This window comes from Cupriavidus sp. FW305-46 (assembly GCF_058787075.1).
In genome coordinates this window covers 1-55,866 of sequence record NZ_JBYSZI010000033.1, presented here as the reverse complement: position 1 = coordinate 55,866, position 55,866 = coordinate 1, and the positions used below count along the sequence as shown (strand labels likewise).

Below are 55,866 nucleotides of genomic sequence, written 5' to 3'. Positions count from 1 at the left end.
CTACTGAAAGGAATCGACCATGTCCAAAACGTTCAAGCGCATCGTCCTGGCCTCGCGTCCCGAAGGCGCGGTGACGCCGGCCAATTTCCGCCTGGAAGAAGTGCCCGTGCCGCAGATCGCCGACGGCCAGGTGCTGGTGCGCAACCACTACCTGTCGCTGGACCCGTACATGCGCGGCCGCATGAACGACAGCAAGTCCTATGCCGCGCCGCAGCCGCTCGATGAGGTCATGATCGGCGGGACCGTGGGCGAAGTGGTGGAAAGCAGGAACAGCAAGTTCAAGCCGGGCGACAAGGTGGTCGGCATGTTCGGCTGGCAGGAGATGGGCGTCAGCGACGGCACCGGCCTGCAGCCGGTCGACACCACGCATATCCCGCTGTCGGCCTACCTCGGTTCGGTCGGCATGCCGGGAGTGACCGCCTGGTATGGCCTGAACAAGATCATCCTGCCCAAGCCGGGCAAGACCATCGCGGTCAGCGCGGCCTCCGGCGCGGTGGGCAGCGTGGTCGGGCAGCTGGCCAAGCTGGCCGGCTGCCGCGCGGTCGGCTTTGCCGGCGGCAAGGACAAGTGCGACTACGTGGTCAATGAGCTGGGCTTCGATGCCTGCATCGACTACAAGGCGGCCAAGGATCCCAAGGAGCTCTACAAGATGCTCAAGGAAGCCACCCCGGACGGCATCGACGGCTATTTCGAGAATGTCGGCGGCGATATCCTGGACGCCGTGCTGACGCGCATGAACGCCTTCGGCCGCATTGCCATGTGCGGCATGATCGCGGGCTATGACGGCCAGCCGCTGCCGCTGAAGAACCCGCAGCTGATCCTGGTGTCGCGCCTGACCATCGAAGGCTTTATCGTCTCCGAGCATATGGAAGTCTGGCCGCAGGCACTGAAGGAACTGGGCACCGCCGTCGCACAGGGCAAGCTCAAGTTCCGCGAGAGCATTGCCGAAGGCCTGGCCAGCGCACCGGAAGCCTTTATCGGCCTGCTCAAGGGCAAGAACTTCGGCAAGCAGCTGGTCAAGCTGGTCTGACCGGCGCATGCAGGGCCGCGGCGCGCCTGCCGGGCACGCCGCGGGCAACGGATTTCACCAAAAAAATGGAGACACCGATGAATGCCCCGCAAGCCCCGCAAATCCAGAGCGACGACGAGATCGGCGCCGGCCTGCCCGAAGAGGTCAAGGCCCGCTACCGCAACCTGCCGCGCCCGCCGCAGTTCGCCACCGCCGCCGAAGAGCGCCTGCACCGCAAGCAGCGCCTGGCCGCGGCCTTCCGGCTGTTTTCCAGGTTCGGTTTCGACGAAGGCGTGGCCGGCCATATCACCGCGCGCGACCCGGAGTTTCCCGATACCTTCTGGGTCAATCCCTTCGGCGTCCATTTCAGCCAGGTCAAGGTCTCCAACCTGATCCGCTGCGACCACCACGGCGACGTGGTCGAGGGCGACTACCCGGTCAATGCCGCGGCCTTCGCCATCCATTCGCGCGTGCACCAGACCCGCTCCGACGCGGTCGCGGCAGCGCATTCGCACAGCACCCATGGCCGCGCGTGGTCCACGCTGGGCCGCCCGCTCGATCCGCTCACGCAGGACGTGTGCGCGTTCTACCAGGACCATGCGGTCTATGACGATTTCGGCGGCGTGGTGGTGGAGCTCGACGAGGGCCAGCGCATCGCCAATGCGCTGGGCCAGAACAAGGCCGCCATCCTGCAGAACCATGGCCTGCTGACGGTCGGCAAGACCGTGGACGAAGCCGCCTGGTGGTTCATCACCATGGAGCGCTCCTGCCAGGTCCAGTTGCTGGCCGAAGCCGCCGCGGCGCGCACCCAGGCGCCGCTCAAGCTGATCTCCGATGCGGCCGCGCGCCAGGCCTATTCGATCGTCGGCACGGCGCAGGCGGGCTGGTTCCAGTTCCAGCCGCTCTATGCCCGCATCGTCAAGGAACAGCCGGACCTGCTGGACTGAACCGCACGGCACACGCTGGCAAACATGGAGTTGGATCGCATGGCCGACATCATTCTTCACCAGTACGCAACTTCGCCATTCGCCGAGAAGGTCCGCCTGCTGCTGGGCGCCAAGGGACTGGCGTGGCAGGCGGTGGAAATCCCCGCCATCCTGCCCAAGCCTGACCTGCTGGCGCTGACCGGCGGCTACCGCCGCACGCCGGTGCTGCAGGTCGGTGCCGATATCTACTGCGATACCGCGCTGATCTGCGAGGTGCTGGACGCGCTGGCGCCCACGCCGGCGCTGTATCCGCCGGCCCAGGCCGCGGCGGCGCGGGTCGCGGCAGCCTGGTTCGATGCGGCGCTGTTCACGGCTTCGGTGACCTATGTGTTCCAGCCGGCCGGCGTTGCCAGCATGCTGGGCCACCTGTCGCCGGCGCAGGTCCAGGCCTTTAGCGCGGACCGCAAGGCCATGCGCGGCGACACCAATGCGCTGCGCATGCCGTTGCCCGAAGCCACCGCGCTGCTGCATGAAACGTTCGGCCAACTGGAAACGCAGTTCGCGGCCGGGATCGGGCATGTGGCCGGGCCGGCGCTGTCGGTTGCCGATTTCTCGCTGTACCACAACCTCTGGTTTATCCGCCGCGCCGGCGCGCTGGCGCAGCTGCTGGAGGCTTATCCGCGCATGCAGGCCTGGTATGCGCGCATGAACACCTTCGGCCATGGCCGGCCGCGCGTGATCGACAGCGAGGACGCGATCGGCGCCGCGCGCAGTGCCGATCCGCTGGCGCTGGATGAGGGCGTGGTCGTGGATGCAGGCCTGCAGGCCGGCGACCCCGTCACCGTCACGCCCACCGACTATGCGCGCGATCCGGTGGCCGGCGTGCTGCTGGCGCTGAGCGCGCGCCGCGTCACGCTGCGCCGCCAGGATCCGCGCGCCGGTGCGCTCAATGTGCATTTCCCGCGGCAGGGCTACCAGGTGCAGCGCGCCGCCTGAGCGCGCGCATGGCACACGGCCCGCCGTTCCCCAAACGAAACACGCGACAGGACAGACGATATGAAGGATTTCTCCAACAAGGTGGCTGTCATTACCGGCGGCGCCTCGGGTTTCGGCAAGGAGTTTGCCCACATTGCCGCCGATCTCGGCATGAAGCTGGTGCTGGCGGATGTGCAGGAAGACGCGCTGGACGCGACCGTGGCGGAATTCAAGGCACGCAATGTGCCGGTGATCGGGTTGCGCACGGACGTCTCGCGTGCCGACCAGGTGCAGGCGCTGGCCGATGCCGCCATCGAAGCCTTCGGCCAGGTCAACCTGCTGTTCAATAACGCCGGCGTGGGTGCGGGCGGCCTGATCTGGGAGAACTCCGAGAAGGACTGGGAGTGGGTGCTGGGCGTCAACCTGTACGGCGTCGTGCACGGCGTGCGCATCTTCACGCCGCTGATGCTGGCCGCGGCAGAGAAGGATCCGGCCTACCAGGGCCACATCGTCAACACGGCGTCGATGGCGGGCTTGCTGAGCCCGCCGGCAATGGGCGTGTACAACGTGTCCAAGCACGCGGTGGTGGCGTTGACTGAAACCCTGTACCAGGACCTGGGCCTGGTGACCGAGCAGGTGCGGTGCTCGGTGCTGTGCCCGTACTTCGTGCCGACCGGCATCAACCAGTCACAGCGCAACCGGCCCGCCGACCTGGCCAACCAGGCGCCGCCGACGCGCTCGCAGCTGGTATCGCAGGCCTTGTCGGACAAGGCCGTCGGCTCCGGCAAGGTGACCGCCGCCGAGGTCGCGCAGCTGACCTTCGATGCCATCCGCGACGAAAGCTTCTATATTTATTCCCACCCCCAGGCGCTCGCCCCCGTGCGCCAGCGCTTCGAGGACATCGTCGGGCAGCGCAATCCCGGCGATCCGTTTGCCGACAAGCCCGAGGTCCGCGCGGGCCTCGTTGCCGCGCTGCGCGGCTGACGCCAGCACAACGCCACAACGAGGAGGACCGCATATGGAGAACAACATGGCTGCCCCCGCCGCCGTGATCCGCCACCTGCAGTACGCCACGCTGCCCAACGGTACCCGCCTGCACTACGCCAGCGCGGGCGAGCGCGGCAAGCCGCTGATGCTGTTCGTGCACGGCTTTCCTGAATTCTGGTTCGAATGGGAGGCCCAGCTGGCCGAGTTCGGGCGCACGCATTTTGCCGTGGCGCCGGACCTGCGCGGCTACAACCTGTCGAGCAAGCCCGCCGAGGTCGAGGCCTACCGGCCGCGCCATATCGTCGAAGACCTGGTGCAGCTGGTCAGCGCGCTGGGCTATGACCAGGCCGTGGTGGTGGCGCACGACTGGGGCGGGGCGATCTGCTGGAACCTTGCAATCCAGTTCCCGCAACTGGTGCGCCAGCTCATCATCGTCAACTCGCCGCATCCGTACCTGTTTGCGCGCGCGTTGGCCACCGATCCCGGGCAGCAGGCCGCTTCCGCCTACATGAACTGGCTGCGCAAGCCGGGCTCGGAAAAGGCGCTCGCCGCCAACGACTTCGCGCTGCTGGACCGGATGCTGGCCGATGCCGACGGCAAACCTGCGGCCTGGTACACGCCCGAGACGCGCGCCAGGTACCACGCGGCATGGTCCCAGCCGGGCGAAGGCCAGGACGCCGGCGTCCATCCGCTTACCGGCGGCGTCAATTTCTACCGCGCCTCGCCCATGCACCCGCCCGGCGAGGGCGAGCCGCCGCCCGACATCTCGCGCCTGGATCCGGCCGCCTTTGTGGTCAGGGTGCCGACACTGGTGATCTGGGGCGAGCGCGACCGCGCGCTGCCGAAGTCGCTGGTGGACGGGCTGGCCGATTTCGTGCCGGACCTGCGCGTCGAGCGCATCCCCGAGGGCACCCACTGGGTGATCCACGAACAGCCGGAACGCGTCAACCAGCTTATCCGCAGCGCGCTGCCGGCTTGACCCGGACGTGCGGCTGCCCTGGGGCAGCCGCACATGACGTTCAGGTCAAACGCTCGCGGTAGAGCCGGTAGTTTTCGTCGTCGAAGCAGACGAAAGTGACCTGCTCTATATCTGGCGCCCCGGCCAGCGCCTCGCGCACCGCGGCGATGGCGATATCCGCCGCGCGCTCGCGCGGGAAGGCGTAGATGCCGGTGCTGATATTGGGGAACGCCAGCCTGCGCAGGTGATGCTGCGCCGCCAGCCGGATGCTGTTGCGGTAGGCGTTGGCGAGCAGTTCGTCCTCGCCCTGGTCGCCGCCTTGCCAGACCGGCCCGACCGCGTGGATCACGTATGGCGCCGGCAGGTGGCCGCCGGTGGTGATCACCGCCTCGCCGGTGGGGCAGCCGCCCTGCGCGTCGCGGATCGCGCGGCAGGCCTCCTTGATGGCGGAGCCGCCGGCCCCGTGGATGGCCCCGTCGACGCCACCGCCGCCCAACAGGCCGCTATTGGCCGCGTTGACGATGGCATCGACTTCCATCCGGGTGATATCGCCATGGACTACCTGCAAATGCTCGCCGCTCATGTTGTCTCCTGCGCTGTGGAGGGAGGGCCGCCGGACAGCCGCTTGGTCGGTCTGACCGGCGGGAAGCTGCTGTGTGCTACATGGACTGCTCAAGCATACGCCGATAATCCGCGGCGCTGGCTTCTTTCGGGTTGGTCTTGTGGCAGTGGTCGACCAGCGCACCGGCAATCACCTTGTCGAACATGTCCTCGGTGACGCCCATCTGGCGCAGCCCGGTGGGCAGCCCCAGGCGCGCGGTCATGTCGTGCACGGCCTGCGCGATATCGGCGCCGTCGGGCAGGTGCATGGCGCGGCGCAGGCGTGCATAGCGGTCGTCGCGCACCACCGTGGGCGCGTCGGCATTGAAGCGCAGCACCGCGGGCATCACCACCGCATTGAGGGTGCCGTGGTGCAGGCCGGTGCGGCCGTCGATCTTCAGCCCGCCCAGCGGGTGCGACAGCGAATGCACGCAGCCCAGCCCCTTCTGGAACGCCATCGCGCCCTGCATCGATGCGCTCATCATGTTCAGGCGCGCGTCGCGGTCCTGGCCGTCGCGGGTGGCGCGCTCGATATGGCCCCAACCGCGCTCCAGGCCGTCCAGCGCAATGCCGTCCGCGGGCGGGTTGAAGGCGGGGGCCAGGAAGGTCTCGATGCAGTGCGCGATTGCATCCATGCCGGTGGCCGCGGTCAGCCCGGCTGGCAGTCCCAGCGTCAGTTCCGGGTCGCAGACGGCGGACTTGGGCAGCAGGTGCCAGGAATGGAAACCCAGCTTGCGGCCGTCGTCCAGGATGATGATGGCGCCGCGCGCCACCTCGCTGCCGGTGCCCGAGGTGGTGGGCACCGCGATCAGCGGCGCCGCCTTGTCGGTGATCCTGGCGCTGCCGCCTTCGATGGTGGCATAGGTGGTCAGCTCGCCCTCATGCGTGGCCAGGATAGCGATGCCCTTGGCCAGGTCGATCGACGAGCCGCCGCCCACCGCCACCAGCCCGTCGCAGCCGGCCTCGCGGTACTGCGCGGCGGCCTTGCGCACCATGGCCTCGGTCGGGTTCGACGGGGTTTCATCGAACACCGCAACCTGCAGGCCCTGCATTGCATCGATGGCACGCTGCGCCACGCCCGCGGCGACCACGCCCTTGTCGGTCACCAGCAGCGGGCGGCGGATGCCGATGCGCTCGCATTCGGACTTGAGCAGGCTTACCGCGCCGAAATCCAGGTGGATGTGGGTCAGATAGTAGATAAACGCCATGTTTGCTTGTCTCCTGCCGGGATCTGCCGCCAAATTGTCTTCTGCACGGGCCTGAGCGGATGCTCGCCAGGCACGCTGTCTTGGGTTTCAATGGACCTGCACTACTGCGTTTCCGGAGTCCTCGGGGCCGCTTCAGCCGATCATCGCGCAAAAACTTGCCGCGTGGCAGGCTGACAGCGATTTTTCGGGGTTATCTCGTACTGCCGGGCCCCTGGAACATCTGGCATCATACTAAAATCGAACGATCGTTCACAATTCGAACTTGTCCCGATGCGGGCGACGCGCCAGAGCTTGTGCGCGCCGCTGGCACCGGGTCCGGATCCGCGTCATTCCCTATGTCCGCCGCACCGCCTTCCAACCCTGATGCGCCCGCCACGCCCGGCCTGCCATCCAGCCCGCTCGACCCGCAGGTGGCCGCGCTGCTGGAGCTGATCGCGCGCGCCAAGCGGCCGCCGATCCACGCGATGGAGCCCGAGGACGCCAAGCTCGCCTACGAGAAAAGCGCGCCGATCCTGGATATCAACCCGCCGCCCGTGCATATGGCGGAAGACCTGCTGGCGCCGGCGCGCGACGGCCACGCCATCCCGCTCAGGCTGTACACCCCGCGCGAGGCCAGCTGGACCGAGCCGCTGCCCTTGCTGATGTATTTCCATGGCGGCGGCTTCACCGTCGGCAGCGTCGATTCGCACGATCCGCTGTGCCGGCTGCTGTGTGGCCAGGCGGACTGCATGGTGCTGTCGGTGGACTACCGGCTCGGGCCGCAATGGCGTTTCCCGACCGCGGCCAACGACGCCTTCGATGTGCTGCACTGGGTCTTCGCCGAAGCCGGCCGGCTGGGGGCCGACCCGGCGCGCATCGCCGTGGGTGGCGACAGCGCCGGCGGCACGCTGGCCGCGGCGTGTGCCGTGGAGGCCCGCAATGCGGGCCTGGCGCCCGTGCTGCAGTTGCTGATCTATCCCGGCACCTGTGCGCGCCAGGACACGCCGTCGCACCGCGCGCTGGCCGATGGCTACCTGCTGACGGCGGACATGATCCGCTGGTTCTTTGCCCAGTACCTGGACCAGGAAGCCAGCCGCGACGACTGGCGTTTCGCCCCGCTGGATGGCGGCGGCGCCGGCGCCGAGGTGCGCGGCACATGCCCGGCCTGGATCGCCGTGGCCGGCTACGACCCGCTGCACGACGAGGGCGTGGCCTACGCGGAGAAGCTGCGCGCCGCCGGCGTCGCCGCCACGCTGGCGGACTACCCCGGCATGATCCATGATTTCTTCAAGCTGGGCCGTTTCGTGCCGGCGGTGGCGCAGGCACATGCCGACGCCGTTGCCGCGCTGCGCGCCGCGTTCGGCACACCGCACAACTAGACCAGCAGCCACGGTCAGGGCCGCACCGGCCCCGGCCTTCCATTTTCAGCAGTGACTTGCAGCACAAGGAGACATAGTCAAATGCAACGCCGCCACTTCATCGCCCGCGCGGGCATCGCCGCCGCCGCCGCGGCACTGGGCCTTGCCGCCATGCCCGCCCAGGCACAGGCCGACAAGTTCCCGCAGCGCCCGATCCGCCTGGTGATCGGCTACACCGCCGGCGGCTCCACGGATATCCCGTTCCGCGTGCTCGCCGACAACGCCTCCAAGATCCTGGGCCAGCCCGTGATCGTCGAGAACAAGCCCGGCGCGGGCGGCGTGCTGCCCGCGCAGATGATGCAGACGACCGCGCCGGACGGCTACACGCTGGCCCAGGTCGCCATGCCGGTCTACCGCCTGCCGTACACCACCAAGATCAACTGGGACCCGGTCAAGGACCTGAGCTACATCATCAACCTCGCCGGCTATTCGTTCGGCCTGGTGGTGCCGGCCGATTCGCCGATCAAGACGATGCAGGAGTACATCGCCTACGCCAAGGCCAATCCGGGCAAGCTGACCTACGGCTCGCCGGGCTCCATGACCACGCTGCACCTGACCATGGAAGAGCTGGCCATGAAGCAGGGCGTGCAGTTCTCGCACATCCCCTACAAGGGCAATTCCGAGTCGATGCAGGCGCTGCTGGGCGGCCACGTGATGTCGGTGGCCGACACGCCGGCATGGGCACCGTACGTTGAGCAGGGCAAGCTGCGCCTGCTGTCGACCTGGGGCGAGAAGCGCTCGGCGCGCTTCCCCAACGTGCCGACGCTGAAGGAACTGGGCATCGGCATCGTGCAGACCTCGCCGTTCGGCCTGGTCGCGCCCAAAGGCACCGACCCGAAGATCGTGCAGAAGCTGCATGACGCCTTCAAGAAGGCCATGGACATGCCCAACTACCGCGAATCGCTGGCCAAGTTCGACATGGAGCCGTACTACATGAACAGCCAGCAATACGCGCAGTTTGCGGCCGAGACCGTCAAGAAGGAAAAGGCGATCATCGAGAAGCTGGGGCTGGCCAAGGCGCAATAAGCGCAATCAGCCTGCCGCCGCCACCATCGATCCAGGCCGCCGCGCCTGCCGGCCCTGTCCGGCGGCGCGGCGGCCTGGTGCTTTGACAAGCCACGACAAACAAGGAGACCAAGCCGATGGCCAAAGAGGATTTCCGGCACAGCATCCCGCTGCGCGTGCGCTGGGCCGAAGTCGATCCGCAGTCGATCGTCTTCAACGCGCACTACCTGACGTACTGCGATATCTGCGTGACCGAATACTGGCGCGCGCTGGGCATCCGCTACCCGGAAGACGTGCTGCACGCGCATGGCGTCGACATCTTCGTGGTCAAGTCCACGCTGGAATACCACGCCTCGGCACGCTTTGACGACGAGCTGGAAATCCGCGGACGCATGTCGCGCCTGGGGCGCTCGAGCATGCTGTTCCGGGTGGAGATGTTCCGCGGCGACGAACACCTGATCACCGGTGAGATCGTCTATGTGTGCGCGGACCCGGCCACGCAGAAATCGGCGGCGATTCCGGGGCAGGTGCGGGAAATTATCGAGGGGTATGAGGTGGTGAAGCCGGCGGCTTGATTTAGCCGAGGACCTGACCAATGCTACTGGTTTGCGCCCCTCTCCCGCATGCGAAAGGGGCGGGGGAGAGGGCGGCGCGTGACTCGCGAGGGGGACCGGCTCTCAGTAGATAACGGAGCCGTCGCAACAACGAGGCATGGGCGGCTTACTTGTTCAGCCCAGCGTCCTCCATATACGCCCGAATCACGTCATCAAAACTCGCGTCACTCTGGAATCCCAGCGACAACGCGCGGTCCGCATTCCACGCCGCCGGCCACGTGCCGACGATCTTCTCCACGCGTTCCTCACGTTCCCACGTGACACGATCCGCCACCGCATTGCCCGCCACGCGGCACAGCGCATCGACCATGCCGGCGGCCGTCACAGACAGCCCCGGCAGGTTGATCACACGACGGTTGCCCAGCCGCTCGCCAGCCAGCTCGATCCCATTGACCAGCGCCGCCACGGCAGCTCGCGGCGACAGCAGCCACAGCGGCGTTTCCGGTGCCACCGGGCAGTTGGCAGCAACACCCGACAGCGGCTCGCGGATGATGCCGCTGGCGAACGACGAGGCCGCCGCATTGGGCTTGCCCGGGCGCACGCTGATGGTGGGCAGGCGCAGCACGCGGCCGTCGACGAAGCCGCGGCGGCTGTAGTCCGACAGCAGCAGCTCGCCGATGGCCTTCTGCACGCCGTATGACGATTGCGGGTTCAGCGCGGTATCGTCCTGCACCACCGGCGGCAGCTGGCCGCCGTAGACCGCGACCGAGCTGGTGAACAGCACGCGCGGCTGGTGGCCCAGTTCACGGCAGGTTTCCAGCAGCGCGCGCGAGGCGTCGAGGTTGACGCGCATGCCGAGATCGAAATCCGCCTCGGCCTGGCCGCTGACCACGGCCGCCAGGTGGAACACGGCGCCAGTGTTGATGTCGATGGCCTGGCGCAGCACCGCCGGGTCGGACAGGTCGCCCGTCACCACGTGCACACGCGCATCGTCCAGGCCTTGCGGCGCCACCACGTCCAGCAGCGTCAGGCGCTTGATGGCCACGGGCTGGCCGTCAAGGTTCAGGGTGCCGCGTTGCAGCAGCAGGCGGGCGAGTTGCAGGCCGAGGAAGCCGGCGCCGCCGGTAATCAGTACGTTCATGGCAGGATGGGAGCGGTTGTTCTTGGGGTTGGTCGCGATCAGCGGCCCAGGTAGGGCTTGAGCCAGCCGAGGCCCGCCGAGGTGCCGGCGCGCGGGCGGTATTCGCAGCCGATCCAGCCGTCGTAGCCGAGCGTGTCCATGACCTCGAACAGATACGGATAGTTCAGCTCGCCCACGTCCGGCTCATGGCGCTCGGGCACGCCGGCGATCTGGATATGGCCGATGCCCGCGATGTCGCGCTTGAGCTTCATCGCGACATCGCCTTCGACGATCTGGCAGTGGTAGCAGTCGAACTGCACCTTCAGGTTGGCCGCGCCGACTTCCTTGCAGATGGCCTGGCCGTCGTCCTGGCGGTTCAGGAAATAGCCCGGCATGTCGCGCGTGTTGATCGGCTCGATCAGCACGGTCACGCCCTGGGCGGCGGCAGCGCTGGCGGCAAAAGCGAGGTTCTCGAGGTAAGTGGCGCGGCAGCGCGCGCGGTCGGCAGCGGCAGGGATCAGGCCCGCCATCACGTGGATGCGGTCATTGCCGATCACGCCGGCGTATTCCAGTGCGCGGCCGATGGTGCCGCGGAAATCCGCCTCGCGCCCGGGCAGGGCGGCCAGGCCGCGTTCGCCTGCTGCCCAGTCGCCCGGCGCGGCATTGAACAGTGCCTGCGTGAGGCCGTTCGCGTCCAGGCGCGCGCGCAGCTCGGCGGCGGCGTGCTCGTACGGGAACAGGAACTCCACCGCCCGGAAGCCGTCGGCCGCGGCTGCGGCAAAGCGGTCCAGGAAGGCGTGCTCGTTGTACATCATCGAGAGGTTTGCGGCGAAGCGCGGCATTCGGAACTCCAAAGCGGTAGTACGGATCCGGCCCGATCGAGACTACGTCGAAAGCGGGCCGGCCAGGATCAGCGGTTGACCAGTTTAGCGGGCGTCAGCCACACCAGCACGGCGCCGACGACCAGAATTGCGGACAGCACGTACATGGGCAACTGCGTGCTTTGCGTCATGTCCTTCAGCGCGCCGACCATGTACGGCGACACGAAGCCGGCCAGGTTGCCGACCGAATTCACCACGGCAATACCGGAAGCGGCGGCAATGCCCGACAGGAACGAGGTCGGAAGCGACCAGAACAGCGGCGCGCAGGTCAGCACCCCGGCAGCGGCCAGCGACAGTGCGGCGATGGCCACCGTTGTATTGTTGGTGAACGAGGCAGCAATGGCAAAGCCCGTGGCACCCATCAGCGCCGGCACGATCAGGTGCCAGCGGCGCTCGCGGCGCGCGTCGGCGCTGTGGCCCAGGATGTTCATGACGATCACGGCGCAGATGAACGGGATCGCGGACAGCAGGCCGATGTTCAGGTTGCCGGTCACGCCGCTGGCCTTCACCAGCGTCGGCATCCAGAAGGTCAGTGCGTACTGGCCGGTGACGAAGCAGAAGTAGATCAGGCACATCCACCACACGCGGCGGTCGGAGAACACCGCGCCCAGCGAGTGGCCGTGGGCCTTGCCGGCGGCGCTGGCGGCGTTATGGGCGCTGCGCTGGTCTTCCTCGATATTGCGCTTGAGCACGCGCTTTTCATCGGCGTCAAGCCACGGCGCCTTGTCGATGCCGTCGCGCAGCACGAACACCGTCACCACGCCGATCACAAGCGCGGGCAGGGCCTCCAGCAGGAACATCCATTGCCAGCCGCGCATGCCGTGGGTGCCGTTGAACGCGTCCATGATCCAGCCCGACAGCGGGTTGCCGAACATGCCCGCGATGGGGATGCCCGACATGAACAGCGCGATCATCTTGCCGCGGCGGTTGGCCGGGAACCAGTAGGTCAGGTACAGGATCACGCCGGGATAGAAGCCCGCTTCGGCCAGGCCGAGCAGGAAGCGCATCACGTAGAACTGGGTCGGCGTCTTCACGAACAGGAACAGCGCCGAGATGATGCCCCACGTGATCATGATGCGCGCGATCCAGATGCGCGCGCCGATACGATGCATCAGCAGGTTGCTGGGCACCTCGAACAGGAAGTAGCCGATAAAGAACAGGCCGGCGCCGAGGCCGAACACGGTTTCGGAGAAGGCCAGGTCCTGGCCCATCTGCAGCTTGGCGAAGCCGACATTGACGCGGTCCAGGTAGGCGACCACGTAGCACAGCATCAGGAACGGCATGACGCGCCAGAACACCTTGCTGTAGGCGCGTTTTTCGATCTGGGCTTCGGTGTCCAGCCGGGCGTTGCCGCCCAGGCTGTCAAGGGCGGGCACGCTCGCCGCCGGTTGGTTTGGATTCACGGTGGTCTCCGGGTATGGTGGTGGGTCTAATGCGGCGGCGCGCGGACTGCAGGCATGCGCGTCCCCCGCACGGTGGCCGCAAGGCAACCGCGCCGGGTGAAGCCGTCGTTTATCGGGGAAAAGCGGTTGTTACCAGCGCGCCTGGAAGGCGTCGCGCAGCTCAGCCAGTGCGCCGTCGGGCAGCGCCGCGCGGGCGGCGAAGCCCGGCGAGTCTTTCATCGTCATCCATAGCTTGGCGGTTTCCTCCAGTTCTTCCAGCGCGAACGCGGCGCGCGAGACGCTGGATTCCCACACCACCGGGCCAAGGCGCTCCAGCAGCACGCCACGCACCTGCGCGGCGAGCGTGGCCACGCGCGCGGCCACGGCCGGATCGCCGGGGCGATGGTAGGGAATCAGCGGGATATGGCCGACCTTCATCACGTAGTAGGGCGTGAGCGGCGGCAGTACGTCGTCCGGTTGCCAGACACCGGCCAGCGTCAGGGCCACGAGGTGCGTCGAGTGCGTATGCACCACGGCGTGCGCCTCGCGGTTGTTGTCGTAGATCGCGCGATGCAGCGTCAGCGTCTTGGACGGCTTGTCGCCTGAGACCCAGCTGCCATCGGTGGCCACCTTGGCGACCGCGGCCGGGTCCATCATCCCCAGGCAGGCATCGGTCGGCGTGATCAGCCAGCCGTCGTCCAGCCGAGCGCTGATATTGCCGGCCGAGCCCACGGTATAGCCGCGCTGGTACAGGCTGGCGCCGATGCGGCAGATCTCTTCGCGCAGCTTGCTTTCGGTGCTCATCAGTGGCCTTCAAGCTGGCGCAGCGCTTCGTCAAAGAAATCCGGGCCACCGAAGTTGCCCGACTTGAGTGCCAGCGCCAGCGGCTTGGCATCCAGCGTGACGGTGGCCGGCACGCCCGGTGCAATCTGCGCGCCGATACGCAAGGCGCGCACGCCCAGCGCCTGCACCACCGCGCCGGAGGTTTCGCCGCCGGCCACGACGAAGCGGCGCGTGCCGCGTGCCAGCAGCCCGGCGGCAACCGTGGCCAGGCACTGTTCGACCAGGTGTCCTGCGCGCTCGACGCCCAGTTCGGCCTGCACGGCCTTGACTTCGTCGGGGCTGGAGGTGGCGTAGATCAGCACCGGTTCGTCATGACCGGCGGCAAACGCCAGCGCCGCGTCGGCCACGGCTTCGCCGCGCGCCAGCGCGAGCGGGTCGATGCGCAGCGCCGGGCGGCCTTGCTCCAGCCAGCGCGCCACCTGGCCATTGGTCGCGCGCGAGGCGCTGCCGGCCAGCACCACGCCTGGGCCGTCGATGGCGGGAACTGCGTCGGCGTCGCCGCGCAGCGGCAGCAGGCCGGCGCGGCGGAAGTTCCCGGGCAGGCCCAGCGCGATGCCGGAGCCGCCGGTGATCAGCGGCAGATTGGCGCAGGCCTCGCCCAGCGTGAACAGGTCCGCGTCGGACACCGCATCGGCAATCGCCATGCGCACGCCGTCGCTGCGCAGCGCAGCGATGCGCTCGGCGGTGGCCTGCGCGCCGCGCGCCACCGCGTCGTAGCGCAACAGCCCGACCTTGTTCTTGCTCTGGCGCTGCAGTACGCGCACCAGGCTGGCATCGGTCATCGGCGTCAGCGGATGGTGCTCCATGCCCGATTCATTGAGCAGCGTATCGCCCACGAACAGGTGGCCGCGGAAGATGGTGCGGCCGTTTTCGGGGAAGGCCGGGCAGGCGATGGCGAAGTCGCTGTCCAGCGCCGCCAGCAGCGCCTCGGCCACCGGGCCGATGTTGCCGGCATCGGTCGAGTCGAAGGTGGAGCAGTACTTGAACACGAACTGGCGGCAGCCCTGCGCGCGCAGCCATTGCAGCGCGGCCAGCGACTGGGCCACGGCCTCGACGGCCGGGATGGTGCGGGACTTGAGCGCCACCACCAGCGCATCGGCTTCGCCAATGTCCTGCACGGCGGCCACGTCGGGCAGGCCGATGGTCTGCACGGTGCGCATGCCATTGCGCACCAGCGTGTTGGCGAGGTCGGTGGCGCCGGTGAAATCGTCGGCGATGCAGCCCAACAGCGGGCGATGGGTGAGGGTGCCTGCGGTCATCTTCGCTTCCCTCTTATTCAGCCTTGCCCGGCAGTTCGATGCCCGGGAAGATCTTGATCACGGCCGAGTCGTCCTCGCCGCCATGGCCGGCGGTGGAGGCCATCATGAACATCTGGTGCGCGGCCGCAGACAGCGGCAGCGGGAATTTGCTGTTGCGCGCGGTGTCGAGCACCATGCCCAGGTCCTTGACGAAGATGTCGACCGCCGACAGCGGCGTGTAGTCGCCCTTCAGGATATGGGGCACGCGGTTCTCGAACATCCACGAGTTGCCCGCGCTGTGCGTGATCACGTCATAGAGCGCATCGGGGTCCACGCCTTCGCGCAGGCCCAGCGCCATCGCTTCGGCGGCCGCGGCGATATGCACGCCGGCCAGCAGCTGGTTGATGATCTTGACCTTGGAGCCCGCGCCATGCGCGGCGCCCAGGCGGTACACCTTGCCGGCGATGGCGGCCAGCACGCCCTCGGCCAGCGCATAGGCTTCGGCGGGGCCGGAGGTCATCATGGTCATTTCGCCGCTGGCGGCGCGCGCGGCGCCGCCGGAGACCGGTGCGTCCAGCATCAGCAGGCCTTGTTCAGCCAGCCGGCGGCCCAGCGCCTCGGCAAAGCCCGGCGGCACGGTGGCGCTGGCGATCACCAGCTTGCCCGGCTGCATCGCGGCCGCGGCACCGTTGGCGCCGAACAGCACGGCCTCGGTCTGCTGCGCATTGACCACCAGCGTCAGCACCACGTCGCAGCGGCTGCCCAGCTCGGCGGGCGAGGCGCACGGCACGCCGCCGGCATCGGCAAAGCGCTGCAGCACTTCGGGGCGCAGGTCGCACGCGTGCACGTTGAAGCCGGCACGCAGCAGCGACTGCGCGACACCAAAGCCCATGGCACCAAGGCCGATGACGCCGATATTCCTGGACATGAAGGGACTCCTGAAACAGATACGGATGATTCGATGGTTCGGGCTTGCGCGCGCGTCAGTTGGTGGCGCCGTGCGCTTCGCCGCTCTCGTCCGCACCCAGCTGGGCCAGCCGGTGCGCGGCGTTGTACATGTGGTTCTGCGCGGCATTGCGCGCGGCCAGCGGGTCGCCGGCGCGGATGGCGGCGACGATGGCCTGGTGTTCTTCACGCACCTGGCGCGAAAAGTCCGCGCGGCGCGCCTCGTTGGTGCGGGTCACGCGCGTGGCCGCTTCCAGGTACTGGCTGAGGAAGGCCAGCGTCTTCAGGAAATACGGGTTGCCGGTGGCTTCGGCGATGGCGCGGTGGAAGGCCACGTCCTCGGCCACGCCGTCGCCGCCTTGCGCTACCTCTTCGTCGAGCCGGGCCAGTGCGGCGTCGATGGCTGCCATCGACGCATCGGTGCGGCGGCGGGCGGCCTGCGCGGCCACCTCGGCCTCGATCGCGCGGCGCAGCTCGACGATCTGCAGCACCGATTCCAGCGTGCCGGTTTCGGTGTAGTCGATGCGCAGCGGCCGGATGCCGGCCTGCAGCGTCACGAACACGCCGCTGCCCTGGCGCGACTCCACCACGCCTTCGTACTTGAGCCGGGAGATGGCTTCGCGCACCACCGTGCGGCTGACGCCGAATTCCTCGGACAGCACCGCCTCGGTCGGCAGCTTGGCGCCGCGGGCAAAGGCGCCGCTCTGGATCTTGTCCAGCAACTGTTCGGCGACGTTGTCGGTCAGGGCGCGGGCTGGGACTTTCTGGAACACGGAAGTCTCCGGGTCATTTGGTAATAAGGTCATCATACAAATTTGCTAAGGCGATGCCTCCCCGGGCAAACCCTAGTCTGGTGCGGAAAATGCCGTCTTTGATCCACTTTGGTGCGATATGCACGCCCCGCACCACAGGCGTATCATGAGCGCCCGCCCGGATTTCGGGCCCTGCCATTCAACCAGCCTGATTGCACCGCCATGCCAGTCACCGTCCTGATCTGCCCCTGGTCCGAAGCCCGCGAACGCGCGCGCGCCATCCGCTACACCGTCTTCGTCGAAGAGCAGGGCGTGCCGGTGGAGCTGGAATGGGATGAGTGGGACGAGCCGAGCTGGCACGCGCTGGCGCTGGCCGGGGATGGCACGCCGGTCGCCACCGGACGGCTGCTGCCGGATGGCCATATCGGCCGCATGGCTGTGCTGAAAACTGCGCGCGGCACCGGCGTCGGGGCGCTGGTATTAGAAGCGCTGATGGAGAAGGCGGAGCAGCTCGGGTACCCGGAACTGGTGCTCAATGCGCAGACGCACGCGGCGCCATTCTATGCGCGCGTGGGCTTTGCGCAGGTGGGGCCGGAATTCGAAGAGGCGGGCATCCCGCACGTGGAGATGCGCAAGCGGCTGGCCGGCTGAGCGCCGGAATCCTCGGTTCCAGCGGGCCTCAGCGCGGCGCGGGCACGATGCCGGTGTCGCGTTGCAGGTTCAGCTTGCCGTGGAAGTTGACGTCGCCGATGCGCCCGTCGGCGTCGAAGCTGCGCTCGCTCAGGTCGAAACGGCCATCGTGGCGCACGCGCAGCACCGTGCTGGCGCGCGTGCCGTACAGCGGCGAGCGGATAAAGGCCGACGACAGCAGCTTTTCCCATTCCGGCGCCACGCCCGTGGCAGGCAGTTCGAAATCCGCCGCCTGGCGCGCGTCGGCGAGCATTTGCAGGTAGGGCTCGGCGCTGGCGTTGGCCTGGCCGCTGTCGGCGGCCAGCACTTCGGCCAGCGCGCCCACGCGGCTGCGCACCTTGGGCCAGGGCGTGTCGAGCAGGGCGTTGGACAGGCCGTACAGGCCCGGGCGCAGCCGTTGCGGCTGGCGCGAGGCGGCGCGGTTGCTGTACCACCAGAGTTCACGCAGGTCGCTCGCCAGCAGGTTGAAGCCGTTGTAGCGGCCGTCTTCGCCGGCGAGGCCGTCCAGGTAGTCGAACGGTGCCTCGCGCCCGCGCAGGAAGCCGGCCACCAGCTCGCCGCGCGAGCGCGCGTCGGTGCGTTTTTCGGACGGGGCGCGGTAGTTGGTCAGTGCGGCGAAGCGGCCGTCGGCGTTGACGCCCATCCAGGTGCCGGGCTCGCCGATGACTTCCGCCAGGTCGCGCCCGGCCAGCACCTGCGGCGCATCCTGCCACCAGTGCGCGGCCGCCGCGGGGCGGACATAGAATTCATCGCGGTTGCCGGCGACGACCAGGGCATAGTCCGGGTGGGATTGCCAGGCAACCAGGATCAGACACATCGCTTTGCTTCCTTTGCCGCCGGGGGCGCTGCAGTGGCACCCGGCGTACTTCAGTCCAACGGCAGCCTGGACGCCTACAACACGTCCAGGTCGACAAAGTGCTCGGCCCGCCGCTCGCCATCGACCCATTGGTCCAGCCCGCTCTGCCGCCACAGGCCTTCCAGCGTGGCATCGAACGCGGGCGGCACGTCGGCATAGCACTCCATCCAGGTCTGCACGCCGGCGCGGGTTTCCGGCCTGCGCATCAGCGTACCACCAATTCCGGTTGCTTCGGCGACCGTCTCCATCCAGCGGTGCCAGTGCGGCAGCGCCTCGGCGGCAACGGCTTCCGGGACGCGGAAATAGACGTAGAGGTGATCGCTCATGGCAGGTCCTGTGGGTTTCAGCCAGCGGCCTGGGCGGACTCGCCCAGCGGCACCTCGTAGGGCAGGGTGGCGGTGGCTACTGCCGCGCCCTCGGCGCTGCCCAGGCGCAGCGCGCTGGCGGCGGCATCGATCTTCAGCTCGGCCAGCCCGGCCCAGCCGCCCTGGGGCGCCGGTGCGGCGTTGACGATCATGCCGCACGGCTGGCCCGGATCTTCCGGACGGTAGATTTCAGCCGCGGGCGCCGGCACTTCGCCTTCACCCTGCACCAGCCACATGCGGCGCTTGAGCGTGCCGCGGTACTGGCTGCGCGCCACGATTTCCTGGCCGGGATAGCAGCCCTTGCGGAAATTGACCCCGCCCACCAGTTCGAAATTGATCATCTGCGGCACGAACTGCTCTTGCGTGGCCGCGACGATGCGGGGCAGGCCCGACTGCACTTCCAGCCAGTCCCACAGCGCGGGCGACGCGCCCTGCAGCGTGGCGGCAAGTGCCGCGCGCACCGCCTCGGCGCGCTCGGCCGGCAGCACCAGCTGCCAGCGCGGCTGGCCCGCGCCATCCGGCAGGCGGATCACGGTGATGCCGTCGGCTTCGGCCACGGCAAAGGCGACCTCCGGCACGGGCAGGCCGGCAGCGGCCAGGGCTTTGGCAGCGCCGGCCCCGGCGAGGCCGAGGACCGCATGGGTGGGGGTGATGTCTGACAATTTGGCCTTGGAGCGCAGCACGAACATCGACAGGCGCTTCTGCACCGGGGCCTGGATGTCGGCCGACAGCTGCAGCACGATGCCTCCGGCATCGCGCCACATCAGGAAGGTGGCGAGCAGGCGCCCCTTGGGCGAGCAATAGCCCGCCAGGCGGGCCGCGCCGGCCTTCAGGTCTTCGACCGCATTGGTCAGCTGGGTGTGCAGGAAGCTGCCGGCATCGTCGCCGGCCACACGGACCAGGCCGAGCCCGGCCGGGCTGCAGACGATGCCGCTGCCGCTCAAGGCTTCAAGGGTTGCGGCGAGTTCCTGGGCTTGGGCATTCATCACTGGCATTGCGTGGCAATCGTTGAGGCAATTCGGGAGAGGGAAGGCACCGGTCGTGCGCCGTGCCGGGCGGGCCGGCAAGCGGCGCCCGCGCCGCGGCGCATGGTCGGTGCGAGGCTGCCGGTTATTATATGGGGCTATGAGATTTTCGGCCGGCGCCGGCAGCACGTGGCGGCAAGCGGTGGTGCGCAAGCCTTCCGACGAATCCGGCCAGCCGCCCCTATTCCTGATACATGAAACGATTTTTCCTTAGTCTTGGCCTGGCCATCCTGGTGTTCGCGCTGGCGGCCGCGGGCGCGTTCGCGTGGTGGGCCAATCACCCGCTGCCCCTCAGCAAGTCACCCGTGGAAGTGGTGATCAAGCCCAATTCCGGCGTCGCCAGCGTCGGCCGCCAGATCCAGCGCGGCGGCGTCGGCATGGACCCGCGGCTGTTCCTGCTGCTGGTGCGCCTGACCGGCCACGGCCCTGACCTGAAGGCAGGCGGCTATGAATTCGTGACCGGCGCCACGCCGCTGTCGATCATCGGCAAGCTGGCGCGCGGCGAGGTCACCCACTATGTGGTCACGGTGATCGAGGGCTGGGAATTCCGCAAGATGCGCGCCGCCGTGGACGCCAGCCCGGCGCTGCGGCACGACACCCGGGACATGTCCGATGCGGACCTGATGAAGGCAATCGGCGCGGCCGAGACCTCGCCCGAAGGCATGTTCTTCCCGGACACCTACCTGTTCGCGCGCGGCAGCAGCGATATCGACCTGTACAAGCACGCCTACCGTGCCATGCAGCGGCGCCTGAACGAGGCCTGGAACGCACGCTCGCCCGACCTGCCGTACAAGACCCCGTACGAGGCCCTGGTGATGGCGTCGATCGTCGAGAAAGAAACCGGCCAGGCCACCGAACGCCCGATGATCGCCGCCGTGTTCATCAACCGGCTGCGCAAGAACATGATGCTGCAGACCGACCCGACCGTGATCTACGGCCTGGGCGATGGCTTCGACGGCGACCTGCGCAAGCGCGACCTGCTGGCCGACACCCCGTACAATACGTACACCCGCACCGGCCTGCCGCCCACGCCGATTGCGCTGCCGGGGCTGGCCTCGCTGGCGGCGGCCACCACGCCGGCGCCATCCGACGCACTGTACTTCGTCGCCCGCGGCGACGGCAGCAGCCATTTCTCCAACTCGCTTCCCGAACACAACCGCGCGGTCGACAAGTACCAGCGCGGCAAATAGGCATTCCATGCGCGGAAAATTCATTACGTTTGAAGGCATCGACGGCGCCGGCAAGAGCACCCATATCGACTGGGTCGCCGACCGCCTGCGCGCACGCAGCGATATTGCCGGTGTCGTCACCACCCGCGAGCCCGGCGGCACGTCGCTGGGCGAAGACCTGCGCCAGATCCTGCTGCATCGCAAGATGCACCTGGAAACCGAGGCGCTGCTGATGTTCGCGGCCCGGCGCGAGCATATCGCCGAGGTCATCGCCCCCGCGCTGGAGCGCGGCAAGTGGGTGATTTCCGACCGCTTCACCGACGCCACCTTCGCCTACCAGGGCGGGGGCAGGGGCCTGGCCACCGAGCGCCTGGAAGTGCTGGAAGACTGGGTGCAGGGCAGCCTGCAGCCGGACCTGACGCTGCTGTTCGACGTGCCGCTGGAAACCGCCAGCGAGCGCCTGGCCGGCGCGCGCGCGCCTGACAAGTTCGAATCCGAGTCGCGCGCGTTCTTCCAGCGCACCCGCGATGAATACCTGCGCCGCGCGGCCCAGTCGCCGCAGCGCTTCCGGGTGATCGACGCCACCCGCAGCATTGCTGACATTCGCGATGAACTTGAAAAAATCATCGCAACTGTCTGATTTCTGGCCGATATATGCCTGGCGTGATAGACATGAGTGCTGCGCCATTGTGGAAGCTGCAATGACGGGGCTATCACAGTAAAACTTGAAGTTAGATCACCAACCTACTGATTCACATGCTATATCCCTGGCAGAAGGAAGACTGGCAAAGGCTTGGCGCGCTGCGTGAACGGCTGCCGCATGCCTTGCTGATCCATGGCCAGCAAGGCATCGGCAAGCGCGACCTGGCCCTGCATTTCGCGCAGGGGCTGTTGTGCGAGGCGCCGCTGCCGGACGGCCAGCCCTGTGGCCAGTGCGCCGCCTGCCACTGGTTCAGCCAGGGCAACCACCCGGACTTCACCGTGGTGCGGCCCGAGGCGCTGGACGCCGCGGCCGAGGCCGAGACCGACGAGGGCGGCAAGAAGAAGGCGCCCAGCAAGATCATCCGCATGGAGCAGGTGCGCGCACTGATCGAGGCCGTGGGCGTGGGCACGCACCGGGCCGGGCTGCGCGTGGTGGTGGTGTATCCGCTCGATGCGCTGCAGACCGAGGGCGCCAACGCACTGCTGAAGACGCTGGAAGAGCCGCCGCCGTCCACCGTGTTCCTGCTGGTGACCGACCGCCTCGACCGCATCCTGCCGACCATCCTGTCGCGCTGCCGCCAGTTCTCGGCCCAGCGCCCGACGCCGGAGGCAGCGCTGGCCTGGCTGCGCGGCCAGGGCGTGGCCGATGCCGAGGCCCAGCTGGCGCTGGCCGGCGGTTCGCCGCTGACCGCGCTGCATGCGGCCGAGGCCGAGGAGCAGCCGCTGCAGCGCTGGCTGGTCGGCCAGCTGGGCGCCGCCGCCGCCTTCGACGCCGCTGCGGCGGCCGAGCAACTGCAGAAGCTGCCGGTGCCTGCCGTGCTTGGCATCCTCCAGCGCTGGACGTACGATCTCCTGACGCTGCGCCTGGACGGCAGCGCCACGCCGCGGTACCTGCCCAAGGAACGGGCCGTGCTGGCGCGCTGCGCCGGGGCCACCGACGCGCGCCGCCTGCAGGCCTTTGCCAGCCGGTTGAGCGCGCATCGCCGCAGCGAGAACCATCCGCTGGCGGCCCGGCTGGTGATGGAAGCGGTATTCCTGGAATACCGCCAGCTGTTCCGGTAGTACGCCTGGCAGTCAAAAAAAGCCATAACAACAAGCAGCACCGTCATTCAGGGGGTCAACCATGAACACAGCAGTCGCCGGCGCACCGCCCGCTGCGCCAACCGGCAGCGGGGCGGCATCGCGTCCCAATGTGCTGTCCTTGTCGATCAAGGACCAGGCCGGGCTGTATGCGGCCTATATGCCGTTCCTGGCGCGCGGCGGCATTTTCGTGCCGTCGAACCGGCCGTTCCGGCTGGGCGAGCAGGTGTTCCTGGTGCTGTCGCTGCTGGACCGGCCGCAGAAATACCAGATCGCGGGCCATGTGGCCTGGATTACCCCGGCGGGCACGCCGATGAAGACCCCCGGCGTCGGCGTGCATTTCCCCGACGACGACAACGGGCGCAACCTGCGCCGCGCGGTGGAGGAGATCCTGGGCAAGATGCTGGAGTCCGGGCGCCCCACGCAAACTTTATGAACGTTGTGAGGTTGTTATCACAACATTTTGATTTTCAATGAATTTTTCACTTCGCATTGCCGAGCTCCGCGACCTGCCGGGCATCGTTGCCATCTATAACAGCACCGTGCCCTCGCGTATGGTCACCGCCGATACCGAACCGGTCACCGTGGCTTCACGCCAGGCCTGGTTCGATGCCCACCAGCCCGGGCGCCGCCCGCTGTGGGTGTGCGAGGATGCCGACGGCCGCATGGCCGGCTGGATGAGCTTTTCAGACTTCTACGGCCGCCCGGCCTACGGCGCCACCGCCGAGGTGTCGATCTACCTGGACGCGCAGCGCCGCGGCCAGGGGCTGGGCCGCTACCTGCTGCAACAGGCCATCGACCATGCGCCCAGGGTCGGGGTGAACACGCTGCTCGGCTTTATCTTCGGCCACAATGCGCCCAGCCTGGGCCTGTTCGCGTCGCTGGGCTTTACGCGCTGGGGCGACCTGCCGCGCGTTGCCGTGCTCGACGGTGTCGAGCGCGACCTGATCATCGTCGGCCGCCGCGTGGACTGAGCCGCCCGCCAACAGAGATTCCCCATGTTTGTCGATTCCCACTGCCATATCGATTTCCCCGAGCTGGCCGCGCGCCTGCCGGAACTGCTGGAGAACATGCGCGCCAACCAGGTCACGCATGCGCTGTGCATCTCGGTCACGCTGGAAGACTTCCCGCGCGTGCTGGCGCTGGCCGAGCAGCATCCCAACCTGTACGCCTCGGTCGGCGTGCACCCGGACTACGAAGAGGGCGAGGAACCCACGCTGGAGCGCCTGGTGGAGCTGTCCGCCCATCCGCGCGTGGTCGGCACCGGCGAGACCGGGCTGGACTACTACCGCCTGAACGGCCGCAGCATCGCCGACATGGAATGGCAGCGCGATCGCTTCCGCACCCATATCCGCGCCGCGCGCCAGACCGGCAAGCCGCTGATCATCCATACCCGCTCGTCCGCCGACGACACGCTGCGCCTGATGCGCGAAGAGAACGCGCGCGAGGCCGGCGGCGTGATGCACTGCTTCACCGAGACCTGGGACGTCGCCCGCCAGGCCCTGGACGAGGGTTTCCATATCTCGTTCTCCGGCATCGTCACCTTCAAGAGCGCGGCCGACCTGCAGGAGACCGCGCGCAAGGTGCCGCTGGAGCGCATGCTGATCGAGACCGATTCGCCTTACCTGGCGCCTGTGCCATACCGCGGCAAGACCAACGAACCTGCCTGGGTGCGCCATGTGGGCGAGTTCATCGCGCAGCTGCGCGGGGTCCCGGTGGAACAGGTTGCGGAGCAGACGACGGAAAATTTCTTCAATCTATTCAAGCACATTGACAGGGAGTCGCATGTTTGACATGAAGTTTGCCCGACGCGCCGCCGGCGCCCTTGCGCTGGCCGCCGCCACCCTGGCGCAGGCGGCGCCTGCCGACGACATGCGCAAGGCCGTCGAATTCGACGACGCCAACACCGTCAAGAAGCTGCTGGCCAAGGGCGTCGATCCCAACCTGGTGGACAGCCGCGGCAACCCGGCGCTGGTGCTGGCGCTGCGCGAGAAGTCGCTGAAGGCGGCCACGGTGCTGATCCGCGCCAAGGACATCGACTTCGACAAGGCCAACCCGGCCGGCGAGACCCCGCTGATGATGGCCGCGCTGCAGGGTGAGCTGGACATGGTCAAGCTGATGGTCGACGAGATGGAGGCCGAGATCAACAAGACCGGCTGGACCCCGCTGCACTATGCGGCCACCAATGGCCACAACAACGTGGTCAAGTACCTGGTCGACCATGCCGCCTATATCGACGCCGAAAGCCCCAACGGCACCACGCCGCTGATGATGGCCGCGCGTGGCGGCCATATCGAGACCGTCAAGCTGCTGCTGGACGAGGGCGCCGACATGCGCCTGAAGAACCAGCAGGGCATGACCGTGATCGACTTCGCCGAGCGCTACAACCAGGCCGAGATCGCCAAGGGCCTGAAGGCGCGCTGGCAGAAGCTGTACCCGCAGACGCCGATCGTGGCGGCGCCGCCGCTGAAGGCGCCCACCGGCGAGCCGGGCGGGCAGCGGCCCGCGGCGCAGCAACCCGCGGCGCAGCAGCCCAAGACCAAGGGCTGGTAGGCGCTGATGCCGGCGATGGCCGTCGGCGCACGCCTGCGCCAATGGGCGCGCGGGCTCAAGGCGAGCCTGCTGACGCTATGGTTTTGCAGCCGCCACCCCGGCACGCCGTGGAGCGCGCGGCTGCTGGCCGCGCTGGTGGTGGCCTACGCCTTCAGCCCGATCGACCTGATCCCCGATTTCATCCCGGTGCTGGGCTATGTCGATGACGTGCTGCTGGTGCCGCTGGGCATCTGGCTGGCTCTGCGGATGATTCCGGTGCCAGTGAAGGATGAATGCCGCGGCCGGGCCGATGCATGGCAGGCCACGCATGCAAAACGGCCGCGCAATCGCGCGGCCGCCGTGGTCATCGTGCTGGTGTGGGTGTTGCTGGCCTGGCTGGCGTGGCGCTGGCTGGCGCCGCGCTAAAGCGCGGTCAGACCTCGTCCGCCAGCCGCACGCCCGTGAACTGCCAGCGCTGGTGCGGATAGAAGAAGTTGCGGTACGTCGCCCGGATATGCGATTCGGGCGTGACGCACGACCCGCCGCGCAGCACCATCTGGCCGCTCATGAACTTGCCGTTGTACTCGCCCACCGCACCCGCGTTCGGGCGGAAGCCCGGATACGGCAGGAAGGCGCTGCCGGTCCATTCCCACACATCGCCGAACATCTGGCGCAGCACGCCTGAAGTGTTCTGCCGGTCCGGCAACGGCCGCAGCGCGCGGCCTTCAACAAAATTCCCGGTGGCGGGCAGGCCGCGCGCCGCGTGCTCCCATTCGGCCTCGGTCGGCAGCCGGCGTTCGGCCCAGCGCGCGAATGCCTCGGCCTCATAGAAGCTGACGTGGGTGACGGGGCTGTCCGGGTCGACCGGATGCATCCCGCGCAGCGTCATCTGCCACCACGTGCCTTCGCGTTCTTCCCAGTAGAGCGGGGCCAGGATGCCTTGCTCGCACACCCAGCGCCAGCCGTCGGACAACCACAGCCCGGCCGTCTGGTAGCCGCCATCCTCGATGAATTCAAACCATTGCCGGTTGCTGACCGGGTGCGAGCACAGCGTGAACGGTGCCAGGTAGGCCTTGTGCCGCGGGCTTTCACAGTCAAAGGCAAAGGTCTCGCCGCGGTGGCCGATCTCCACCAGGCCGCCGTCAAAGCCGATCCAGTCCGGCGCGGGCCGAGGGTCGGCGATCACCGGCTCGGGCAGTTCCGGGGCAAAGGCGGGGCGCAGCGGGTTCTGCGCGAACAGATGCAGGATGTCGGTCAGCAGCAGTTCCTGGTGCTGCTGTTCATGCTGCAGGCCAAGCATGATCAGCGCCGCCTCGTCATCGGTCTGGGCGCTGCCCAGCAGGGTCAGCATCGATTCGTCCACGGCCTCGCGGTAGGCCAGCACCTCGTCCAGCGAGGGGCGGGTCAGCTGCCCGCGCTGCGGCCGCGGGTGGCGCGGGCCGACCGCTTCGTAGTACGAGTTGAATAGGTAGCGGTAGTCCGGGTCCACCGGCTCGTAATCGGGGATCCGCGCAGCCAGCACGAATTCCTCGAAGAACCATGTGGTGTGCGCCAGGTGCCATTTTGCCGGGCTGGCGTCGTCCATGGACTGCACGGTGGCATCGGCATCGGACAGGTCGGCCACCAGGGTCTCGGTGGCGGTGCGTACGTGGCGATACTGCGAAAGCAGGGCGGGTTCGTGCGGCGGATGGAGGGCGGCGGCTGGCAACAGGGCTGAAGTCATGCGGGCTCCCGGGAGTGGATCGGTCGATGACTGCAGGCGGCAGGACAGCCGCGGGCAAATAGCCGGGGCCGGCGCGCCGCCCATGGCACGCGGGGCGCCGTAGCGCCCCGATCCATCATAGACCCGATCCGTCCGCGGGGCGAGCCGGCGCCGTCCTGCAGCGCCGGCCGGCCACAGGACTTCAGGCGGCCAGGCGGCTGGCGTCGTTCAGTGCCGCGATTTCGGTGCGGGCGCTGGCCAGGCCGGCTTCGCGGAACTGCGGACCCATGGCCAGGCCGTGAGCACGCACGTAGGTGATGTCGGTGATGCCCAGGAAGCGGAACACGATGTCGACGGTCTTTTCGTGCAGGTCCAGCTCATTGGCATCCTGGCGCACGCCGCCGCGCGACGACACCACGATCACGCGCTTGCCGCCGGCCAGGCCCACCGGGCCGTTCTCGGTGTACTTGAAGGTGCGGCCAGCCTGCGCGATGCGGTCGATCCAGGCCTTGAGCTGGCTGGGGATGCTGAAGTTGTACTGCGGCACGCCCACCACCAGCACGTCGGCGGCCAGGAATTCGGCCAGCCATTGCTCGGTGCGCTGCAGCTCGGCTTCCTGAACGGCGTTCAGGCCTTCCTTCGGGCCGCCCAGCACGGGCAGCAGGTTGCCGGACAGGTGCGCCGGAGCGTCCTGGTCCAGGTCGCGCACGGTGACCTTGGCGCCCGGGTTGGCGGCGACCAAGTCGGCCACCACGCTGGCGGTCAGGCTGCGCGAAACGGAGTTGTCGCTAAGGACGCTGGAATCGATCTGCAGGATGTTCATGTCTATCTCCACAAGGGGTGCGGTTGCGATGGATGAAAGATAGCGGCTGGCCATTGGTATCGGTAGTGAGGCAAAATGCAAATGATTGTTCTACCGACGCAACGCCAGCCTGGCGGCCGCACGGTGATCCCGGAGCCATCCATGCAAGACCTCAACGACTTGTCCCTGTTTGCCCAGGTGGTCGAACACGGCAGTTTTTCCGCGGCCAGCCGCGCCTCAGGCGTGCCCAAGTCACGCCTGAGCCGGCGCATCGCCCAGCTGGAGCGCGACCTGGGCGTGCAGCTGCTGCGCCGCACGACACGGCAGGTGCGCGTTACGCCGCTTGGCGAATCCTTCTACGAACGCTGCCGCGCCATGCTCAATGAGGCCAAGGCGGCCCGCGAGGTCATCGAGCAGGCGCGCGAGCAGCCCGGCGGCACGCTGCGCGTGAGCTGCCCGATCGCCATCGCCCAGATCCTGCTGGCGCCGGCGATCGGCCATTTCATGCGCGCCAACCCGGCCGTGCGCATCGAGCTGGAGACCACCAACCGGCGCGTGGACGTGATCGGCGAAGGCTTCGACCTGGCCCTGCGCGTGCGCGAGTCCATGGAGGACTCCAGCCTGGCCGTGCGCACCTTCGGTGAAAGCCAGCTGATGCTGGTGGCCAGCCCCGCGCTGCTGGACAGCATCGGCCGCCCGCGCACACCGCAGGCGCTGGACGGCATGCCGGGCGTGGGACAGCCGCCGCACGACGGCAAGCATGTCTGGACCCTGCGCTGCAAGACCAGCGACTCGATCCAGATTGCCTATGAACCGCGCCTGGTCACCGAAGACTTCGTGCTGCTGCGCGAGGCGGCGATCGCCGGCGCGGGCGTGGCCATGCTGCCGCGGATGTATTGCCGCGATGCGCTGGAAAGCGGCGAGCTGGAACTGGTGTTGCCGCAGTACGACATGCCGGTCGGCACGCTGCATGCGGTGTTCCCCTCCCGCAAGGGCGTGACGCCTGCCACCCGGCGTTTTCTCGACTTCCTGGGCGAGGTCCTGCCCGAATGCGCATCCAAGGTCGGCATGCTTGAGCCGCGGCAGCCGGCGATGCACCGGGTGCTGTAGCGCAGGCCTCCCGGATACGGCATGGCGGGATTGGCGAGGTGGTGTGCCGGTCGCATCCCGGCCAGCAGGCAGTCTCGTATTTGCGGCTTTACCTTCACGCCGCCTCGCACTAAGGTACAGGGGCGAACCTTGCGCGTGAGGGTAAAGGCGCTTGGCTTCGACAACCAACTCGACAGACAACGGCAAGGAGAACGGCCATGGGTGGCTCTCAGGGTTCCCAGGACTTGGGCAAGGCGCTGCTGCGCATCGTGCTTGGCGTGTTGATCCTGATGCACGGCATCGCCAAGCTGACCGGTGCGTCCGGCATGGGCTTTGTGGGGAAGGTGGTCGCCGACGCCGGCTTGCCGGCATGGCTGGCCTACGGCGTCTACATTGGGGAAGTAGTGGCCCCGATCCTGCTGATCATCGGGCTGTGGAGCCGGCTGGCGGCGCTGATCGTTGCCATCAACATGCTGTTTGCGGTGGCGCTGGTGCATACCAAGCAGCTCGGCATGCTGTCCGATACCGGCGGCTGGGCGCTTGAGTTGCAGGGGATGTTCCTCGCCGCGGCGCTGGCGGTGGCCCTGCTGGGCGCGGGCCGGTTCAGCGTGGGCGGCATCAATGGCAAGCTGAATTAGCCCATCGGGTCAGATGGCGTACGGTGCGCCGGCGTTCCGGCGCCGGTGGCGCTTGCGCGTGGCGGCATGGCTGCATGTGCGCGCTGCCGCGGACATCATGGAGATGTATCGTGAAACCCTTCCGGCAGCTATTTCCGGTCGTGGCCGCGGCGCTGGTCCTGTCAGGCTGCGCCAGCGTGCCCGACATCAAGACCGACTACAACCGCAGCACTGACTTCAGTGCCTACCGCAGCTTTGGCTTCGTCGAGCATCTCGGCACCGACCGCCAGGGCTATGAAAGCCTGACCACCCAGTACTTCAAGTCCGCCGTGCAGCGGGAACTGACCGCGCGCGGCTACCGCTATGCGGCGCAGTCGCCGGACTTGCTGGTCAACTTCAATGCCCGGCTGCAGGAGAAGGTCCAGGTCAGCCCGGCGCCGACGCCGATGATGGGCTACTACGGTTATCGCGGCGGGCTGTATGCGCCGTGGCCGGGCTACGGCTTCTATAACGACGTCTATACCTACACCGAAGGCACGGTCAACATCGACCTGGTCGACCGGCGCCAGATGAAGCTGGTCTGGGAAGGCGTGGCGGTGGGCAGCGTGGACACCAGCGACAAGGCCAGCGCCCAGCAGCGCATCGACAAGACCGTGGCGCAGATCTTTGCCAAGTATCCGTTCCGGGCCGCGCAGTAGCGCGGGCTCGGGGCCAGCTCACGCCGCCGGCGTGACTGCCGCCCGGTCGATGGCATCCGCGACGAAGACCTCGGCCGGCTTGGGCGCGGACCACAGGTAGCCCTGGCCCAGCGGGCAGCGCAGCGCCAGCAGCGCTGTCCGCTGGGCATCGGTCTCGACGCCTTCGGCCACGCACTCCAGGCCCAGCTCGCGCGCCAGGTTGATCATGTTGCGGCAGATCGCGGCACGCTGGCCATGTCCGTCGACATCGACAATGAACGAGCGGTCGAGCTTCAGCTGCGTGAAAGGCAGGTCCGCCAGCAGCTTGAGCGTGGCGATGCCAACGCCGAAATCGTCGATCGCCACGCCGTAGCCGAGCAGCCGCAAGCGGTTCAGCGCGACCGACAGGGCCAGCGTATCGGGCACCGGATAGCCCTCGGTCAACTCCACCGTCAGCGCTTGCCGCGGCACGCCGCTGGCGGCCACCAGGGCATCGAACGTCTCCAGCACACCGGGCCGGCACAGGGTTTGCGCCGAGGCATTGATGCCCAGCGTGATGTGGATGCCCGCCGCGCGCAGCCGCTGCTGCGCTGCCAGGCACTGGCGGGTCACGAAGAAGAACACCGGGTCGGCCGCGTCGAGCGCTTCTAGCCGTGGGATAAAGATGTCGGGCTGCACCAGGCCGTGTTCGGGATGGCGCCAGCGCACCAGCGCCTCGGCACCGGCCAGCCGGCCGCTGGCAATCTCGTGCTGGGGCTGCAGCATGACCAGCAGGTCCGTGCCCGAGCGGGTGGCGGCGACCAGTTCTGCGTCGTCGGGCGACCACGCCGGCGGGGCGGATTCGCCCGCAGACTGGCGCACCAGCGCATCGGCCAGGATCTCTTCCACTGCATCGCGCGACAGCGGCTTGCGCAGCGCGTGCACGCGCGGGATGCCGGCGGCGTGCGCCAGGCCGCGGTTTGAATCCAGGATGTCCTCCGCCAGCGCCGTCACCCAGACCCACACCGGCGCCGCCCCGGCAAAGGCATGCTGCCCGCGCCGGTGCAGCTCGGCAATCAGCTCGGGGCCGTTGCCGCCAGGCATTTCGATGTCGCAGAACACGATGTCGAACGGTTCGCGTGCAAGGATCTCGGCCGCCTGCGTGCCGTTTTCAGCGCAGACCAGGGTCTGCACGCCCAGATGCCGCAGCATCCCCTCGGCCGCGACGCGTTGGAACGGATGGTCTTCGACGACAAGAACGCGCAGCCTGGCGTAGCGGATCGGCATGGGGGAGGGGGAGGCGGCGGGCCGCCTGGAATGCAATTCGATTGGGGGTTGCCCGCATGGTAGCGCGGCGCCGCTGCGCCAACCACCGGATGGCGCAAAGTCTGGCGCCGCTGGCATCCGGAATCGCACAGGGCTCGTAGCGCAATCGCCCCGGAAACGCGCTGCGTTACGAATATTTGCGCTTTCCGATTCAATCGCCGCCTGCCATAACCGCTACAATCGCTGCCCGTAGTTTTGAACATGGCATGTCGATAATGGGTTTTGGCTGGTTCGGATTTTCGACTTTCTGGATAGTGCCGCTGGTCTGGCGGCTGGTGACGCGCTGGCTCGCCGGCGAGCGCCGGCTGGCAGGGCCCGGCTCATTGCGCGTCTGGCTTGGCACGCTCGCCGTGCTGTGCGCGAGCGCCAGCCTGGAAGCACTGACCAGTGGCAGCGATCCGGACTCGAGCGCCGGCGGTTCGGCTGGTCGCGCACTGGCCGGCATGATGGGCAACCTGTTCGGCTGGACCGGTGCCTTGCTGTTGATGCTGGGCGTACTGGCGCTGGCCGCGCCGATGGTGTTCGGTGAAACCTGGCGCAGCCTGTTTTCGCGCAAGCCGCGCCGCGCCGCCGCGCCTGACGCGGCGCCGGAAGAGCCGCCGGTTTCCTTTGCTGCCACCCAGCCGATGCGCGAGGCAGAGCGCCGCGATGCGCCGGCGGCAGGCAACCCCGGCTGGACCGCGCCCGCCACGCGCCATCGCAGCTTCGAAGCGGTCTCGGCGCGCCGCCAGCCCGCCTGGCAACCGCCGCGCCGCACGCGTGAATCCCCGCCGCAGCCGGGCGAGATCTGGCTGCACCACGCCGAGTCGCCGGGCGCGGTCAAGCCGGCGCGCAGCGCGCCGCCCGCACCCGCCGCGGCGGCACCGGCGCCGCGTCCGGCCCAGCCGGCGGCGCGCAGGCCGGCCCCGACGGCAGCCCCTTCACCGGCTCCGGCGCCGCGCCCGGCGCAGCCCCTGCGCGGCACGGTCGTCAGCAGCCCGTTCCGCCAGCCGCAGCCGCTGGTGCGTTCGGCGATTACGACGCTGCCCGAGGCTTCCGGCAAGGGCGTCGCCTCGGCCACTGCTTCCGTCACGGTACCTGCCGCCGTATCAGTGCCGGCCGAAGCCGCCGCCGTAGCGCCGGCCCTCACTGGTGCCACGCAAGCCGTGGCCGCTCCCGCGCAGCCGGTTGCCAGCGCGGAACCCGAGGCAGTGGCAGCGCCTGACGCACCTGTCATGGAACCGGTGTCTGCAGACACCGATATAGTTGGCGACATCGCGCCGGATTCCGTGCCGGCCGAAGCCGACGAAGCCACGCTTGCCGCGATCCGGCAGGAAGCCCTCGACCTGCTGGCCGAGTTGCAGGCGCTGGCAGGCAAGCCAGTGGTAGCGCAAGCGGCTGCGCCGGAACCGCAACAACCGGACGCGGCTGTGCCGGACGTGGCGCCGGACATTGCCGTCGACGCGGAACCGCACGCATTGGCTACCGTCACCCTGCCAGCCGAAGCCGAAGCCGAAGCCGAAGCCGAAGCCGAAGCCGAAGCCGAAGCCGAAGCCGAAGCCGGGAGCGGAGATCACGTCGTTGCCAATGTCGAACCTGACGCGCTTACAACAGCCGCGCCCGAATTGGATGTCACCGCGGCCGAGGCCATAGCCCAGGCCGTGGCAAGCTCCGCGATGGAAGAGGGCAGCGCTCTCGATGCCAGCATCCCGGCACCCGCGGAGGACAACGAACCCGGCGGATTGATGGACGGCAATGGCCTGATCGCCGAGGACGCGGAAGCGGATGCGGCCGAGCCTGCTGAAGCGGCCGAACCGCCAGAAGTGACTGCAGCGACTGAAGCCCCGGAGGTTCCCGAGCCCGCCGAGGTGCCTGCACTTAACCAGGCGCCGACCCCGGCCGCCAAGCCGCGCATCGTGCTGCCCGCCGTGGTCGGCCGCACCGTGCCGCTCGCTGCCGCCCAGCCTGCGCCCGTGCCGGTGCCGGTCGCGCCGCCGCCGCGCCCCGTCGTCGACTACCGCCTGCCACCGGCCGAACTGCTGGAGACCGGCGTCGACAGCGCCGAACAGGTATCGGAAGAGCGCCTGCGCGAAACCGGCGAGCTGATCGCCCAGCGGCTGGCCGAGTTCAAGGTGCCAGTGGCCGTGGTTGGCGCCGGTGCCGGCCCGGTGATCACCCGCTTCGAGGTCGAGCCCGCCATGGGCGTGCGCGGCGCCCAGGTGGTCGGGCTGATGAAGGACCTGGCGCGCGCGCTGGGCGTGACCTCGATCCGCGTGGTCGAGACCATTCCCGGCAAGACCTGCATGGGGCTGGAGCTGCCCAATGCGCGCCGGCAGATGATCCGGCTGTCGGAGATCGTCAACGCGGCCTCGTTCCAGGCCCACCATTCGCGGCTGGTGCTGGCCATGGGCAAGGACATCACCGGCAATCCGGTGGTGACCGACCTGGCCCGCGCGCCGCACCTGCTGGTGGCCGGCACCACCGGCTCGGGCAAGTCGGTGGCGGTCAACGCCATGATCCTGTCGATGTTGTACAAGGCCACGCCCGAAGACGTGCGCCTGATCATGATCGACCCCAAGATGCTGGAACTGTCGGTCTACGAGGGCATCCCGCACCTGCTGGCGCCGGTGGTCACCGACATGAAGCAGGCCGCGCACGCGCTCAACTGGTGCGTCGGCGAGATGGAAAAGCGCTACAAGCTGATGTCCGCGCTGGGCGTGCGCAACCTGGCCGGCTACAACCAGAAGATCCGCGCCGCGGAGGCCGCCGAGCGCAAAGTGCCGAACCCGTTCTCGCTGACGCCGGACGCGCCCGAGCCACTGTCGCGCCTGCCGATGATCGTGGTGGTGATCGACGAACTGGCCGACCTGATGATGGTCGCCGGCAAGAAGATCGAAGAACTGATCGCGCGCCTGGCACAGAAGGCGCGCGCCGCCGGCATCCACCTGATCCTGGCCACGCAGCGCCCCTCGGTGGACGTGATCACCGGCCTGATCAAGGCCAATATCCCGACGCGCGTGGCGTTCCAGGTCTCGTCCAAGATCGATTCGCGCACCATCCTCGATCAGATGGGCGCCGAGAGCCTGCTCGGCCAGGGCGACATGCTGTTCCTGCCGCCCGGCACCGGCTACCCGCAGCGCGTGCATGGCGCCTTTGTTGCCGACGACGAAGTGCACCGCGTGGTGGAGCACTGGAAGCAATTCGGCGAACCGGACTACGATGAAACCATCCTCGCCGGCGACCCGGCCGAGGCCGGCAGCACCGACCTGTTCGGTGACGGCGGGGGCGAGGGCGAGGCCGACCCGCTCTACGACGAAGCCGCCAGCTTTGTGCTGACCAGCCGCCGTGCATCGATCTCCGCCGTGCAGCGCCAGTTGCGCATCGGCTACAACCGCGCGGCACGCCTGATCGAGCAGATGGAGGTAGCTGGATTGGTGTCGCCGATGGGCCGCAACGGCGCGCGCGACGTACTGGCGCCGGGGCCGGGCAACTGACGGGTTCGGCAACCAAGACTTCCCGGAGGCAGCATGCAGCCTGAACACGGAAACCTGCTGGCGGACGTCCCGGCCGGCGCGGTGCAGGAACTCTTCCAACCGCTGCTGGAACGGCCCGGGCTGCGGATCGAGCGCATCGTCTCCAACGGGCAGACCAGTCCTGAGGGCTTCTGGTACGACAGTGCAGAGGCGGAATGGGTGCTGCTGGTCAGCGGCAGCGCCGCCATCGAGATCGAAGGCCAGTCCGGCCAGCATCCCATGAAGCCGGGTGACTGGCTGCACCTTCCGGCCCACTGCCGCCACCGGGTGGCGTGGACCGATGCCAGCCAGCCCAGTGTCTGGCTGGCGGTGCATCACGGCGCGGGCTGTGCGCCCGCGCGCATTGCGGCTGGCGCCTGACGGCTTACTCCCCGGATTGCTCCGGAAACACCGGCTCGCCCAGGTTCAGCATCAGCCGGTTCGCCCAGGCAAAGATGGCGATCGAGTGGATCAGGTCCAGGATTTCCGCATCCGTGACGCCCGCTTCCCGCAACGGCTTGAGTTGGTCGGCAGTGACTACGGCGGGCCGCTCGGTCAGTTCGATCGAGAACTTCGCGATTGCCCGCTCGCGCGCAGTCGTGCCGGCGGTATGGGGATCGTCGAACACCTGGCGGATCACGTCGTTGCGCTTGGCCAGTTGTTCGAAGCGCTGGGCATGGACCGATGCGCAGTAGACGCAGCCATTGATGCGCGACACCACCGTGGTGGAGAGCTCGCGTTCGGCGCGCGGCATGCCGCCGGGGGCGTACATGATGGCGTTGAAGGCGGTGGAGCGCTGGCGCAGGATTTCGGGCTGGTGCACCAGGAAGCGGTAGTAATCCTGGACCTTGGCCTTGGGATGGCTCTCTTCGAGTACGGCGACCTGCTCGGGCGTGGCCTGGTCGAGTTCGACCACGTCCAGCCAGGCCTTCCAGTCGAGGACTTCATTAGTGAAGCCGTGGGATTTGATGATCTCGCTCATGCCTGGGCTCCTGCGGCGTTGTCGTTCAGTGCTTTCAGCGCATCCAGGCCGGCCACCAGCCGGACCTGGTACGACAGGAAGGCGACCAGTTGCGCCAGCGTGACCACTGCCGGGGTGCTCAGGCCGGCGGCGGGCAGGGCCTGCAGCGCGGCCTTGTCGCCCTCAACGGGCTTTTCGATCAGCTTGCGGGTGAACTCCAGCATGGCGCGCAGGCGCGTGTCGGCAATATCCTCCGGCTGGCCTTCGGCCGCGGCGCGGACCTGGCTGGCATCTGCGCCGGCTTGCTCAAGGCGCGCGCGATAGTGTGCGGCCAGTGCCGTCGACGGCGTCAGGCGTGCCGCGTACAGCGCAACCAGCAGGCGCTCTGCCAGCGACAGGCCAGGCAGGGCGGGGTCGAACAGGGCGTCGTAGCTGCCTTGCGTGGCGGCCACGACCTTGTTGCGCTGGTGGCGCAGCGCGTGCGTGGCGCTACCCGGCGCGAGGCCGGTGAGCTGGTCGATCAGGTCGACCGTGGAAGTCGGGGGCTGGGTCATCGGACTCTCTGGGTTCAGGTCGGGTGGGATTCAGGCCTTGGCGGTGCGCAGCACCGGCGGCGGGGCCGGCACCCATTCGTCGCCGAAGACTTCGGGTTCGGCATAGGCCTGCAGCGCGGCGTAGTGCAGCTCAACGTCTTCCTGGTACAGCAGCGCGGCAATGCCCTGGCCGAGCCGGCGTGCGCCGTCGCTGATCGCCGGGATGTCGCCGGACACGGTGCCATGCGACAGCGCCGCCGGATAGCAGAAGCAGTGGATGCGCGTGACGCCGGGGCAGGCGCCGGGCGTCTTCTCCTGGAATTCGAAGGCTGCGCCGAGATCGGGAGAATCGGACAACTCGCGGTCTTCCTGGCCCGCGGGCGGCGCATGGCGGTCGCGCCAGAAGCGGATATGCGGGGCGAAGGCGGCGAACTCCGGCCGTGTTTCCAGCGCGATGCGAAAGCCCGTCGAGAAGATCAGGAAGTCCAGCTCGAACGTGCCCTGCGGTGTCTGCACGTACAGGACATCGCCTTGCGCCTCGATCGCTTCCAGCGCTGCGCCCAGGTTGAAGTAGGCATTGGCATGGCGCGACACGCGCAGCGTGCTGCCGCGCGGCGGCGGCACCTGCTGGGTGTTGATGTAATGGCGCAGCCGCCATTTCCAGGCATCGGACAGCCCGTAGTGGCCGAAAGTCAGGCCCGGATTGCCGGCGCCCTTGCTCTTGTTGACGCGCGGAATGTCCGGGCGGCGGATCAGCATTTCGACGCTGGCGGCGCCCGCCTCCAGCGCGGTCGCGGCGCTGTCCATGCCCGAGGCGCCTGCGCCGACCACGCCCACGCGCTTGCCGCGCAGCTTGGCGTAGTCCATCTCGTCCGAAGAATGCGCCCACAGGTGGCGCGGCAGCGTGTCCGCGACCGGCGGCACGTAGGCACCGCCCAGGCCGTCACGGCCGGTGGCCAGCACCACGCGGCGCGCCAGCACGGTGTGCGGGCCGTCCGGGGTCTGCATCGACAGCGCCACCAGGCCGTCCGCGCGCGGCACGATGGCATCGACCTGGTGCTGGTTGCGGATATCCAGCGCCAGCACCTCTCGGTACCAGCGCAGGTAGTCCATCCATTGCAGGCGCGGGATCTTGTCCAGCGTTTGCCAGGCGGCCTCGCCGAACTGCGCCTCGAACCAGGCGCGGAAGGTCAGGGCCGGCAGGCCCAGCGCGGGGCCGGTCAGCTGCTTGGGCGAGCGCAGCGTCTCCATGCGCGCGGTGGTGGCCCACGGACCTTCGAAGCCCGCCGGGGCGCGGTCAAAGGCGCGCACGCGGATGCCCAGGTGCGTCAGCGTGGCGCAGGCTGCGAGTCCCGCCATGCCGCCGCCGATGACGGCGGCGTCGAGCACGTCCTGGCCATCGTGGCTGCGCGGCATGGTCCAGGCCTTGGCGGGCAGGTCCAGCCAGGACAGGTCCCGGCGCAGGCGCGCTTCAAGCGCGGCCAGGCCGGCGGCGGGGGTAAGGGCGGGAGCGGATAGGTCAGTCATGGCTTGGAAGTCCGGCATCTTGCGTGAGCGTGTCAGCGTCGTCGCTGGCATTGCCATAGAGCGATTGCAGCAGCGCGCCGTGTTCGGCGGGATCGCGCCGCACCAGGTCGGGCAACAGCGCGGCGGCGGCGTCGGCCACGGCCTGCACCAGCCCCAGCACCGCCGTGCTGGCCGGGCGGGCCTGTGGCGTGATCACGCCGAAGTAGAAAGGGATATCGGCATCGATGGGCCGCACGGCGATATCGGCCAGCGGCAGGCCGCGGGCGGTCACCGGCTCCAGCACGGCGATGCCCAGCCCGGCGCGCACCAGGGTCAGCGCGCTGATCGAGGTGTTGGTGTCGATCACGCCCGCTTTGGGCACGCCGGCGCCAGCCAGGGCCCGGTCGACGCGGCGGCGCAGCCGGTACGGGTTCTGCATGGTGACGATGCGGCGCCGGCGGCAGTCCTGCAGCGCGATCGCAGGCTGCGCGGCCAGTGTGTCGTCAGCACGCACGGCTGCGACGCATGCGGACTGGCCGATCCAGTGCACGGTCACGCCGCGGTGTTCCAGCGGCAGGCTGTTCAGGCCGATGTCGGCGGCGCCGGTCAGCACCGCGTGCACCACCTGTTCGGGCGACACACTCTGCACCGCGACACGTTCCGGCGCGCACAGCCCGCGCTCAAAGGCCAGCGCCAGCGCCGGCGGCAGCAGGCCGGCCGCCAGCGCTGGGGTCGCGGCAATGCGCAGGGGCCGGCCATCGCCGCGCGCCAGCGCCGCGGCGCGGGTGCGGATCTGCTGCATGCCGGCCAGCGTCTGCTCGACTTCGTCATAGAGCAGGAAGCCTTGCTCGGTCGGGCTGACGCGCGGGCCGCTGCGGGTGAACAGGGCAAAGCCCAGCTCGGCCTCCAGCTCCTGGATCAGCCGCGTGATGGCCGGCTGCGAGCGGCCGAGCAGGCGCCCGGCGGCGGTGACGCTGCCGGTGGTGACGACTGCGGCGAAGGCTTCCAGTTGCCGGATTTCCATGGCGGGCCGGGTCTCGGTATTAATGTATGTGTAATCCGGATTCTGACGCCTTCATCATGCAAAAGGCAAATACAATTTCGGGATAAGGACATGCGGCAGCTATGATGTAGCGATGCCGGGCGCACACCGGCCCCATATCGGGACAGACGTTTTGGCTTGGATCCACGGCAGTCGGGAGATTGGGAGAACAGGGCGCGCGCTGTGGCGGGCAGTGGCGTGGGTGCTGGCTGCCGCACTCGCGGGCGCGATGCCGGCGCGCGCGGCAGATCCGCTGCGCATCGGCTCCAAGCGCTTCACCGAGTCGTACATCCTTGGCGAACTGCTGACCCAGGCCGCGGGGCCGCCCGGCGCCGCGCAGCACCAGCCAGGGCTGGGCAATACCGCGATCGTCTTCGAGGCGCTGAAGGCCGGCAGCATCGACCTCTATCCCGACTACACCGGCACGCTCGCCGCCGAAATCCTCAAGCAGCCCCCCGGGGCCGGCCTCGATGCCATCCAGCGGGCACTGGCGCCGATGGGGCTGGGCGCGGCAATTCCGCTTGGTTTCGAGAACACCTACGCGCTGGCCGTGTACGATGCCCGCGCCGGCGCGCTGCGCCGGCTGAGCGACCTCGCCGCGCAGCCGCAGTTCAGGCTCGGCCTGTCCCACGAGTTCCTGGGGCGCGCCGACGGCTGGCCGGGGCTGGCCAGCCGCTATGGGCTGCCGCAACGCCCGCTCGGGCTGGATCACGGCGTCGCCTACGAGGCCTTGGCCGCGGGACAGGTCGATGCCATCGACATCTATTCCACCGACGCCAAGATCCGCAAGTACAAGCTGCGCGTGCTGGAGGACGACCGGCATTACTTCCCGCGCTACGACGCGGTAGTGGTCTACCGCCTCGACGTTCCGCAGCGCTTCCCGCAGGCCTGGCAGGCATTGGAGCGGCTGGCCGGGCGCGTCAGCGCCGACGACATGATCGCCATGAATGCGGCGGCGGAGATCGATGGCCAGTCATTCGACGCGATCGCGCGCGCGTTCCTGGCCGGCACTGCGGGGCAAAAGGCAGCGCATGACGGTGCCGGGCCGCGCGGCCGGCTGTTTGCCGCGCTGTTCGGGCCCGACACCACGCGCCTGGCGCGGCGCCATGTCGGCCTGGTGGCGGGGGCGGTCGGTGCCGCCACGCTGGTCGGCGTGCCGCTGGGGATGCTGGCGGCGCGGCGGCGCCGCACCGGACAGGCGGTGCTTGGCGTGGTCAGCGTGCTGCAGACGGTGCCGTCGCTGGCGCTGTTGGCGATGCTGATTCCGCTGCTGGGCCGCATCGGCGTCTGGCCGGCCATGGTGGCGCTGTTTCTCTATGCCTTGCTGCCGATCGTGCGCAATACCGCGACCGGGCTGGAACAGGTGCCGCAGGGTATGCGCGACGCGGCGCGTGCGCTCGGGCTGCGCGGCGGGCAGGTGCTGCGCTACGTGGAGCTGCCGCTGGCCTTGCCGGTGCTGCTGGCGGGCATCAAGACCGCGGCCATCATCAGCGTGGGCACTGCGACCATCGCGGCCTTTGTCGGCGCCGGTGGTTTCGGCGAGCGCATTGCCACCGGGCTGGCGCTCAACGACACCACGCTGCTGCTCGCGGGCGCGATCCCGGCAGCGGTGCTGGCACTGGTGGTGCAGGCCGCGTTCGAAACCCTGGAGTGGGCGCTGCGCCGCCATCGCGATGCGCGCTAGCTGCCTTGCTGCGCGATCAGCCGCCCGAGGGTGGCGACGGCGGCCTCGGCCTCGTCGCTCCACAGGTGCCCGTAGTTGAGCCGGATGCAGTTGCGGTAGCCCTGCCGCGCGGAGAAGATCGGACCCGGCGCAATGCCGATGCCGGCGTCGAGCGCGGCATGGTGCAGCGCCAGCGCATCGAAGCCCGGCGCAAACTCGACCCACAGGAAATACCCGCCCTCCGGCCGTGACACGCGCACGTCTTCCGGGAAATGCTGGCCGATGGCATCGATCATGCGGCCCTGCTGCGTCTCCAGCATGTGGCGCAGCTTGCGCAGGTGCTTGTCGTAGCCGCCGTGCTGCAGGTATTCGGCCAGCGCCACCTGCGTGGGCACGCCGGCCGACAGCGTGGTCATCAGCTTGAGCCGCTGGATGGCCTCGCCAAAGCGGCCCGGCGCCACCCAGCCGATGCGGAAGCCCGGCGCCAGCGTCTTCGAGAACGAGCTGCAGTGCATCACCAGCCCCTGCGTGTCGAAGGCCTTGGCCGGCAGCGGGCAGCGGTTGCCGAAGTAGAGCTCGCCATAGACATCGTCCTCGATCAGCGGCACCTGGTGGCGCGCCAGCAAGGCCACCAGCGCCTTCTTCTTGTCTTCCGACATGCTGGCGCCGAGCGGATTCTGGAACTGCGTCATGAACCAGCACGCCTTGACCGGGTGCCGTGACAGTGCGGTGTCGAGCGCGCCCAGGTCGATGCCTTCGGCGGGGTCGACCGGGATCTCCACGGCCTTGAGCCGCAGCCGCTCCAGCGCCTGCAGCGAGGCATAGAAGCCGGGCGATTCGATTGCCACCACGTCGCCCGGCTGCGTCACCGCCATCAGGCACAGGTTGAGCGCCTCGAGCGCGCCGTTGGTGACGATCAGGTCCTCGGCCGGCTGCGGCGCGCCCGCGCCCAGGTAGCGCAGTGCGATCTGGCGGCGCAGCGCGGCATTGCCCGGCGGCAGGTCGTTGACCGAGTACCACGGGTCGAGCGCGCGGCCGGCGCGCGCCAGCGACTTGCCCAGCCGCTCCCACGGGAACAGCTCGGGCGACGGAAAGGCCGAGCCGAACTGCACCAGCTCGCGGTCGCGCGCGCCTTCCAGCACGGCGAACACCAGCTTGGAGATGTCCACCTGCGTCGACACCTGGCGCGACGGCCGCGCCTGCGGCTGGGGCAGCTCGCGCCGTGCCGGTCCCGCCACGTAGTAGCCGGAGCGCTCGCGCGCCCGCACCAGTCCGCGCTCTTCCAGCCGGTAATAGGCCTGGAACGCGGTCGAGGGGCTGACGCCATACTGGGCCACGGTCTTGCGGATCGACGGCAGGCGCGTGCCCGGCGGCAGGCTGCCATTGCGGATATCGGCGGCCAGGGTTTCGGCAAGGGCTTCGTAGCGTTTCATGGCGGCTTGGCGGGGGCTTGGCGGGTCAGCGCATTATCTCCCCGCCAGGCAAACTGATACGTAAATTTTCCTGGTATCTGATGCTGTTATGGATGGCGTGCACAGCCCATAATCGGCATCTCGTACACAAAGGCGTTGTGCAAGGAGATGCCATGAACCCGTTGAGGCTGTTGCGGACCGTGCTGTGGGGCTTCTTTGGCCTGCGCCAGGGGCAGGAGCACCAGCGCGACCTGGACACCTTGCGCCCGGTGCCGCTGATCCTGACCGGCGTGGCCGTGGCCGCGGGGCTGGTGGTGTGCCTGGTGCTGGCGGCAAACTGGGCGGCGTCGGCTGCGTGAACTGACTGCCCCCATGCTTCTCTTGCCCCAAGGACTTGATATCGCCACATCCCGCGCGCTGCGCAAGCTGGCCAGCCTGACGCTGGCGGTGCTGCTGCCCATGGGCATGGCGCTGGCCGCCACCGACACGCAACAGATCGAACGCGGCCGCTACCTGGCGCGCATCGCCAACTGCGCCGCCTGCCATACCAGCGCAGGCGGCAAGCCTTTCGCCGGCGGCCTGCCGATCCGCACGGCGGTCGGCACGATCCATTCGACCAATATCACGCCCGATACCGGCAGCGGCATCGGCGCCTATACCCTGGCCGAGTTCGACCGCGCCTTGCGCCACGGCGTGGCGCGCGACGGCAAGCGGCTCTATCCGGCGATGCCGTATCCCTCGTACGCGCGCATGCGCGCCGAGGACGTGGCGGCGCTGTACGCCTACCTGCGTGCCGAGGTGGCGCCGGTCACCCAGCACAATCCCGCGCCGCAGATGCGCTGGCCGTTCAGCATGCGCAGCCTGCTGGCGGTGTGGAACGTCCTGTTCGTCGATGACGACCCGGTCCGCACCGACCCCGCGCGCGGCGCAGCCTGGAACCGCGGTGCCTACCTGGTGCAGGCGGTGGCGCACTGCGGCGCCTGCCATACGCCGCGCGGCAACCTGTTCGCCGAGAAGGGGCTGGACGAGCGCAGCCGCCATTTCCTGTCGGGGGCGAGCGTGGAGGGCTGGTCCGCCACCAACCTGACCGGCGACCAGGTCACCGGCCTGGGCGCGTGGTCGCGCGCGGATATCGCCGAGTTCCTGCGCACCGGGCGCAACGGGCACGCGACCTCGTTCGGGCCGATGTCCACGGTGATCTCCACCGCCACCCAGTACATGAGCGCGCCCGACCTCGATGCCGTGGCCGCCTACCTGAAATCCCTGCCCGGCGCGCGCGGCGAGGACAAGCCGTTCCGGCACGATGCCGCCACCGCGCAGCAGCTGCGGCAGGGCCGCTTCGATGTGCCCGGTGCGCGCCAGTACGCGGTGTTCTGCATGCCTTGCCATGGCGCCGACGGCAAGGGCTTTGCCCGCGTGTTCCCGCCGCTGGCCGGCAACCCCACCGTGGCCGATCCCGACCCGGCCTCGCTGGTGAACCTGCTGCTCGACGGCGCCGTGACCGCGCGCGTGGGCACCGCGCCGGCGGATTACCACATGCCCGGCTATGGCTGGACGCTGGACGACCAGGAACTGGCCAATGTGCTGACCTTTATCCGCGGCAGCTGGGGCAACCGCGCGGCGCCGGTGCCGGAAGCCGCCGTGGCGGCACGGCGCAAGGCGCTGGCCGCGCAGCACCCGGCTGCGGCAGGCGACGCATCCCGATGAGCACCCGATGACGATTACGCGCAGAGACTTCCTCAACGGCACCGCCCTGACCATTGCCGCCGGCCTTGCGCCCGTGCAGTTGCTGCACGCGCAGCAGGGCGGGGCAGGCGTGGCGTATCCGCCCGCGCTGACCGGCCTGCGCGGCAACCATGCCGGCACCTACACGCTGGCGCACAGCCTGGCGCGCGAGGGCGCGAAATACCCGGTCGTGCTGGCGCGCGAGGCTTTCGACTTGGTGGTGGTCGGCGGCGGGCTGAGCGGGCTGGCGGCGGCGTGGTTCTACCGGCGCCGTTTCGGCGCCAACCGGCGCATCCTGATCCTGGACAACCACGACGACTTCGGCGGCCATGCCAAGCGCAACGAGTTCACGGTGCGCGGCAAGCGGCTGGTGACCTATGGCGGCAGTGCAGAAATGCCGGCAGGCGCTGCCAGCGACGCCGCGGTGCGCGAACTGCTGGCGGGGATCGGGCTCGATGCCACGCGCCCGCCTGGCACTGTGCCTGCGGATCCCTATGCCGCGCTCGGCATGGGCCGCGCCGTGTTCTTCGATGCCGAGCATTTCGGGCGCGACCAGTGGGTGGCTGGCGATCCGTTCGGCGAGCTGATCGATTCCCGCAGCGGGCAGCAGGCCGGTGCCCCGGATGCGGCTGCCCTGTCGCGCTTCCTGGACAACACGCCTTTGCCTGTGGCGGACCGCGCCGCGCTGGCGCGGCTGGCCGCCGGCACCACCGATTACCTGCCGGCGCTGTCCGGCACCGAGCGCGCGGCAGCGCTGCGCTCCATGCGTTACGCCAGCTTCCTGCGTGACAAGGCCGGCATCGGCCTGGCCGGGCAGCGCTTCCTGCGCAGCCGCAGCAACGATGCCTATGCGCTCGATGCCGATGGCATTTCGGTTGCCGACGCCATCGCCATCGGCCTGCCTGCCGGCGCCAACATGCCCGCGCCGGCGGGCAATGCGCGGCTTGGCAAGTCGCCGGCATCGCGCCTGTGGTTTCCGGATGGCAATGCCTCGCTGGCACGGCTGCTGGTGCAGAGCCTGATCCCGGGCGCGGCGTCGATCGCCCGGCCGGCCGATGTGGTGTCGGCCGCGTTCGACTACAGCCGGCTGGACCGCGACGGGCAGCCGGTGCGCCTGCGCCTGAACAGCACCGCGATCGCGGTCGAGCCCGACGGCAATATCACGCGCGTGACCTACGGGTTCAGCGGCAACCTGCATCGCGTCGAGGCGCGCCACGTGGTGCTGGCCGGCTACAACATGATGATCCCGTACCTGCTGCCGTCGCTGCCGGCCAAGCAGAAAGAGGTGCTGCACAACGAGGCCAAGGCGCCGCTGGTCTACACCAAGGTGGCGCTCGACCACTGGCAGGCGTTCGCCGCGCTGCGCACGCGCCGCATCCACGCGCCGGCCATGGCCTATACCGACCTGTGGCTGGAGCCGCCGGCGGGCAGGCAGCCCTCCGATCCGGCCGTGCTGCACATGCTCTATGTCCCGACCGTGCCTGACAGCGGCATGCAGGCGCGCGACCGCTTCCGCGCGGGCCGCGCCTTGCTGCTGGGCACGCCGTTCGACACGCTGGAGCGCGACATCCGCGCGCAGCTTGACCGCATGCTCGGGCACAAGGGCTTTGCTTCGAAGGACGTGATCCGCGGCATCACCGTCAACCGCTGGGCGCATGGCTACAGCTATATGCCCGACAGCCTGGCCGCTGAGAACGTGGCGCCCGACGCGGTGTGGCCAGGGCTGGCCGGCGTGGGCAATATCAGCATCGCCAACAGCGACAATGCCGGCAGCCCTTCGCTGACCGCGGCGGTGGGACAGGGGAAGCGGGCAGTCGAGCGACTGCCCGGGTAGCAGGGCTTCAGCCTTCGCGCGGCGGCGTCAGCGCATTGATCTCGGCGTCCTTGGCTTCCCACTGGCGTGCCAGCCAGTTGTGGAATTCCGTGCGGAAGGCCTTGTCGCTGCCGTAGTCGGCCTCGCAGAAGGCCGGCGGCACCGGCAACTGCCGCATGCGCACCAGCACCGGGCCGGCGCGTCCGCAGGCCAGGTCCCAGAAGCCTGGCGCGCCTTCCGGGTACACGATGGTGACGTCGAGCAGGGAGCGGAACTTGTTGCCCATCGCATTCAGCGCCACCGCCAGCCCGCCGGCCTTGGGCTTGAGCAGATGGCGGTACGGTGAGTCCTGGGCCGCGCGCTTGGCCTCGGTGAAGCGGGTACCTTCGGCAAACACCATCACGCTGGTCGGCACCAGCGAAAACTTCGCGCAGGCGCGCTTGGCCGTTTCCTGGTCCTGGCGCCGCAACGCCGGATTGCGCCGCAGCTGCGCCTTGCCGTGGCGCTTCATGAACGGAAAGTCCAGCGCCCACCACGCCAGCCCGATCACCGGCACATAGATCAGCTGCTGTTTCAGGAAAAACTTCAGCAGCGGGATGCGCCGGTTCAGCGAGCGCTGCAGCACGAAGATATCGGCCCACGACTGGTGGTTGCAGTTGACCAGGTACCAGTCGGCATAGCGCAGTCCCTCATTGCCCTGGACGTCCCACGGCTCACGCTGGATCCACGCGAACCAGCCGGTGTTGCCGGAGATCCAGGCGGTGGCGATGCCGTTGAGCATCGGATCGATGCGCCGCCTGACGGCGGCAAACGGCAGCACCAGCTTGAGCAGCGCGAGCGGGAACAGCAGCGCGCACCAGAACAGTGTGCTGCCGATCAGCAGCGTCCAGCTGAGCGTGCCGGTGAGCCACGCGAAGCGGCCGCGCGGCACCGGAGCCGGACGGCGGCGAGTTGGCGGTGGGGAGGGCTGACTGGTTGAGGCATTGGTGCCGGTGGCACCGGTTGAAGGGGAGGGAACTGAGGTCATGGATGCCAGTTTGCAGGCTTGAAAAGGTTGAGGGCTTGCGCGTGATCAAGGCAGGCACTATTGCGTGCGTACTTCAACTTGCCCAAAGGGGTGCATGGCATGCATTCTGCCTTGCCGCGGGGGAACGCACAGGCCTCAGAACACGATAGTCGCCGTCCCCATGAATGTGTTCGTACTCTTCAGGCGGTTCTTGCTGGCGACGGTCGGCACCCAGCGCAGGCCAAGCGAGAGCAGACTCTTGGCGCCGATCTTGGTGTCGTAGGTGACGATCGGGCCCACCGCCCAGTCATGTCCGCGGAAGCCGTTCAGGCGGTCGGCGAGCGGGCCGCTGTCGTCGCCGAGCTGCTGCGTCGTGCCCGCGATCAGCCCGAGGCCGGCACCGTTGGCGAAGCGCTTGAGCAGCATGGTGTCGAGCGTGAACAGCGGCGCGTTCTGGTAATCGGTGGCGTTGTTGCGGGTGTAGAACTGGATCCCGGCCACGGCATCGAACTCAAGCCCTTGTTCGGGAAACAGCTTGGTGTAGGCCACCTGCGGAATGAAGGTCCAGTTGTTCAGGCTGGGGTTGGCCAGGGCGTTGGGGTCGTACTTGCCGGTCGGCGCCCACACGTTCAGGCTCAGCGCCACGTGCTCGGTCTTCGAGAAATGGTAGCCCGCGATGATCGGTGCGAAGGTAATGTCGAACAGGTTCGATGCGGTGTCCTGCGTCTTGCCCCCCAGCCCGCCCACGCTGAGGTTGGCGGTCACCTTGGTCCAGACATAGGGCAGCGTGAAGCTGGAGGCAAAGTTCCAGGGGCCGGTGTCGGTGTCCCAGACTTTCATCACCGTTGCCAGGGTGAACGCGACTTTGCCGTCCACGCCCAGCGCTGCCTTGCCCGCGATGGGCACGCTGCGGCTGCCGCTGATCGAGCCATCCAGGTAGATCTCGCCGACGTTCACGATCAGCGCCGGCTCCGGCGACACGATCCCTACATTGGGGAGCACGCTGGTGCCGGTCACGGGTCGCCCCAGGGCGCCTTCAGTCGCGTGCGCACCCGCACAGGCAAAGAGGAAGGGGGCAGCAACGGCGAGCCGGTTTGCGATGGTCTTTGACATATTCACGGAATATGAAGTGCAAGGCCGGCCCGGCGCTTGCCGGAATGCCAACCCCTGGCGCATGCCTGCCAGCGCCAGCTACAGTGAAATCACACGGTAAGGCAATGCCCCCACCTTTTTGTCTTTGCGAAATTGCATACTACCAGCAAAGACCGCCGTCACTGCCAGCGCGCAAACCGATGAAAATCTTCATCACGGCATCGTAAATATTTACTTCACAAGCCCTGAGACGCTCTGCGATGATGGAAACGCCATATTCAATGGCGGGTGTTACCAATTTCGTTCAGGGCGGCCTTTCGAAATGAATTCAGTCATGCAGAAACCACGGCTAGCTGCGGGTAGCGTTGCGGTGATCTTGCCGCTGCTTGCCAGTGCGGCCGGGCCATCGACAGAGGACATGAATTCGTCAAACAATCCGCTGAGCCCGACTATTACCCTGAATCTGCAGGACCAGTATGTGGGGCGCTATTACGGACTCGGCGACGAGGACGGCAACAGCGTCTTGTTGCGCGGCACCATTCCACATAAGCTGTTCGGGTTGCCGCAGATCGTCCGGTTTACGATGCCGGTCGTGACCACGCCGAACGTGGCGCCGGACGGCAGCAAGACCGGGCTGGGCGACCTGAACCTGTTCAACCTGGTCCTGCTCAAGGGGATGGGGATGGAATGGGGCATCGGGCCCCAGCTGACCATCCCGACGGCATCGCGCGACCAGACCGGCACCGGGAAATGGCAAGCCGGCCTGGCCGGCGTGGCTATCTCCCCGCAGAAATGGGGCATGATCGGCGGGCTCGTGACCTGGCAGCATTCCTTTGCCGGGGAAAGCGACCGGCCCACCCAGGATAACCTGACCGCGCAGCCGTTCGTGATCTATAACCTGCCGCAAGGCTGGTACCTGCGCAGCAGCGCGACCTGGAATTTCGACCTCAAGCGTGGGAATTATTACATCCCCCTCGGTATCGGCGCGGGCAAGATCTGGAAAATCGGCAAGGAAACTTACAACGTGTTTGCCGAGCCGCAATGGACGGTGGGGCACGAGGGAGTCGGGGTGCCCAAATTCCAGGTGTTCATGGGCTTGAATATCCAGTTCCCGCTGTAGCCATAAACAGGGACCTTTCATAACTTGCTGATGACCCGCTCCCAGGCAAGCCAGCGCATTGCATCGCTGCTAGGCGCACTGGCCTTGCTCTGGTGCGGCGCCGCCTTCGGCCAGGCTGAAGCGCCGGCTGAAAAGAAACCGCTGTCGTTCTTCGATCCTGAGGACGGCAAGCTGGACATGAGCGACTTCCTGCTCAATCACAAGGGCGCGCTGCCGGTGCCGGTCGTTATCACGGAACCAGCCGTTGGCTACGGCGGCGGGCTGGGGCTGATGTTTTTCTCCGAATCCATGGCGGATGCGGCGGCCAGCGCCAAGGCCAGTGGAAAGGGGCCCGCACCGCCGAACATTACTGCCATCGGCGGTGCGTATACGGAAAACGGCACCTGGGGCGCCGGCGTGGCGCACTTCCACACCTGGGACGGCGACCGCTACCGTTATCTTGGGGGCATCGCCAAGGTCAATGCAAACCTGGACTACTTCGGCTTGCTGAACCAGCCCCGTGCCTACGAACTCAGAGGCGTGGCATTGGTGCAACAACTGCTCGTGCGGGTTGCCGATACGCGTTGGTACGTGGGGCCGCGCTACGTGTATTTCGATTCGACCGCGACCTTCAAGGTTGGCGATGCGGGTGAACTCGGCAGCTTCGACAAGACCCAGCGCATCGGCAAGGCCGGGCTGGTGGTGGACTACGACTCGCGCGACAACATCTTCTATCCCAGCCGCGGCAGCTATGCCGAGCTGGAGGCGCAGTTTGCGCGCGGCGGCTTTGGCAGCACGCAGTCATTCAATATGTACAACGCGCGCGGCTTCACCTGGCTGCCGCTGGCGCGCACCGTGATCCTGGGGCTGCGCGCCGATACGCGCTTTTCCACCGGCGACGTGCCGTTCTACGCGCAGCCGTTTGTGGACTTGCGCGGGGTGCAGAAGGGGCGCTACCAGGACCGCAATGCGCTGGCGGCTGAAATGGAGCTGCGTTGGGACGTGACGCCGCGCTGGTCGCTGCTGGGCTTCACCGGTGTCGGCAAGGCATACGGGCGCTGGCATGATTTTTCCGATGCCTCGACCGTCTACAGCGTCGGTGCGGGCTTTCGCTACATGATTGCGCGCAAGCTCGGTGTCTCGATCGGTCTTGACGTGGCCCACAGCAAGGGCCAGAACGCCTTCTATATCCAGGTGGGGAGCGCATGGCACTGAGTTGCCGGAACCGCTCCATGTGCCGGTAGGGTGTCCTGGCGCCCACGCGCTCAACCTGCTCGCTACGCTATGGCAGCCAAGAAGATCAAGGACAGGCGGGGCATGGTTGCCAGGCTGTCTGCCCCGGATGAGACGGCCAGCCGGAACTACCTGCGCGAAGCGGTGCTGCTCTGCGAAACGCATCTGGCCGGGCTGCCGGATGTCTCCAGGCCTTACTTCGGCGGGCACTTCGTCTGGCAAAACCGCGTTCACTACTATGTGGCCGGCCAGGAGAACGGCGGCCGCAGCCGCTTGATCGAGGTGTTCGTGATCGACGCTGGCGAAAACCTGGAGCCGCTGCACGCCTTTCAGTATCCGCCACCGCTGGCAGCGCTGTTTCCGGCAGACTACGGCATCCTCAATGAGGGTGAGGAAGATCCGGCGGCCCTGACGAAGATGGTGCCAAGGGCAGATAGCGAGCGATGAGCAGGGCGCCAGTGGCAGTGCGCGCAAGAAAAACTTAATTCACTTGGCCTCCGAACGAGAAAAAGCTGACTTCTGATAGCCGTAGCCATCTGAGATCATGGTTTGCGCTGAGTCAGCATGATTCTTGTATACAAAGAGGCGGAGTGAATGAGCGGACGACGTAAAGGCAGCAATCCCGGCGCGGGCGCGGGGCGTTCCGGCTCAGTTGCGCTTGCCGCGGGACGGCGCAGCGGGCAGAAGGCACTGATCCTGGTGCTGCTGGGTCTCGGGGTCGCAGCAGGCCTCGGCGCCAGCTACTGGTACATGCAGGGGCGGACGCCAACGGCGCCCGCCATCGTCATCGGCGATGGCAAGCGCGGACCCGCTGGCATGGTGCGCGTGCCCGGCGGCGAATTCCTGATGGGCAGCGACAGCAAGATGGCCCAGGCCAACGAGAAGCCGGCACACAAGGTGCGTGTGCACGCCTTCTGGATGGACCAGCACCACGTCACCAATGCGGAATTCCGCAAGTTCGTCGAAGCCACCGGCTACGTCTCGACCGCGGAACGGGCACCTGACTGGGAAACCCTGCGGGTCCAGCTGCCGCCCGGCACGCCGCGCCCGCCCGACAGCGCCATGGTGGCCGGCGGCATGGTCTTCGTGGGCACGCCGCGGCCGGTGCCGCTGCAGGACTACTCGCGCTGGTGGCGTTATGTGCCCGGTGCCGACTGGCGCCATCCGACCGGCCCCGGCAGCTCGATCGAAGGCAAAGACAACCACCCGGTGGTCCAGGTCTCGTATGAAGACGCGCAGGCCTACGCCAAGTGGGCCGGCAAGCGCCTGCCCACCGAGGCGGAATGGGAGTTTGCCGCGCGCGGCGGGCTGGAGCAAGCCACCTATGCCTGGGGCGAGCAGTTCGCCCCCGACGGCAAGCAGATGGCCAATGTCTGGCAGGGCCAGCAGAACCAGCCGTTCCCGGTGGTCAGCCCCAAGGCGGGCGGGGCGCTCGGCACCAGCCCGGTTGGCACGTTCCCGCCCAACGGCTATGGCCTGGCCGACATGACCGGCAATGCCTGGCAGTGGGTGTCCGACTGGTATCGGGCCGACCAGTTCCGGCGCGAGGCCGGCAAGGCCCAGCCGATCGAAAACCCGATGGGGCCGCTGGTGTCCTGGGATCCGTCCGAACCCGGCGTGCCGGTCAACGCGCCCAAGCGCGTCACGCGCGGTGGCTCGTTCCTGTGCAACGAGGATTTCTGCCTGAGCTACCGCCCCAGCGCACGGCGCGGGACCGATCCCTTCAACAGCATGTCGCACCTCGGCTTCCGCCTGGTGATGGACGAGAGCCGCTGGGCCGAACTGCAGCGGCGGCCACCGGTGGCCATGGCCGGCAAAGCAGACCCGTTAGCGCGCTAGCCCCGCGCGCGACACGTGACTTCAACCACGGCAGCACGTGACAGGAGCGAACAACATGAACATCGCAGCGTCCCCGTCAATCCTTGCCAGCCACTTGCGCAAAGTCATCGCGGCGCTGGCGCTGGCCGGCCTGGCGCTGGCCGGCTGCTCCACCCCCGCGACTGCGCCCGCTGCGCCGGATACCGCGGCGCAGGCGGTGCAGCCGGCGGGGACGGCACTGGCGTCGTGGCGCGATGGTCAGGCCCGGCAGGCACTGCTGAAGTTCGTTGCCGACGTGACGCGGCCGGGATCGCCCGGTTTCGTCGCACCCGAGGAGCGCGTCGCCGTGTTCGACAACGACGGCACGCTGTGGAGCGAGCAGCCGCTGTACTTCCAGTTCTTCTTCCTGCTCGACCAGATTCGCGCCGCGGCGCCGCAACACCCGGAGTGGCGCAGCAACCCCGCCTTCAAGGCGCTGATGGCCAACGACATGGAGGGCCTGATGCGCAACGAGAAGCAGCTGGCCGGCCTGATCGCCACGGCCAACAGCGGCATGACCACGGACGAGTATGACCGCACCATCCGCGACTGGCTGGCGAAATCGCGGCATCCCAAGTTCAACCGGCCCTATACCGAGCTGGTCTATCAACCGCAGCTGGAACTGCTGTCCTACCTGCGCGCCAACGGCTTCAAGACCTACATCGTCTCCGGTGGCACCATCGAGTTCATGCGCCCCTGGAGCCAGGCTGCCTACGGCATTCCGCCCGAGCAGGTGATCGGCTCCTCGCAGGCCGTGCGCTACCTGGTGCGCGACGGCAAGCCGGTGCTGGTGCGCGACCCCAAGCTGGAATTCGTGGATGACGGGCCGGGCAAGCCGGTCGGCATCTACCGCCATATCGGCCGCCGGCCGATCCTTGCCGTGGGCAACTCCGACGGCGACCTGCAGATGCTGGAGTACACCACCGGCGGCGACGGTCCGCGCATGGGCGTGCTGGTGCATCACGACGATGCCGAGCGCGAGTTCGCCTATGACCGCCAGTCAAAGGTGGGCAAGCTCGACAAGGCACTGGACGCTGCCCGCGCCAAGGGCTGGACGGTAGTCAGCATGAAGCAGGACTGGCAGCAGGTTTACCCCACGGCTGGTGCGAAGTAGGCAGAAAAGGAAGCCGGCATGCCACGTGTGCCGGACGCAGGTCGAAGCAGTTTGACTATCGGGAGCAGCAATGCAACGAATGACAGAGTCCACCCCGGCAAGGCGCGGCGCGCGCTTTGCCATGGCCGCAATGGCGATCGCCATTGCGGCGATCGCCGGCTGCAAGAAGGCAGACGAGCCCAAACAGCAGGCGCCTGCCGCGCAGCAGCCGGCAACGCCGGCTCCGGCAGCGGCGCCGGACACGTCCGCGACGCCGGCACAGCCGCCGGCGCAGTCCAACCTGCCGGTTGCGCCTGAAGCCGCTTCCGCGCCAGCTGCTGTCAATACGTCGGGCAAGAAGCCCAACATCCTGGTGATCTTCGGCGACGACATCGGCCAGACCAACATCAGCGCCTACAGCATGGGCGTGATGGGCTACCGCACGCCGAACATCGACCGCATCGCCCGTGAGGGGATGATGTTCACCGACTACTACGCCGAAAACAGCTGCACGGCGGGCCGCTCGTCGTTCATCACTGGCCAGTCGCCGCTGCGCACCGGTCTGTCCAAGGTGGGCGCACCGGGTGCTCCCGTCGGCCTGCAGGCTCGTGACGTGACCATTGCCGAAGCCCTCAAGCCGCTGGGCTATGCCACCGGCCAGTTCGGCAAGAACCACCTCGGCGACCGCGACGAGTATCTGCCGACCAAGCATGGCTTCGACGAGTTCTACGGCAACCTCTACCACCTGAACGCCGAGGAAGAGCCGCAGCGCCCGTACTGGCCGAAGGACAAGAACGACCCGTATGTGAAGAATTTTTCACCGCGGGGCGTGCTGCACTCCACGGCCGACGGCAAGATCGAGGATACGGGCGCACTGACCACCAAGCGCATGGAGACCATCGACGACGAGACCACCGACGCTGCGCAGAAGTTCATCACCAAGCAGGTCCAGGCCGACAAGCCGTTCTTTGTCTGGATGAACACCACCCGCATGCACGCGTTTACCCATGTGCGTCCGTCCATGCAGGGCCAGAGCGGCATGCCCGGCAACGAATACGCCGACGGCATGATCGAGCACGACGGCGACGTCGGCAAGCTGCTCAAGACGCTCGATGACCTGAAGGTCGCGGACAACACCATCGTTATTTACACCACCGACAACGGCCCCAACCAGTGGTCCTGGCCAGACGCGGCAACCACGCCGTTCCGCAGCGAGAAGGACACCAATTGGGAGGGCGCGTTCCGCGTACCGGCGATGGTCCGCTGGCCAGGCAAGATCAAGCCAGGCACCGTCAGCAACGAGATGTTCTCCGGGCTGGACTGGTTCCCGACGCTGCTGGCGGCCGCCGGCGATGGCGATATCAAGGACCGGCTGCTCAAGGGCGCGTCACTTGGCAGCAAGAACGCCAAGGTGCACCTCGACGGTTACAACCAGTTGGGATACCTGACCGGCCAGACCAACAAGGGCGCACGCAACGAGTTCTTCTACTTCAATGACGATGGCGATCTGGTGGCAATGCGCTTTGACAACTGGAAGGTCGTGTTCTGCGAGCAGACTACGCCGGGCGGTTTCCAGGTATGGCAGGACCCGTTCAAGTGCCTGCGGGTACCCAAGGTCTTCAACCTGCGCATGGACCCGTATGAGCGTGCGGATATCGTGTCTGACCAGTACAACGACTGGCTGGGCAAGAACGCGTACCTGACCGGCATGGCAACGCTGAAGGCGACGGCCTTCCTGGAGACCTTCGTCACCTATCCGCCGAGCCAGCATCCGGCGAGCTTCAGCATCGACCAGGTACGCAAGCAGGTCGACAAGAAGATTGAAGAATCGATGAAGAAGAAGTAATGCAGTCAGTCATCAGCGCCGTCCGCCTGTGACGGCAGTTGAAACCGGCGAAGGCCCACGTACGCGCGGGCCTTCGCGCCAACGGTCCAGTTCATGATCGAATCTCATGCCGCCCCGGGCGGCAATGGTGGCAAGGACGGGCGCCGGGCGCGCTCCGCGAAGACCGAATATTCCGCATCCGCCTTGGCGCTGCGGGGCAACACGGCCGACCAGACGTGGCTTTGGGCGGCCGTTTTGCTGTTTATATCCGGCACGGCCGGACTGGTTTACCAGATCGTCTGGATCCGCCAGCTGTCGCTGGTGGTGGGCGTCGACGTGCACGCGGTCACCACCGCGGTCAGCGCCTTCTTTGCCGGGCTGGCCCTGGGCGGCTGGCTGTTCGGCCGCGTGGCCGACCGCCACGGCAATCCGCTGCGCCTGTATGCGTGGCTCGAAATCGGCGTGCTGGTGCTGGGCATCGGCGCCACCGTGGCGCTGGCGCATGCGGCAGCGCCGTTCGCCTGGCTGGAGCAGCGCACCGGATGGCTGGCGTGGGCCTTGCCCTTTGTGCTGGTGATCCTGCCTGCAGCCGCCATGGGCGGCACCTTGCCGGTGCTGATGCGCGTGCTGACGCCAGGCGCCGGCCGTGTGGGCGTGCATGGCGGGCGGCTGTATGCCGCCAACACCGCCGGCGCGATCGCCGGCACGCTGCTGGCCGGCTTTGTGCTGGTGTCGCTGCTGGGCATCCTGGGCAGTGCGGTGGCGGCGGGCGTGCTCAATGGCGCCGCCGCGCTGGCGGCCTGGTTGCTGGCGGCACGTACGCGAGCTGCGGCCGAACCGGTTGCCGCCGCTGCCGGGCAAGGCGCCGCTGCCGGCGGCGATGCCGCCAACGGCCGGCTGGCGCTGGTGCTGTATGCCGCTGCCGGCGGCATTGCCCTCGGCTACGAAGTGGTCTGGTCGCAGGCCATCGTGCAGTTTCTCAGCACGCGTACCTTCGCCTTTACCGTGGTGTTGGCAACGTACCTTGCCGGCCTGGCCATTGGCAGCGCGCTGGCTGCGCGCCATGCCGACCGGGTGCGCGACCCCTGGGGCGCCTTCGGCCTGCTGGTGGCGGGGGCGGGGCT

General features: G+C 68.0%; 55 protein-coding genes. 33 read left to right on the top strand and 22 right to left on the bottom strand.

Annotation, left to right across the window (positions count from 1 at the left end):
* Positions 1–19 precede the first annotated feature (19 nt).
* From AC3WON_RS17355 to AC3WON_RS17335, 5 genes are all read left to right on the top strand, one after another.
* Positions 20–1,030, top strand: coding sequence for an NADP-dependent oxidoreductase (locus AC3WON_RS17355; RefSeq protein ID WP_011615136.1), 1,011 nt, complete (start codon positions 20–22; stop codon positions 1,028–1,030).
* A 77-nt stretch (positions 1,031–1,107) separates the two neighbouring features.
* Positions 1,108–1,956: a class II aldolase/adducin family protein gene (locus AC3WON_RS17350; protein WP_316149325.1), complete on the top strand. Its 849-nt coding sequence runs from the start codon at positions 1,108–1,110 to the stop codon at positions 1,954–1,956.
* 39 nt (positions 1,957–1,995) lie between these two features.
* Positions 1,996–2,931 (top strand): glutathione S-transferase family protein, encoded by a 936-nt coding sequence (locus AC3WON_RS17345; RefSeq protein WP_492320168.1) that lies wholly within the window; start codon positions 1,996–1,998, stop codon positions 2,929–2,931.
* Between the two features lie 60 nt (positions 2,932–2,991).
* Positions 2,992–3,894: an SDR family oxidoreductase gene (locus tag AC3WON_RS17340; protein WP_492352355.1), complete on the top strand. Its 903-nt coding sequence runs from the start codon at positions 2,992–2,994 to the stop codon at positions 3,892–3,894.
* A 34-nt stretch (positions 3,895–3,928) separates the two neighbouring features.
* A complete protein-coding gene (locus AC3WON_RS17335) occupies positions 3,929–4,876 on the top strand; it encodes an alpha/beta fold hydrolase (protein WP_492320169.1) in 948 nt (315 codons plus the stop codon).
* 40 nt (positions 4,877–4,916) lie between these two features.
* On the opposite strand, the gene AC3WON_RS17330 is transcribed toward AC3WON_RS17335, so the two are convergent.
* Entirely contained in the window at positions 4,917–5,438 is a 522-nt protein-coding gene (locus AC3WON_RS17330; RefSeq protein WP_492320170.1) for an O-acetyl-ADP-ribose deacetylase, read from the bottom strand.
* Between the two features lie 76 nt (positions 5,439–5,514).
* Entirely contained in the window at positions 5,515–6,663 is a 1,149-nt protein-coding gene (gbd, locus tag AC3WON_RS17325; protein ID WP_436221556.1) for a 4-hydroxybutyrate dehydrogenase, read from the bottom strand.
* 335 nt (positions 6,664–6,998) lie between these two features.
* On the opposite strand from gbd, the gene AC3WON_RS17320 reads away from it, so the two are divergent.
* The 3 genes from AC3WON_RS17320 (at position 6,999) to AC3WON_RS17310 (ending at position 9,640) form a co-directional block, all read left to right on the top strand.
* Positions 6,999–8,021 (top strand): alpha/beta hydrolase, encoded by a 1,023-nt coding sequence (locus tag AC3WON_RS17320; RefSeq protein ID WP_492352354.1) that lies wholly within the window; start codon positions 6,999–7,001, stop codon positions 8,019–8,021.
* 81 nt (positions 8,022–8,102) lie between these two features.
* A complete protein-coding gene (locus tag AC3WON_RS17315) occupies positions 8,103–9,086 on the top strand; it encodes a tripartite tricarboxylate transporter substrate binding protein (RefSeq protein WP_492320173.1) in 984 nt (327 codons plus the stop codon).
* 116 nt (positions 9,087–9,202) lie between these two features.
* A complete protein-coding gene (locus AC3WON_RS17310; protein ID WP_492320174.1) occupies positions 9,203–9,640 on the top strand; it encodes a YbgC/FadM family acyl-CoA thioesterase in 438 nt (145 codons plus the stop codon).
* 145 nt (positions 9,641–9,785) lie between these two features.
* Here AC3WON_RS17310 and denD read toward each other — a convergent pair whose 3' ends face one another.
* The 7 genes from denD to AC3WON_RS17275 all read right to left on the bottom strand — a co-directional run bounded on the left by denD (position 9,786) and on the right by AC3WON_RS17275 (position 16,801).
* The gene (gene denD, locus AC3WON_RS17305; RefSeq protein WP_492352353.1) at positions 9,786–10,760 is read right to left on the bottom strand and encodes a D-erythronate dehydrogenase; all 975 of its coding nucleotides are present in this window, start codon (positions 10,758–10,760) and stop codon (positions 9,786–9,788) included.
* 38 nt (positions 10,761–10,798) lie between these two features.
* Positions 10,799–11,581: a 2-oxo-tetronate isomerase gene (gene otnI / locus AC3WON_RS17300; RefSeq protein WP_492320176.1), complete on the bottom strand. Its 783-nt coding sequence runs from the start codon at positions 11,579–11,581 to the stop codon at positions 10,799–10,801.
* Positions 11,582–11,649: 68 nt separating this feature from the next.
* Positions 11,650–13,023, bottom strand: coding sequence for an MFS transporter (locus AC3WON_RS17295; protein WP_492320177.1), 1,374 nt, complete (start codon positions 13,021–13,023; stop codon positions 11,650–11,652).
* A 129-nt stretch (positions 13,024–13,152) separates the two neighbouring features.
* Positions 13,153–13,806 carry a 3-oxo-tetronate 4-phosphate decarboxylase gene (gene otnC / locus AC3WON_RS17290; RefSeq protein ID WP_492352352.1) on the bottom strand — a complete coding sequence of 218 codons (654 nt, stop codon included), beginning with the start codon at positions 13,804–13,806 and terminating at the stop codon, positions 13,153–13,155.
* On the bottom strand, positions 13,806–15,104 hold the full coding sequence (gene otnK / locus AC3WON_RS17285; protein ID WP_492352351.1) for a 3-oxo-tetronate kinase: 1,299 nt from the start codon (positions 15,102–15,104) through the stop codon (positions 13,806–13,808). The genes otnC and otnK overlap by 1 nt, the downstream gene beginning before the upstream one ends.
* 13 nt (positions 15,105–15,117) lie before the next feature.
* The gene (gene ltnD / locus AC3WON_RS17280; RefSeq protein ID WP_492320180.1) at positions 15,118–16,011 is read right to left on the bottom strand and encodes an L-threonate dehydrogenase; all 894 of its coding nucleotides are present in this window, start codon (positions 16,009–16,011) and stop codon (positions 15,118–15,120) included.
* A gap of 55 nt (positions 16,012–16,066) precedes the next feature.
* Positions 16,067–16,801, bottom strand: a complete 735-nt coding sequence (locus AC3WON_RS17275; RefSeq protein WP_013956561.1) for a FadR/GntR family transcriptional regulator — start codon at positions 16,799–16,801, stop codon at positions 16,067–16,069.
* Between the two features lie 201 nt (positions 16,802–17,002).
* Between AC3WON_RS17275 and AC3WON_RS17270 the strand changes: the two genes are divergently transcribed.
* Positions 17,003–17,431, top strand: coding sequence for a GNAT family N-acetyltransferase (locus AC3WON_RS17270; protein WP_492320181.1), 429 nt, complete (start codon positions 17,003–17,005; stop codon positions 17,429–17,431).
* A 28-nt stretch (positions 17,432–17,459) separates the two neighbouring features.
* Here AC3WON_RS17270 and AC3WON_RS17265 read toward each other — a convergent pair whose 3' ends face one another.
* The 3 genes from AC3WON_RS17265 to ygfZ all read right to left on the bottom strand — a co-directional run bounded on the left by AC3WON_RS17265 (position 17,460) and on the right by ygfZ (position 19,686).
* Entirely contained in the window at positions 17,460–18,287 is an 828-nt protein-coding gene (locus AC3WON_RS17265; protein ID WP_492320182.1) for an NRDE family protein, read from the bottom strand.
* A gap of 74 nt (positions 18,288–18,361) precedes the next feature.
* The gene (locus AC3WON_RS17260; protein WP_013956564.1) at positions 18,362–18,652 is read right to left on the bottom strand and encodes a DUF4936 family protein; all 291 of its coding nucleotides are present in this window, start codon (positions 18,650–18,652) and stop codon (positions 18,362–18,364) included.
* A gap of 17 nt (positions 18,653–18,669) precedes the next feature.
* Positions 18,670–19,686, bottom strand: a complete 1,017-nt coding sequence (ygfZ, locus tag AC3WON_RS17255; protein ID WP_492320183.1) for a CAF17-like 4Fe-4S cluster assembly/insertion protein YgfZ — start codon at positions 19,684–19,686, stop codon at positions 18,670–18,672.
* A 224-nt stretch (positions 19,687–19,910) separates the two neighbouring features.
* Between ygfZ and mltG the strand changes: the two genes are divergently transcribed.
* The 8 genes from mltG (at position 19,911) to AC3WON_RS17215 (ending at position 25,625) form a co-directional block, all read left to right on the top strand.
* On the top strand, positions 19,911–20,906 hold the full coding sequence (gene mltG / locus AC3WON_RS17250; protein ID WP_492320184.1) for an endolytic transglycosylase MltG: 996 nt from the start codon (positions 19,911–19,913) through the stop codon (positions 20,904–20,906).
* A gap of 7 nt (positions 20,907–20,913) precedes the next feature.
* A complete protein-coding gene (gene tmk / locus AC3WON_RS17245; RefSeq protein ID WP_492320185.1) occupies positions 20,914–21,525 on the top strand; it encodes a dTMP kinase in 612 nt (203 codons plus the stop codon).
* A gap of 116 nt (positions 21,526–21,641) precedes the next feature.
* Complete coding sequence (locus tag AC3WON_RS17240) at positions 21,642–22,649, top strand: DNA polymerase III subunit delta' (RefSeq protein WP_492320186.1); 1,008 nt, start codon at positions 21,642–21,644, stop codon at positions 22,647–22,649.
* A 61-nt stretch (positions 22,650–22,710) separates the two neighbouring features.
* Positions 22,711–23,103, top strand: coding sequence for a PilZ domain-containing protein (locus AC3WON_RS17235; RefSeq protein WP_010810001.1), 393 nt, complete (start codon positions 22,711–22,713; stop codon positions 23,101–23,103).
* 37 nt (positions 23,104–23,140) lie between these two features.
* Complete coding sequence (locus tag AC3WON_RS17230) at positions 23,141–23,641, top strand: GNAT family N-acetyltransferase (protein WP_492320187.1); 501 nt, start codon at positions 23,141–23,143, stop codon at positions 23,639–23,641.
* Positions 23,642–23,665: 24 nt separating this feature from the next.
* Positions 23,666–24,460: a TatD family hydrolase gene (locus tag AC3WON_RS17225; RefSeq protein ID WP_492320188.1), complete on the top strand. Its 795-nt coding sequence runs from the start codon at positions 23,666–23,668 to the stop codon at positions 24,458–24,460.
* Positions 24,453–25,220 (top strand): ankyrin repeat domain-containing protein, encoded by a 768-nt coding sequence (locus AC3WON_RS17220; RefSeq protein ID WP_492320189.1) that lies wholly within the window; start codon positions 24,453–24,455, stop codon positions 25,218–25,220. Before AC3WON_RS17225 ends, AC3WON_RS17220 begins: the two co-directional genes overlap by 8 nt.
* 15 nt (positions 25,221–25,235) lie before the next feature.
* Complete coding sequence (locus tag AC3WON_RS17215; RefSeq protein ID WP_492320263.1) at positions 25,236–25,625, top strand: YkvA family protein; 390 nt, start codon at positions 25,236–25,238, stop codon at positions 25,623–25,625.
* Positions 25,626–25,632: 7 nt separating this feature from the next.
* On the opposite strand, the gene egtB is transcribed toward AC3WON_RS17215, so the two are convergent.
* Positions 25,633–26,922 (bottom strand): ergothioneine biosynthesis protein EgtB, encoded by a 1,290-nt coding sequence (gene egtB, locus AC3WON_RS17210; protein ID WP_492352350.1) that lies wholly within the window; start codon positions 26,920–26,922, stop codon positions 25,633–25,635.
* A gap of 181 nt (positions 26,923–27,103) precedes the next feature.
* Positions 27,104–27,724, bottom strand: a complete 621-nt coding sequence (locus tag AC3WON_RS17205) for an FMN-dependent NADH-azoreductase (protein ID WP_492352349.1) — start codon at positions 27,722–27,724, stop codon at positions 27,104–27,106.
* A 141-nt stretch (positions 27,725–27,865) separates the two neighbouring features.
* Between AC3WON_RS17205 and AC3WON_RS17200 the strand changes: the two genes are divergently transcribed.
* The 3 genes from AC3WON_RS17200 (at position 27,866) to AC3WON_RS17190 (ending at position 30,107) form a co-directional block, all read left to right on the top strand.
* On the top strand, positions 27,866–28,813 hold the full coding sequence (locus AC3WON_RS17200; RefSeq protein WP_492352348.1) for a LysR family transcriptional regulator: 948 nt from the start codon (positions 27,866–27,868) through the stop codon (positions 28,811–28,813).
* 197 nt (positions 28,814–29,010) lie between these two features.
* Positions 29,011–29,430 carry a DoxX family protein gene (locus AC3WON_RS17195; RefSeq protein WP_492320192.1) on the top strand — a complete coding sequence of 140 codons (420 nt, stop codon included), beginning with the start codon at positions 29,011–29,013 and terminating at the stop codon, positions 29,428–29,430.
* 110 nt (positions 29,431–29,540) lie between these two features.
* Positions 29,541–30,107 (top strand): DUF4136 domain-containing protein, encoded by a 567-nt coding sequence (locus AC3WON_RS17190; RefSeq protein WP_010809992.1) that lies wholly within the window; start codon positions 29,541–29,543, stop codon positions 30,105–30,107.
* 18 nt (positions 30,108–30,125) lie between these two features.
* On the opposite strand, the gene AC3WON_RS17185 is transcribed toward AC3WON_RS17190, so the two are convergent.
* A complete protein-coding gene (locus tag AC3WON_RS17185; RefSeq protein WP_492352347.1) occupies positions 30,126–31,352 on the bottom strand; it encodes an EAL domain-containing response regulator in 1,227 nt (408 codons plus the stop codon).
* Positions 31,353–31,606: 254 nt separating this feature from the next.
* On the opposite strand from AC3WON_RS17185, the gene AC3WON_RS17180 reads away from it, so the two are divergent.
* Both AC3WON_RS17180 and AC3WON_RS17175 read left to right on the top strand, forming a co-directional pair.
* Positions 31,607–34,864, top strand: coding sequence for a DNA translocase FtsK 4TM domain-containing protein (locus AC3WON_RS17180; RefSeq protein WP_492352361.1), 3,258 nt, complete (start codon positions 31,607–31,609; stop codon positions 34,862–34,864).
* 33 nt (positions 34,865–34,897) lie between these two features.
* The gene (locus AC3WON_RS17175; RefSeq protein WP_492352346.1) at positions 34,898–35,263 is read left to right on the top strand and encodes a cupin domain-containing protein; all 366 of its coding nucleotides are present in this window, start codon (positions 34,898–34,900) and stop codon (positions 35,261–35,263) included.
* A 4-nt stretch (positions 35,264–35,267) separates the two neighbouring features.
* Here the strand turns inward: AC3WON_RS17175 and AC3WON_RS17170 are convergent, their stop codons facing one another.
* The 4 genes from AC3WON_RS17170 to AC3WON_RS17155 are packed head-to-tail and all read right to left on the bottom strand — an operon-like array spanning position 35,268 to position 38,906.
* Complete coding sequence (locus tag AC3WON_RS17170) at positions 35,268–35,864, bottom strand: peroxidase-related enzyme (RefSeq protein WP_492320197.1); 597 nt, start codon at positions 35,862–35,864, stop codon at positions 35,268–35,270.
* On the bottom strand, positions 35,861–36,397 hold the full coding sequence (locus tag AC3WON_RS17165; protein WP_492320198.1) for a CMD domain protein: 537 nt from the start codon (positions 36,395–36,397) through the stop codon (positions 35,861–35,863). Before AC3WON_RS17165 ends, AC3WON_RS17170 begins: the two co-directional genes overlap by 4 nt.
* A 30-nt stretch (positions 36,398–36,427) precedes the next feature.
* Positions 36,428–37,903 carry an FAD-dependent oxidoreductase gene (locus tag AC3WON_RS17160; protein WP_492352345.1) on the bottom strand — a complete coding sequence of 492 codons (1,476 nt, stop codon included), beginning with the start codon at positions 37,901–37,903 and terminating at the stop codon, positions 36,428–36,430.
* Positions 37,896–38,906 carry a LysR family transcriptional regulator gene (locus AC3WON_RS17155; RefSeq protein ID WP_492352344.1) on the bottom strand — a complete coding sequence of 337 codons (1,011 nt, stop codon included), beginning with the start codon at positions 38,904–38,906 and terminating at the stop codon, positions 37,896–37,898. Before AC3WON_RS17155 ends, AC3WON_RS17160 begins: the two co-directional genes overlap by 8 nt.
* Positions 38,907–39,126: 220 nt before the next feature.
* Between AC3WON_RS17155 and AC3WON_RS17150 the strand changes: the two genes are divergently transcribed.
* On the top strand, positions 39,127–40,608 hold the full coding sequence (locus AC3WON_RS17150; RefSeq protein ID WP_492352343.1) for a glycine betaine ABC transporter substrate-binding protein: 1,482 nt from the start codon (positions 39,127–39,129) through the stop codon (positions 40,606–40,608).
* On the opposite strand, the gene AC3WON_RS17145 is transcribed toward AC3WON_RS17150, so the two are convergent.
* Positions 40,605–42,020, bottom strand: coding sequence for an aminotransferase-like domain-containing protein (locus AC3WON_RS17145; protein WP_492352342.1), 1,416 nt, complete (start codon positions 42,018–42,020; stop codon positions 40,605–40,607). The two genes, AC3WON_RS17150 and AC3WON_RS17145, sit on opposite strands and share 4 nt — an antisense overlap.
* Positions 42,021–42,172: 152 nt before the next feature.
* On the opposite strand from AC3WON_RS17145, the gene AC3WON_RS17140 reads away from it, so the two are divergent.
* Genes AC3WON_RS17140 through AC3WON_RS17130 form a run of 3 tightly spaced genes read left to right on the top strand, consistent with a single transcriptional unit; the run spans position 42,173 to position 45,558 of the window.
* Entirely contained in the window at positions 42,173–42,358 is a 186-nt protein-coding gene (locus tag AC3WON_RS17140) for a DUF2970 domain-containing protein (protein WP_340527259.1), read from the top strand.
* Positions 42,359–42,371: 13 nt separating this feature from the next.
* Complete coding sequence (locus AC3WON_RS17135; RefSeq protein ID WP_492352341.1) at positions 42,372–43,706, top strand: c-type cytochrome; 1,335 nt, start codon at positions 42,372–42,374, stop codon at positions 43,704–43,706.
* A gap of 7 nt (positions 43,707–43,713) precedes the next feature.
* Positions 43,714–45,558 carry an NAD(P)/FAD-dependent oxidoreductase gene (locus tag AC3WON_RS17130; protein WP_492352340.1) on the top strand — a complete coding sequence of 615 codons (1,845 nt, stop codon included), beginning with the start codon at positions 43,714–43,716 and terminating at the stop codon, positions 45,556–45,558.
* 7 nt (positions 45,559–45,565) lie between these two features.
* Here AC3WON_RS17130 and yihG read toward each other — a convergent pair whose 3' ends face one another.
* Positions 45,566–46,468 carry a 1-acylglycerol-3-phosphate O-acyltransferase, YihG family gene (gene yihG / locus AC3WON_RS17125; RefSeq protein WP_492352360.1) on the bottom strand — a complete coding sequence of 301 codons (903 nt, stop codon included), beginning with the start codon at positions 46,466–46,468 and terminating at the stop codon, positions 45,566–45,568.
* Between the two features lie 231 nt (positions 46,469–46,699).
* Positions 46,700–47,656 carry a SphA family protein gene (locus AC3WON_RS17120; protein WP_492352339.1) on the bottom strand — a complete coding sequence of 319 codons (957 nt, stop codon included), beginning with the start codon at positions 47,654–47,656 and terminating at the stop codon, positions 46,700–46,702.
* A 313-nt stretch (positions 47,657–47,969) separates the two neighbouring features.
* On the opposite strand from AC3WON_RS17120, the gene AC3WON_RS17115 reads away from it, so the two are divergent.
* From AC3WON_RS17115 to AC3WON_RS17085, 7 genes are all read left to right on the top strand, one after another.
* Positions 47,970–48,755 carry a hypothetical protein gene (locus AC3WON_RS17115; RefSeq protein WP_492352338.1) on the top strand — a complete coding sequence of 262 codons (786 nt, stop codon included), beginning with the start codon at positions 47,970–47,972 and terminating at the stop codon, positions 48,753–48,755.
* Between the two features lie 30 nt (positions 48,756–48,785).
* On the top strand, positions 48,786–49,949 hold the full coding sequence (locus tag AC3WON_RS17110; protein ID WP_492352337.1) for a BamA/TamA family outer membrane protein: 1,164 nt from the start codon (positions 48,786–48,788) through the stop codon (positions 49,947–49,949).
* Between the two features lie 69 nt (positions 49,950–50,018).
* Positions 50,019–50,414 carry a hypothetical protein gene (locus AC3WON_RS17105; RefSeq protein WP_492352336.1) on the top strand — a complete coding sequence of 132 codons (396 nt, stop codon included), beginning with the start codon at positions 50,019–50,021 and terminating at the stop codon, positions 50,412–50,414.
* 147 nt (positions 50,415–50,561) lie between these two features.
* Positions 50,562–51,806 (top strand): formylglycine-generating enzyme family protein, encoded by a 1,245-nt coding sequence (locus tag AC3WON_RS17100; protein WP_492320208.1) that lies wholly within the window; start codon positions 50,562–50,564, stop codon positions 51,804–51,806.
* A 55-nt stretch (positions 51,807–51,861) separates the two neighbouring features.
* Positions 51,862–52,938, top strand: a complete 1,077-nt coding sequence (locus tag AC3WON_RS17095; protein ID WP_492320209.1) for an HAD family hydrolase — start codon at positions 51,862–51,864, stop codon at positions 52,936–52,938.
* 79 nt (positions 52,939–53,017) lie between these two features.
* Positions 53,018–54,763, top strand: coding sequence for an arylsulfatase (locus AC3WON_RS17090; RefSeq protein WP_492320210.1), 1,746 nt, complete (start codon positions 53,018–53,020; stop codon positions 54,761–54,763).
* A 93-nt stretch (positions 54,764–54,856) separates the two neighbouring features.
* Positions 54,857–55,866 (top strand): fused MFS/spermidine synthase (locus AC3WON_RS17085; protein WP_492352335.1); only part of this gene is annotated, 1,010 nt, incomplete at its 3' end.

Coding starts and splice junctions, on each gene's coding strand:
- AC3WON_RS17355 (WP_011615136.1), top strand. CDS start 20: ATGTCCAAAACGTTCAAGCGCATCGTCCTGGCCTCGCGTCCCGAAGGC.
- AC3WON_RS17350 (WP_316149325.1), top strand. CDS start 1,108: ATGAATGCCCCGCAAGCCCCGCAAATCCAGAGCGACGACGAGATCGGC.
- AC3WON_RS17345 (WP_492320168.1), top strand. CDS start 1,996: ATGGCCGACATCATTCTTCACCAGTACGCAACTTCGCCATTCGCCGAG.
- AC3WON_RS17340 (WP_492352355.1), top strand. CDS start 2,992: ATGAAGGATTTCTCCAACAAGGTGGCTGTCATTACCGGCGGCGCCTCG.
- AC3WON_RS17335 (WP_492320169.1), top strand. CDS start 3,929: ATGGAGAACAACATGGCTGCCCCCGCCGCCGTGATCCGCCACCTGCAG.
- AC3WON_RS17330 (WP_492320170.1), bottom strand. CDS start 5,438: ATGAGCGGCGAGCATTTGCAGGTAGTCCATGGCGATATCACCCGGATG.
- gbd (WP_436221556.1), bottom strand. CDS start 6,663: ATGGCGTTTATCTACTATCTGACCCACATCCACCTGGATTTCGGCGCG.
- AC3WON_RS17320 (WP_492352354.1), top strand. CDS start 6,999: ATGTCCGCCGCACCGCCTTCCAACCCTGATGCGCCCGCCACGCCCGGC.
- AC3WON_RS17315 (WP_492320173.1), top strand. CDS start 8,103: ATGCAACGCCGCCACTTCATCGCCCGCGCGGGCATCGCCGCCGCCGCC.
- AC3WON_RS17310 (WP_492320174.1), top strand. CDS start 9,203: ATGGCCAAAGAGGATTTCCGGCACAGCATCCCGCTGCGCGTGCGCTGG.
- denD (WP_492352353.1), bottom strand. CDS start 10,760: ATGAACGTACTGATTACCGGCGGCGCCGGCTTCCTCGGCCTGCAACTC.
- otnI (WP_492320176.1), bottom strand. CDS start 11,581: ATGCCGCGCTTCGCCGCAAACCTCTCGATGATGTACAACGAGCACGCC.
- otnC (WP_492352352.1), bottom strand. CDS start 13,806: ATGAGCACCGAAAGCAAGCTGCGCGAAGAGATCTGCCGCATCGGCGCC.
- otnK (WP_492352351.1), bottom strand. CDS start 15,104: ATGACCGCAGGCACCCTCACCCATCGCCCGCTGTTGGGCTGCATCGCC.
- ltnD (WP_492320180.1), bottom strand. CDS start 16,011: ATGTCCAGGAATATCGGCGTCATCGGCCTTGGTGCCATGGGCTTTGGT.
- AC3WON_RS17270 (WP_492320181.1), top strand. CDS start 17,003: ATGCCAGTCACCGTCCTGATCTGCCCCTGGTCCGAAGCCCGCGAACGC.
- AC3WON_RS17265 (WP_492320182.1), bottom strand. CDS start 18,287: ATGTGTCTGATCCTGGTTGCCTGGCAATCCCACCCGGACTATGCCCTG.
- AC3WON_RS17260 (WP_013956564.1), bottom strand. CDS start 18,652: ATGAGCGATCACCTCTACGTCTATTTCCGCGTCCCGGAAGCCGTTGCC.
- ygfZ (WP_492320183.1), bottom strand. CDS start 19,686: ATGCCAGTGATGAATGCCCAAGCCCAGGAACTCGCCGCAACCCTTGAA.
- mltG (WP_492320184.1), top strand. CDS start 19,911: ATGAAACGATTTTTCCTTAGTCTTGGCCTGGCCATCCTGGTGTTCGCG.
- tmk (WP_492320185.1), top strand. CDS start 20,914: ATGCGCGGAAAATTCATTACGTTTGAAGGCATCGACGGCGCCGGCAAG.
- AC3WON_RS17240 (WP_492320186.1), top strand. CDS start 21,642: ATGCTATATCCCTGGCAGAAGGAAGACTGGCAAAGGCTTGGCGCGCTG.
- AC3WON_RS17235 (WP_010810001.1), top strand. CDS start 22,711: ATGAACACAGCAGTCGCCGGCGCACCGCCCGCTGCGCCAACCGGCAGC.
- AC3WON_RS17230 (WP_492320187.1), top strand. CDS start 23,141: ATGAATTTTTCACTTCGCATTGCCGAGCTCCGCGACCTGCCGGGCATC.
- AC3WON_RS17225 (WP_492320188.1), top strand. CDS start 23,666: ATGTTTGTCGATTCCCACTGCCATATCGATTTCCCCGAGCTGGCCGCG.
- AC3WON_RS17220 (WP_492320189.1), top strand. CDS start 24,453: ATGTTTGACATGAAGTTTGCCCGACGCGCCGCCGGCGCCCTTGCGCTG.
- AC3WON_RS17215 (WP_492320263.1), top strand. CDS start 25,236: ATGGCCGTCGGCGCACGCCTGCGCCAATGGGCGCGCGGGCTCAAGGCG.
- egtB (WP_492352350.1), bottom strand. CDS start 26,922: ATGACTTCAGCCCTGTTGCCAGCCGCCGCCCTCCATCCGCCGCACGAA.
- AC3WON_RS17205 (WP_492352349.1), bottom strand. CDS start 27,724: ATGAACATCCTGCAGATCGATTCCAGCGTCCTTAGCGACAACTCCGTT.
- AC3WON_RS17200 (WP_492352348.1), top strand. CDS start 27,866: ATGCAAGACCTCAACGACTTGTCCCTGTTTGCCCAGGTGGTCGAACAC.
- AC3WON_RS17195 (WP_492320192.1), top strand. CDS start 29,011: ATGGGTGGCTCTCAGGGTTCCCAGGACTTGGGCAAGGCGCTGCTGCGC.
- AC3WON_RS17185 (WP_492352347.1), bottom strand. CDS start 31,352: ATGCCGATCCGCTACGCCAGGCTGCGCGTTCTTGTCGTCGAAGACCAT.
- AC3WON_RS17180 (WP_492352361.1), top strand. CDS start 31,607: ATGGGTTTTGGCTGGTTCGGATTTTCGACTTTCTGGATAGTGCCGCTG.
- AC3WON_RS17175 (WP_492352346.1), top strand. CDS start 34,898: ATGCAGCCTGAACACGGAAACCTGCTGGCGGACGTCCCGGCCGGCGCG.
- AC3WON_RS17170 (WP_492320197.1), bottom strand. CDS start 35,864: ATGAGCGAGATCATCAAATCCCACGGCTTCACTAATGAAGTCCTCGAC.
- AC3WON_RS17165 (WP_492320198.1), bottom strand. CDS start 36,397: ATGACCCAGCCCCCGACTTCCACGGTCGACCTGATCGACCAGCTCACC.
- AC3WON_RS17160 (WP_492352345.1), bottom strand. CDS start 37,903: ATGACTGACCTATCCGCTCCCGCCCTTACCCCCGCCGCCGGCCTGGCC.
- AC3WON_RS17155 (WP_492352344.1), bottom strand. CDS start 38,906: ATGGAAATCCGGCAACTGGAAGCCTTCGCCGCAGTCGTCACCACCGGC.
- AC3WON_RS17145 (WP_492352342.1), bottom strand. CDS start 42,020: ATGAAACGCTACGAAGCCCTTGCCGAAACCCTGGCCGCCGATATCCGC.
- AC3WON_RS17140 (WP_340527259.1), top strand. CDS start 42,173: ATGAACCCGTTGAGGCTGTTGCGGACCGTGCTGTGGGGCTTCTTTGGC.
- AC3WON_RS17135 (WP_492352341.1), top strand. CDS start 42,372: ATGCTTCTCTTGCCCCAAGGACTTGATATCGCCACATCCCGCGCGCTG.
- AC3WON_RS17130 (WP_492352340.1), top strand. CDS start 43,714: ATGACGATTACGCGCAGAGACTTCCTCAACGGCACCGCCCTGACCATT.
- AC3WON_RS17120 (WP_492352339.1), bottom strand. CDS start 47,656: ATGTCAAAGACCATCGCAAACCGGCTCGCCGTTGCTGCCCCCTTCCTC.
- AC3WON_RS17115 (WP_492352338.1), top strand. CDS start 47,970: ATGCAGAAACCACGGCTAGCTGCGGGTAGCGTTGCGGTGATCTTGCCG.
- AC3WON_RS17110 (WP_492352337.1), top strand. CDS start 48,786: ATGACCCGCTCCCAGGCAAGCCAGCGCATTGCATCGCTGCTAGGCGCA.
- AC3WON_RS17105 (WP_492352336.1), top strand. CDS start 50,019: ATGGCAGCCAAGAAGATCAAGGACAGGCGGGGCATGGTTGCCAGGCTG.
- AC3WON_RS17100 (WP_492320208.1), top strand. CDS start 50,562: ATGAGCGGACGACGTAAAGGCAGCAATCCCGGCGCGGGCGCGGGGCGT.
- AC3WON_RS17095 (WP_492320209.1), top strand. CDS start 51,862: ATGAACATCGCAGCGTCCCCGTCAATCCTTGCCAGCCACTTGCGCAAA.
- AC3WON_RS17090 (WP_492320210.1), top strand. CDS start 53,018: ATGACAGAGTCCACCCCGGCAAGGCGCGGCGCGCGCTTTGCCATGGCC.